Origin of the sequence: Novacetimonas hansenii (assembly GCF_014843995.1) — a bacterium.
GTDB classification, from domain to species: domain Bacteria; phylum Pseudomonadota; class Alphaproteobacteria; order Acetobacterales; family Acetobacteraceae; genus Novacetimonas; species Novacetimonas hansenii.
Genome location: NZ_CP062147.1, coordinates 2,568,878 through 2,612,500, shown reverse-complemented (window position 1 = coordinate 2,612,500; position 43,623 = coordinate 2,568,878). Strand labels below are relative to the sequence as shown.

General features: G+C 52.5%; 26 protein-coding genes, 1 tRNA gene, 2 rRNA genes and 5 pseudogenes (2 of these 34 only partly in view). 16 read left to right on the top strand and 18 right to left on the bottom strand.

Annotated elements, in window-relative coordinates:
- The 3 genes from IFJ82_RS11395 to IFJ82_RS11385 all read left to right on the top strand — a co-directional run.
- A 23S ribosomal RNA gene (locus IFJ82_RS11395) occupies positions 1–1,170 on the top strand (it extends 1,571 nt beyond the left edge of the window).
- A gap of 102 nt (positions 1,171–1,272) precedes the next feature.
- Positions 1,273–1,388: ribosomal RNA gene (gene rrf, locus IFJ82_RS11390) — 5S ribosomal RNA — on the top strand.
- Positions 1,389–1,419: 31 nt separating this feature from the next.
- A tRNA-Met gene (locus tag IFJ82_RS11385) sits at positions 1,420–1,496 on the top strand.
- Positions 1,497–1,794: 298 nt separating this feature from the next.
- Here IFJ82_RS11385 and IFJ82_RS11380 read toward each other — a convergent pair.
- Positions 1,795–3,009 (bottom strand): MFS transporter, encoded by a 1,215-nt coding sequence (locus IFJ82_RS11380; protein ID WP_225578653.1) that lies wholly within the window; start codon positions 3,007–3,009, stop codon positions 1,795–1,797.
- A 385-nt stretch (positions 3,010–3,394) separates the two neighbouring features.
- On the bottom strand, positions 3,395–4,264 hold the full coding sequence (locus tag IFJ82_RS11375) for a LysR family transcriptional regulator (protein ID WP_192264658.1): 870 nt from the start codon (positions 4,262–4,264) through the stop codon (positions 3,395–3,397).
- Positions 4,265–4,357: 93 nt separating this feature from the next.
- Here IFJ82_RS11375 and IFJ82_RS11370 point away from each other — a divergent pair, with 93 nt between their 5' ends.
- The 4 genes from IFJ82_RS11370 (at position 4,358) to IFJ82_RS11355 (ending at position 12,945) form a co-directional block, all read left to right on the top strand.
- Positions 4,358–5,251, top strand: a complete 894-nt coding sequence (locus tag IFJ82_RS11370) for an alpha/beta fold hydrolase (RefSeq protein ID WP_192264656.1) — start codon at positions 4,358–4,360, stop codon at positions 5,249–5,251.
- A gap of 339 nt (positions 5,252–5,590) precedes the next feature.
- Complete coding sequence (locus IFJ82_RS11365; RefSeq protein ID WP_192264655.1) at positions 5,591–9,541, top strand: PIN domain-containing protein; 3,951 nt, start codon at positions 5,591–5,593, stop codon at positions 9,539–9,541.
- Between the two features lie 336 nt (positions 9,542–9,877).
- Positions 9,878–11,101: an SIR2 family protein gene (locus tag IFJ82_RS11360; protein ID WP_192264653.1), complete on the top strand. Its 1,224-nt coding sequence runs from the start codon at positions 9,878–9,880 to the stop codon at positions 11,099–11,101.
- On the top strand, positions 11,098–12,945 hold the full coding sequence (locus IFJ82_RS11355; protein ID WP_192264651.1) for an ATP-binding protein: 1,848 nt from the start codon (positions 11,098–11,100) through the stop codon (positions 12,943–12,945). Before IFJ82_RS11360 ends, IFJ82_RS11355 begins: the two co-directional genes overlap by 4 nt.
- A gap of 457 nt (positions 12,946–13,402) precedes the next feature.
- Here IFJ82_RS11355 and IFJ82_RS11350 read toward each other — a convergent pair whose 3' ends face one another.
- The gene (locus IFJ82_RS11350) at positions 13,403–16,045 is read right to left on the bottom strand and encodes an AAA family ATPase (protein WP_192264649.1); all 2,643 of its coding nucleotides are present in this window, start codon (positions 16,043–16,045) and stop codon (positions 13,403–13,405) included.
- Between the two features lie 317 nt (positions 16,046–16,362).
- Between IFJ82_RS11350 and IFJ82_RS11345 the strand changes: the two are divergent.
- Positions 16,363–17,402: pseudogene (locus IFJ82_RS11345) on the top strand (ParB/RepB/Spo0J family partition protein); the annotation flags it as partial.
- A gap of 10 nt (positions 17,403–17,412) precedes the next feature.
- On the opposite strand, the pseudogene IFJ82_RS11340 reads toward IFJ82_RS11345, so the two are convergent.
- Positions 17,413–17,613 (bottom strand): annotated as a pseudogene (locus IFJ82_RS11340) (efflux RND transporter permease subunit); the annotation flags it as partial.
- A 295-nt stretch (positions 17,614–17,908) separates the two neighbouring features.
- Between IFJ82_RS11340 and IFJ82_RS11330 the strand changes: the two are divergent.
- Together IFJ82_RS11330 and IFJ82_RS11325 are read left to right on the top strand one after the other, a co-directional pair.
- Positions 17,909–18,130: a ribbon-helix-helix domain-containing protein gene (locus IFJ82_RS11330; protein WP_225578652.1), complete on the top strand. Its 222-nt coding sequence runs from the start codon at positions 17,909–17,911 to the stop codon at positions 18,128–18,130.
- A 5-nt stretch (positions 18,131–18,135) separates the two neighbouring features.
- Positions 18,136–18,480, top strand: coding sequence for a type II toxin-antitoxin system RelE/ParE family toxin (locus IFJ82_RS11325; RefSeq protein WP_003619029.1), 345 nt, complete (start codon positions 18,136–18,138; stop codon positions 18,478–18,480).
- 20 nt (positions 18,481–18,500) lie between these two features.
- Here the strand turns inward: IFJ82_RS11325 and IFJ82_RS11320 are convergent, their stop codons facing one another.
- The 7 genes and pseudogenes from IFJ82_RS11320 to IFJ82_RS11290 all read right to left on the bottom strand — a co-directional run bounded on the left by IFJ82_RS11320 (position 18,501) and on the right by IFJ82_RS11290 (position 25,010).
- Positions 18,501–18,650 (bottom strand): helix-turn-helix domain-containing protein, encoded by a 150-nt coding sequence (locus IFJ82_RS11320; protein WP_231106178.1) that lies wholly within the window; start codon positions 18,648–18,650, stop codon positions 18,501–18,503.
- Between the two features lie 51 nt (positions 18,651–18,701).
- Positions 18,702–18,923: pseudogene (locus IFJ82_RS11315) on the bottom strand (transposase); the annotation flags it as partial.
- 38 nt (positions 18,924–18,961) lie between these two features.
- Positions 18,962–20,752, bottom strand: a complete 1,791-nt coding sequence (locus IFJ82_RS11310) for an NAD-dependent malic enzyme (protein ID WP_192264646.1) — start codon at positions 20,750–20,752, stop codon at positions 18,962–18,964.
- Between the two features lie 64 nt (positions 20,753–20,816).
- Complete coding sequence (locus IFJ82_RS11305; RefSeq protein WP_192264644.1) at positions 20,817–21,374, bottom strand: lipocalin-like domain-containing protein; 558 nt, start codon at positions 21,372–21,374, stop codon at positions 20,817–20,819.
- A gap of 24 nt (positions 21,375–21,398) precedes the next feature.
- Positions 21,399–22,691 carry a c-type cytochrome gene (locus IFJ82_RS11300; protein WP_225578651.1) on the bottom strand — a complete coding sequence of 431 codons (1,293 nt, stop codon included), beginning with the start codon at positions 22,689–22,691 and terminating at the stop codon, positions 21,399–21,401.
- 118 nt (positions 22,692–22,809) lie between these two features.
- Positions 22,810–24,453: a GMC family oxidoreductase gene (locus IFJ82_RS11295; protein WP_192264640.1), complete on the bottom strand. Its 1,644-nt coding sequence runs from the start codon at positions 24,451–24,453 to the stop codon at positions 22,810–22,812.
- Between the two features lie 20 nt (positions 24,454–24,473).
- Complete coding sequence (locus IFJ82_RS11290) at positions 24,474–25,010, bottom strand: sorbitol dehydrogenase family protein (protein WP_192264638.1); 537 nt, start codon at positions 25,008–25,010, stop codon at positions 24,474–24,476.
- A 535-nt stretch (positions 25,011–25,545) separates the two neighbouring features.
- Here IFJ82_RS11290 and IFJ82_RS11285 point away from each other — a divergent pair.
- Both IFJ82_RS11285 and fixJ read left to right on the top strand, forming a co-directional pair.
- On the top strand, positions 25,546–26,946 hold the full coding sequence (locus IFJ82_RS11285) for a sensor histidine kinase (protein ID WP_225578650.1): 1,401 nt from the start codon (positions 25,546–25,548) through the stop codon (positions 26,944–26,946).
- Positions 26,943–27,560 (top strand): response regulator FixJ, encoded by a 618-nt coding sequence (gene fixJ, locus IFJ82_RS11280; RefSeq protein ID WP_075624220.1) that lies wholly within the window; start codon positions 26,943–26,945, stop codon positions 27,558–27,560. Before IFJ82_RS11285 ends, fixJ begins: the two co-directional genes overlap by 4 nt.
- A gap of 481 nt (positions 27,561–28,041) precedes the next feature.
- On the opposite strand, the gene IFJ82_RS11275 is transcribed toward fixJ, so the two are convergent.
- From IFJ82_RS11275 to IFJ82_RS11250, 6 genes and pseudogenes are all read right to left on the bottom strand, one after another.
- Positions 28,042–29,580 carry an efflux transporter outer membrane subunit gene (locus tag IFJ82_RS11275; RefSeq protein ID WP_225578649.1) on the bottom strand — a complete coding sequence of 513 codons (1,539 nt, stop codon included), beginning with the start codon at positions 29,578–29,580 and terminating at the stop codon, positions 28,042–28,044.
- 18 nt (positions 29,581–29,598) lie between these two features.
- Positions 29,599–32,934 carry an efflux RND transporter permease subunit gene (locus tag IFJ82_RS11270; protein WP_192264634.1) on the bottom strand — a complete coding sequence of 1,112 codons (3,336 nt, stop codon included), beginning with the start codon at positions 32,932–32,934 and terminating at the stop codon, positions 29,599–29,601.
- A gap of 3 nt (positions 32,935–32,937) precedes the next feature.
- A pseudogene (locus IFJ82_RS11265) lies at positions 32,938–36,100 on the bottom strand (efflux RND transporter permease subunit).
- A complete protein-coding gene (locus IFJ82_RS11260; protein ID WP_192264632.1) occupies positions 36,097–37,284 on the bottom strand; it encodes an efflux RND transporter periplasmic adaptor subunit in 1,188 nt (395 codons plus the stop codon). The pseudogene IFJ82_RS11265 and the gene IFJ82_RS11260 overlap by 4 nt, the downstream one beginning before the upstream one ends.
- Positions 37,285–37,331: 47 nt before the next feature.
- Positions 37,332–38,681 carry an ATP-binding protein gene (locus IFJ82_RS11255; protein ID WP_192264630.1) on the bottom strand — a complete coding sequence of 450 codons (1,350 nt, stop codon included), beginning with the start codon at positions 38,679–38,681 and terminating at the stop codon, positions 37,332–37,334.
- Positions 38,678–39,448, bottom strand: coding sequence for a response regulator transcription factor (locus tag IFJ82_RS11250; protein ID WP_192264628.1), 771 nt, complete (start codon positions 39,446–39,448; stop codon positions 38,678–38,680). Before IFJ82_RS11250 ends, IFJ82_RS11255 begins: the two co-directional genes overlap by 4 nt.
- Before the next feature lie 175 nt (positions 39,449–39,623).
- Between IFJ82_RS11250 and IFJ82_RS11245 the strand changes: the two genes are divergently transcribed.
- The 3 genes and pseudogenes from IFJ82_RS11245 (at position 39,624) to IFJ82_RS11235 (ending at position 42,217) form a co-directional block, all read left to right on the top strand.
- A complete protein-coding gene (locus tag IFJ82_RS11245; protein WP_192264626.1) occupies positions 39,624–40,829 on the top strand; it encodes an IS701 family transposase in 1,206 nt (401 codons plus the stop codon).
- A 162-nt stretch (positions 40,830–40,991) separates the two neighbouring features.
- Positions 40,992–41,132 (top strand): annotated as a pseudogene (locus IFJ82_RS11240) (transposase); the annotation flags it as partial.
- 194 nt (positions 41,133–41,326) lie between these two features.
- A complete protein-coding gene (locus tag IFJ82_RS11235) occupies positions 41,327–42,217 on the top strand; it encodes a LysR family transcriptional regulator (RefSeq protein ID WP_075623913.1) in 891 nt (296 codons plus the stop codon).
- A 42-nt stretch (positions 42,218–42,259) separates the two neighbouring features.
- On the opposite strand, the gene IFJ82_RS11230 is transcribed toward IFJ82_RS11235, so the two are convergent.
- Positions 42,260–43,135: an arginase family protein gene (locus IFJ82_RS11230; protein WP_192264624.1), complete on the bottom strand. Its 876-nt coding sequence runs from the start codon at positions 43,133–43,135 to the stop codon at positions 42,260–42,262.
- Between the two features lie 446 nt (positions 43,136–43,581).
- On the opposite strand from IFJ82_RS11230, the gene IFJ82_RS11225 reads away from it, so the two are divergent.
- On the top strand, positions 43,582–43,623 hold the 5' portion of the coding sequence (locus IFJ82_RS11225; protein ID WP_192264622.1) for an MFS transporter. 903 nt of this gene lie beyond the right edge of the window; only the first 42 of its 945 coding nucleotides appear in the window; it begins with the start codon at positions 43,582–43,584; its stop codon lies off the right edge, out of view.

Genomic DNA, 43,623 nt, shown 5'->3' with positions numbered 1-43,623 from the left:
CTTCGGGATAAGCAAGACCCGTCCGTGGGCAACCACAGGCGGGTGGCACAAACCAGGGGGTAGCGACTGTTTAGTAAAAACACAGGGCTGTGCGAAGTCGAGAGACGACGTATACGGCCTGACGCCTGCCCGGTGCCGGAAGGTTAAGAGGAGGTGTGCAAGCACCGAATTGAAGCCCCGGTAAACGGCGGCCGTAACTATAACGGTCCTAAGGTAGCGAAATTCCTTGTCGGGTAAGTTCCGACCTGCACGAATGGCGTAACGACTTCCCCGCTGTCTCCAGCATCGGCTCAGCGAAATTGAATTCCCCGTGAAGATGCGGGGTACCCGCGGTCAGACGGAAAGACCCTATGAACCTTTACTGCAGCTTTGCAGTGGCATCAGAGACATTCTGTGTAGGATAGGTGGGAGGCTTTGAAACCGGGGCGCCAGTTCCGGTGGAGCCATCCTTGAAATACCACCCTGACTGTTTCTGATGTCTAACCGAGACCAGTAAGCCTGGTCCGGGACCCTGCATGGTGGGCAGTTTGACTGGGGCGGTCGCCTCCCAAAGTGTAACGGAGGCGCGCGATGGTGGGCTCAGGTCGGTCGGACATCGACTGTTGAGTGCAATGGCATAAGCCCGCCTGACTGTGAGAGTGACAGCTCGATCAGAGACGAAAGTCGGCCATAGTGATCCGGTGGTCCCGCGTGGAAGGGCCATCGCTCAACGGATAAAAGGTACTCTAGGGATAACAGGCTGATCTCCCCCAAGAGTCCACATCGACGGGGAGGTTTGGCACCTCGATGTCGGCTCATCACATCCTGGGGCTGGAGCAGGTCCCAAGGGTTCGGCTGTTCGCCGATTAAAGTGGTACGTGAGCTGGGTTTAGAACGTCGTGAGACAGTTCGGTCCCTATCTGCCGTGGGTGTTGGAGACTTGAGAGGATTTGTCCCTAGTACGAGAGGACCGGGATGAACATACCTCTGGTGCACCGGTTGTCGCGCCAGCGGCACAGCCGGGTAGCTAAGTATGGAAGGGATAACCGCTGAAAGCATCTAAGCGGGAAACCCACCTCAAAACAAGGTCTCCCCAAGGGCCGTGATAGACCATCACGTCAATAGGCCAGGTGTGGAAGCGCAGTAATGCGTGCAGCTGACTGGTCCTAATCGCCCAATAGGCTCATTCACACAGCCACTCAACGTGGAAAACATACATGCACAGCAGTCATCCACCCACTCTATCCTCTCAGCACCAACCTCCCACACAGTCCCTCAGGACTGACTGGATGATCTGGTGGCCATGGCGGGACGTGCTCCACCCGATCCCATCCCGAACTCGGACGTGAAAAAACCCAGCGCCTATGATACTGTGCCTTAAGGCACGGGAAAGTCGGTCGCCGCCAGATCTTCCAGTCAGCCCTGAATGAAAAATACCACCGCGGGGTGGAGCAGCCCGGTAGCTCGTCAGGCTCATAACCTGAAGGTCATAGGTTCAAATCCTATCCCCGCAACCATGAATTATCCAATATAAACAGCATGTTAAGCCGCCCTTACGGGCGGCTTTTTGCGTTTGGGACATACGCGCAGGATGCGTATAGGATGCAAATGGGAGTGAAAGCGCAGCGTAGTTTGGGCTAAAATGGGGCATTATCACGATAGCGTGATGTCTGTTCCAAGCCTCATTGCTTAGTGGAAATTGCGCGATCTGACGACGAGACGTTCACTGCCTGAGTCTATGTCGGCTGTGGTGTCTGCGTACAAAGGGTGTTTAAGCATCATCTTGGCGTGATCTCAGATCGGCTTTTTCTTCTTTTATGCGTCAACGACTGTTTCCTGCCATGCCACGCGTGCGAGAGCCGTGCTGGCCAAGGCCACCAAACCGATCAGGACAGCACAGCCGAGCCAGCCGTGATGCGCGTAGAGAGGAGCAGGGGCGACAGCGCCGATGCTTCCGCCCAGATAATAGCAGGTGAGATAGAGACCGGTTGCCGCAGACCGTCCTTCCCTGGCATGTCGTGCTGTATAGCCGGTGGCGCAGGACTGCCCGGCAAAGACAGCCATGCAGGACAGAGCCAGTCCAATCACGATAGGAGGGAGATGGACGGAAAGTGTCAGGGCAATTCCGGCAATCCCGGCGACCTGCGACAACAGAAAGGCCCGCGTGCGCCCGATCGTGCCGATAAGGCGACCGAAGAAAGGTGTGACTGTAACAGGCAGAAGAAAGACCACGAACAGAGCGCCGACTTCAATCGAAGTCAGGGTGAATGGAGGTGCGCTCAGACGTAGGCTCAGATAGGTAAAGGACGTGACCTGCTGAAACAGCAGGCTGGCGCCGACAAAACAGGTGACCAGCAGCCGCCAGTCGCGCACACCTTTTGCGACACTCCATAAACTTTTACCAAGGGATGCGCTGGCTCTGAACTGGCGCTCTGCAGGCAGACAGAATACGGCGAGCGCAAGAACAAGAATTAGAAGAACTGCGAAAACGAGAAAGGTGGAGAGCCATCCTGTAAAGGACGCAGCGGCACCGGCAAGGAAGCGCCCGCAGAACCCACCGAATGCAGTGCCTGCGACATATACTCCGTTCATGGTGGTTGCGGTCCGTCCGGACCATTCTTCAGCGATATAGGCGAGGGCCGCAGTGAAAATGAAGGGCACCAGCAACCCTTGTGCAAACCGCAGGGAGAGGAGAGCCGTAAAATTCCATGCCAGAGCGCAGGAGGCGGTTATGATAATCAGAGCGATGAGGGCTGCGACCATTACACGCTTGCGTCCGAAGCAGTCAGAGACGGCACCGGCCAGAGGGGCTGCGACTGCTACGCCCAGCGTGGAGGTGCTGATTGTCCAGGCGCTTGCTCCAAGGCTGACGCCAAACCGGCGGGCGATGTCAGGCAGGATGGGCTGGGTGGCATAGACGTTCAGAAGAGCGCAACTACCCAGAGCGAAGAGCGCTGCCGTCTGACGAAGTGGGACTGCTGTGTTCGCTGCCGCTTCATTTTCTATCGTAATTGTGTCTGAACGATTCATGGCTGATTCCGCCCGACAAGGTGTTCATGTCGTTTGTGGACGGTAATCTGTGCGTGGGAACTGGGTATTGTCATTGTTGTTATTCAGCACAACCGATTTGTGAATTGCCTCTTCCGGGGACGTTGGACCAACGGTGGCGAACGCGTGTTCGTGAGTCAAAGAGTAAATGCTTGAGGGCCTGCCAGGTTCGGCCAGAAATTAGCGTCCTGCATGGCGGACGCTGATCGGACGTATTGCGAGGACGCTCGAGACCCGTGCTCGCTGTGTCGAGTTGCATATGGCCTACGGGGTGACGGCCGCCACGCCTGATGCAGGAAACCCTCAGGCTATTCTTCACCTCTGTCTGGAAAGCCATGACCCGCATCCTGCGGGCGAGAAGATCGCGTCACCGATGCTCGCTTGGATGTTTCTCCTTAATATTCGCGATGCCGTAATGTTTCCGGATAAGATCGCCAAGCCCGCCAGCCGCATGGCTGAGCCGTCCCCGCCGCGAGTGAAGTACCAAATCCACTGAGCCGAGAGATGGCAGTAACCGTCCGGGAATGCTCGGGACAAGTTCTTCCGTCAGGTCTTCGGCAAGGGGTGATACTCCCAGTCCGGCATTGACGGCGGCCAGAATACCGGTGAGCGAAGGACTGACGTAAGTTATGTTCCAGAAAAATCCTTCCTCTTCGAGTTTCCTGATTGCGCGTTGGCGATATGTGCACGGTTCTGGGAAGAGTACGAGTGAGACAGGTCCCGTTGAAGATATCCGTCCGGCCCATACTATGGCTCGCTGGGCAAGGACTTCACCGTCTGCTGATCGGGTTTGTTTGGTCAGAACATGGTCGAGGCGTTGAGCGTCCAGGGCGGAGATAAGATAATCGCTATTACCGACTTCAACCTCCAGACGTGCGTCCGGATGCTGTCCGGCGAAATCTGCAAGGAGGTGCGTGAATCCGCGACCACTGGCGAAATCATCAGGAAGTCCGATGCGCACAGCCCCGGTCAGGGATGTACCGGCCAGTCGTGATCGGGCTGCCTGCTCAAGTCGCAGAATCTCGCGTGCGTATCCGATGAGATCACGTCCCTGTGCCGTCAGGGCGACAGACCCTCCACGATCACGGTCGAGAAGCCGGTGACCGGCCTGTTCTTCCAGGCGCTTGATATGGCCGCTGATTGTGGACTGGGTTGCGTTGAGGTGTCTGGCAGCTTCCGTGAAGCCCCCCATGTCGATGACGACCAGAAAACTGCGCAGGCATATCGGAGAGAGCATGACATCTCTTATCGTATATTGCGATATAAAAAGAACATATATCGATTTCTAAATTAAGATGAAAGCATGCATAGCAGGGATGGAGGTGCTCTCATGCAGGAAACAACGATTACAACATCCCAACTCGACATCGCATGCCGGATATCAGGCCCCGAGGACGGGTTTCCCGTCATCCTAATTCATGGCTGGCCAGATGACGCGCTGACATGGAACCGAATGCTGCCGGATCTGCATGGCGCTGGTTTTCGGACCTATGTACCCTGGCTGCGTGGCTGTGGTCTTACGCGATTCCGGGAACAGGATGCTCCAAGAAATGGACAACTCGTGGCGCTGGCGAAGGATATGTTAGAAATGGCTGATGGCCTGGGGCTTTCTCGCTTCAGCCTGATCGGCCATGACTGGGGGGCTCGGGCTGCCTATATCGCCTCCGTTTTAGCGCCTGGCCGAGTAGCCGGGAGCGTGGCTCTGTCCGTGGGATGGGGAACCAACGCTCCCGACCAGACAATGTCATATCGGCAGATGCAGAATTACTGGTATCACTGGCTGATGGGGCTCGATCGTGGCGCTGACCTCATCCGGAACGATCGTCAGCGTTTCATGCGCTATATCTGGTCGATCTGGAATCCGGCATGGGAAGTCCCTGAAGAGGAATTCGCTGCGACGGCTCTGGCGTTCGAAAACCCTGATTGGGCTGACATTACGCTCCATTCCTATCGCGTTCGCTGGGGGCTGGCACCCCGTTCGCCAGCTTTCGAGGAACTGGAGAGACGTGTCGCTGCTGACCCAGTCATTCATGTGCCCACGCTCGTGATCCACGGAGGCGATGATCCTTGCAATGACCCAGAGACTTCAGCAGGAAAGGACCATCTGTTCGCAGGTTATTATGAGCGGCACATTCTTGCCGCAATCGGCCATTTTCCTCAACGTCAGAGTGCAGCGTCCGTAACGAAGCTTGCTATGCCGTTTCTTTTACGAAACATTGGCTAACAGGCGCTTCCTATCAATGACCGACCGATTTCGAATAATTCTGCGCGCTCGCGCGGGTTGTCAATCTGCGCTCCGTCCGTTCGAGAACTAATCACTTTGACAGCTTCCGCCTTCGTGTCGGACGCTGCGGCTTCTCAATCCTTTTCCGCAAAGCAGACATAAATATCGCCGTCATTTGTATTTTATTTTAGATAATAAGCGGTGCTCTATTATTAGAATTTGGTCGTCGAACGCGTTAATTTACTTATGACACATTCAACCTTGCCGCTCTGATGATCGGTTTTTATCTCTTCTTTTTAAATCTTCCCGATTGAACCGCGAACGTCTAAAGTCGTTGGTATGACTGACGTCCTTTCTCGCCCACTACCGCCGCCCAAAAGGTGGCAGGAGTTCGAAAGCCTTACCTTTGATCTCTTCAGCCGCGTTTGGCGGACGACTGATGCAGAGCTTCATGGCAGAACCGGGCAGGCGCAGGCTGGTGTCGACGTCTACGGGACCAATCGGGTTGAGAACCTTTTTACCGGTGTTCAGTGCAAAGGGAAGGACGCCGACTACGGTGGCGAACTTACAGAGAAGGAATTGCGAGCGGAAGTAGACAAAGCGCTCAAGTTCCAGCCTCCACTGGAGGCGTTCATAGTTGTCACTACGGCACCGAACGACGTCACTATCCAAAAAATAGCCCGGGAAATCAGCGCCGAAAATAAGAAAAGAGGTCTTTTTGAGGTAAGAGTCACTGGCTGGGACACTTTGCGCCATCGCATTACAGATCATCCGGAACTTGTTCGTAAATACTTTCCCGATTTCGCTCCGGTAGACATGCTCGAGCACCTGAATTATTCGCGGCAGGACCAGAAGCTGCAGTTCCAAAGCATCACTCAGATACTCCAAAGACAGAGCGATCTCATTACCAACATTCGCGATGATCGTGGCGAAGGAGACGATCTTGCCACCCGTGCTTCTGATATCGGTAAGCTTATCGATGATGGTTCACCTCGTGCCGCTTTACGGGCGCTTGACCGCCTTCTGACCGATGAAGGTGAGACTGCAAGTCCGCTCGCGCGCTACCGCATCTTCGCAACGCGTGGCATCGCACAATTTGCACTCGGAAACGAAAGCGCCGGTATTGTTTCTTTTCAACAGGCCTTTAACGCATATCCAACCTTTCCGAATGCACGGGCTACGAAGGCGATTGTACTCCTTCACGAGGGAAATTGCGAAGCTGCTTTCTTACTTGCTACCGAAGCACTGAAAGACGATCCCGCTTCCACGCGTTCCGCTCGAATTCTCATCAGTGCTGCTCCTGAAGAGATGACACTCGCGGAAGTTGAAGCGCGATTACCTCCAGAGCTTGTCGGCGACGTGAATGTGAAGATACATCTCGCTATGCATGCCGCTAGACACGGCGATCACGAAGCTCATCGACGCCTCTCGGACGAGGCATACGCTCTCGCGCCGGAAGATTGGCGCGCAATAGCCGGGGTCGCCGATGCGCTGATGGAACCTCTGTCTGCGGTCGAAGGTCTGGAGTTGAGTCACGCGCTTACAGAAAAGCAGCTCGCGGATGCCACGCGAGCGGCTGAACTTCTTGGTAAAGCGTGGGGTAAGATTATTGCTGGGGATTCCAGTTGCCAAGGCCGGCATGTCGCGGCGAATCTCATAAGCCTTCTCGGACTATTGGGTCGCGATGAGCAAGCCCAAATCATTCTTGAGCAAGCTCTCAAGTGCAATTCGAACTATGATCCACTTGCCTATAGATCGGCGCAGTGTTCGTTTTCGCAGGGAGATTGCGCGAGCGCTGTGGATGCCATTAATGCCGTTCCCGAAGACGAGCGTGGGTTCGACAGTCTGCTTATACAGATCCAAGCCGCCATTGGTCTTGGCGATGCTGCCGTTGCGCGCTGGGGCTGTGAACTCTTGGAGGCAAAACATCCGCCTAGTCTGTCGAATGCGGAACAAGATCAACTTATGGCGGCGCTACGCGCCAAGATCGCGATCCTTGAGGGTGCCGACAGGGAGGTAGAGATTGAAGCGGCAGCACGAGCTCATCCTGACGGCCTCATTCTTCGCTCGATATTGTTTGACGAGCTGCCGCCCGAGAGTCAGCTTCGGAAAGGCTTCATTGAAGACATACGCCCAGTCATTAATAATGAGTTAACATTGCGTGAGCGCGTTCACTCTGCCGAGATGCTTTATTCAGCTGGCCAGTACTCGCTTGCCGCCGATCTCTACGAACCGCTTCATGGGCAATCTGACAGTTATGCGCTTCGTAGGCGGCTCGAGGCACTTTACCTCGCCGATCGACGAGCAGAGGCGCGCAAGCTGTTCGAATCGCTCCCGGGGGATCTTAGGGTAGCGTCGCAGTATCTTTACGTCGGCATCAACATCTACCAACGCGCAGGACTTCTGAAGCCTGCTCTCAGACTTGTCGAAAAGGCTCTGCTCCAAGAAGACACACTGCGCGTGCGCATGGCTTGGATTCACCTGCTAATGCGCTTAGGGCGCAGCACGGAAGCTTTGTCTTGGCTGGAGGAATTGCCCGATAGCATCGATGGTAGTTCCGATGAGCTTATGACTCTTGCTTGGGTGCTTGGCCAATACCATGCCGGGAACCCTAAATCGCTGGCTATTGGTTATCGAGCGCTGCGTAGCGGCTATGGACAACCATCTATCCATACTGCCTTTGCGGTAGGACTTATCCTCAATGGCCAGCCAAATGAAGCTGCGCTGGCACCGCCCTCTGCTGTTGGGCCGGGAACGGGCTTAGTGCTTCTAAACGAAGTTACGGGTGAGAGGATTCACCGTCTTATCGAGACCGAAGTCGATCCCGTGATCGATCGCGATGAGATATCGCCCAACGATCCGTTTGCAAAACAGATGGTCGGATTGAAAGTCGGAGAAACAATCGAGATACCGAAATTAGGCTTTGAGCCGCAGACCTATCGGGTCATGGAGATACAAAGCCGCTATGTTTTTGCCTTCCAGCGGACGGTACGCGATTTTTCACGTCTTTTCCCCGGGAATGCCACCTTCGGTTCGTTCTCTATCGACGACAGCAAAGGTGATCACAGATTTGAAGAAGTATTCGCTGTCGCTCGTAGGCGAGCTGCTCAGGGTAATGAGATCACAACGATGTACCGCGATAACGTCCTGCCATTGCCGATGGTGGCAAAGTTCTCGGGTTCATCCGTCTTCGACGTATGGGACCATCTCTCTGTCAATTCTAAACTTGGCCTGAAGTCTGCGCTGGGTATTTCGGGCGAGTTCGAAACTGGGCGCGAGGCTGCCGACAGAGGCATCATCCTGGTAGATCCAGTTTCGATATATGCGTGGACTCGGCTTGGGCTTTGCGCAACTCTTCTGAAGTCTGGATCGCGCTTAGCTGTAGTGCAGGCAACTATCGACCTGTTTCGCCAACTTCTTAAGGAGCGCCAGTCGCAACGCGGCCGCAAGATGGGCATCTTAGGGTGGGACGGCGAGCACTGTCGTATGGCCGAATTCACCGAAGAAGCTATAGAACGACAAGTAGAAGAAGCATCCGCGGCGCTTGAGTTTACGGAGAAGTTGATGCTTCTTCCGGCAGAAACTGATGAATTTCTGCCGGACAGTATCGCCGATCTCCTCAAGGATCTGGAGCCTGCCTATTATGACACATTAATAGCATCGCTCGGTCCCAAACGTGCGCTCCTGTCCGACGATCTCGGTTTTCGGGTCATTGCGCAAGGTGCAGGGGCAGCGGTCAGTTGGACGCAACCGTTTAAACAGGTAAGCCTGTTCTCAAAGTATATTTCACATGCTGAATATATTGAGGTCATTGCATCGCTAATCGACGCAAATTACTATTTCACGCAGTTTAACCATAGAGACATCATTGGTGAACTCAGGAATTCGGGCTGGGTGATTAATGATCGCTTGCGTCGTTTCGCTCGCCTGATGACCAGTACAACCCTTGATCGCGCGAGCATAGCCACTCTACTCGGCAATCTGCTTCTGGCTAGCTATCATTATGCGCCCGACGATACCAGTTTGGCGGCTTTCCCCATCGCATACGCGGGTATGTGTCGTGAATCTTGCTTATTGGAGCAAGGTCGGAGAGATTTTTCTGCTGCATATCAAGAGGCATTTGAAGTGATCATACGTTCGTGGAACCGCCAGTTTCTTCCGAAGCGCCTGATTGACACTACCTGTCTGACACCGCTTTGGTTCCTGACTGAGGAATCAATAAGGATCGCGAAAAGGCAAGTTGACCGAATCAGGGATGCACTGAGGCGCGGTGGATTTACGCTCGGATGAATCGCGGACATTTTATTGAGATTGTGTTTCGCAATATACTGAACTCAAATGTGTTCATAGAGTTCTCTCTTGGATCACCGGTAGAATTTCGCCGGCCAAAGTGGTGAGAATTGCAGGAGAGTCTTCCTGCCCTGGCGCTTTCGGTACCTAGGATAATGCAAATATCAAAATAATTTCTACGACTGTTTACGCCTCATGTCGGTCGTTCAGCGGCCAATTTGCATTTTCCGAGAGCAGACACGCCATACTGTATAGGGGCAAATGATATCGTCATCGAAAGATAGGATTGTCACATAAGACATTGTCTTAGATACTGAGGTATCGGAGGAACACATTGTGGCAAACGACATCGATATCGCTGAGCAATTTGAAAAACATTTGAATAGCCCTAAGCAAACATGGCTACTTGGGGCGGGTATTAGTTTTATGTCAAACATACCTTTAATGTATAGCTTGACAGAAAGAGTAATTTCTCTTGCTCGTAATGAGCTTTTCTCTAAAGATGTTGTGGCTCTACATGTTTTAGATTTTATCGTAAAAGACTGTGGAGAAAGCTCTCATATTGAACATCATCTCACTTATCTCGGTGATTTGATCTCAATCGCCGAACGTTCGTGTACCGGTGGCATAACGATCGGCGATAAGCATGTTGCAAAAGATAAATTAATTGAGGTGCACAAAGGATTGATTGAAAAGATTGCACTCACCGTTCGTTGGGGGTTCAAAGCCGCCAGAAAAAATGAAGAAGGTGAGAATATAGAAGAGGAAAAAATAGGAACTGAAGGACATTCGATCGTCGATATTGCTGCTCATCAGAAATTTATTGAAGCGGTCTTTGGTAATAATCGGGCAGGTCTCGACTTTGTCCGAACGCCGGTTGAGTTTTTTACGACAAATTATGACACTCTGATTGAAGATGCCTTAGCTCTCACTGGTATTGAATTTCAGGATGGTTTTATAGGTGGCGGAATTGGATTCTGGAGTATATCGAATTATAAAGAAAATTCTGGGACGCGTGCTATCGTCTCTAAACTTCACGGTTCCATTGATTGGTATAGACCACTTTCGGGTAATCTAAATCTCTTACGCATCCGTTACGGGGACACTTATCCCAGCCACGGGGGGACCGTTATGATTTACCCTCAGGCAACGAAATATCTCAACACTCAGCGTGACCCTTTTGCCGAAATTTTTCAACGTTTCCGGTTGCGTCTATCACAAGGATCGGATCACGTGTTGCTGATTTGCGGCTATTCGTTTGGCGACGAACATATTAATGCTGAAATCGAGATCGCAATGTCATCGAATAAAAGCCAACTCACCCTTGTCGCATTTGCCGATGAACCTAATGACATCTTACCCGACACTTTAAAAGCTTGGTTGTTAGAGCCATGGGGGCAAAGAGTTTTTATTGCGAGTCCAAAAGGTATTTATCAAGGGTCTATTGGACCAGTGTTTCCTTCGCCCGATGGGAGCAAAAGAGACTGGTGGACTTTTAATGGCACTACCAAACTATTTACTGAAGGTCTGCCAAAAGATATTCAAGAGGCAATGGCATGAACGCTTTTCATCTTGATGCTGATTTGGAAATCGGCACAGTCTTTGAAGTAACTGGCAGCGCCATAAAAATTGCTCTTAAACGCGATATTACAGAACTAACACGTAGCTATGGTGGTCGTGTATACGATGTTGGCCAAATTGGCAGTATTGTCAAAATGCATCTTGGTCGTCGGATTCTTTTTGCGACAGTGAGACTACTTCGTTTACAATCTGACGAAGAAAGCGCTGCGCTGGCAGCGTCACAAACTAATTCCATTGATCAGGATCGGCGAGTAATCGAGGCTGATTTACTAGGAGAGGCATGGTTTAACGTATCAGAAAACGAACTATCATTTAAACGAGGAGTTTCTACTTATCCATTGCCCTTGCAATCTGTATATTTGATTACAAAAGAAGAAACAGATACGTTATTTGCGAGCGCAGAAAAGACAGCAGGGAGCGGTCCTAATCGTCTTGTTCCAATCGGGACATACGTCGGCGCAACACGCGTCCCTTGTCGTGCAAATATGGATAAACTTTTCGGACATCACTGTGCTATTCTTGGATCAACAGGATCTGGAAAATCAAGCGCTGTTGCAGCAGTTATTCATTCTATTCTGGAACATCAATGTGAACCAGGGACACCAACCCGCCCATGCATTATTCTTATCGATCCGCACGGAGAATATGCCTCTGCTTTTCAAGGACAGGCTAAAGTTTATCGTGCCTATAATCCTCTTGGTCAAACCTCAGAAGATGTGGCAACTCTGAAATTACCATATTGGTTGATGTCCAGCGATGAATTTCGTTCACTGGTAATTGGAAAAACCGAGTTCGAAGCCACTTCTCAGGCAAATACTGTTTACAAGGCGCTTACCCATGCACGCATGGTCGACGCTGGACTGGCACATAGCGCAATTGGGGGTATCCCTGCTAATCTTCCGGTTGGGCAGCATCCGGAGCGCCCCATGCCGATTGCGGGTATAACGGAAGATCAACTCGCCTCGTTTGACCGTGACAAGCCTCGTCCGTTTAAGCTCTCAGAGTTTCGAGAGCACATCACAGGTAGACAAGCAAAACGGCCTAATAAAACAAATGGATGGGAAGACGTAACACCTTCTGAATTCCAGAAAGACTATGCCTCAATACTAAATAAGTTTCATGTTCTAACTACAGACCCCAGAATTCGTTTCCTGATGGACGAGCGTGAAACAGATTCTCCAACGCTTTCCGATGTTTTAGCTCAATTCCTAAATGTAGGTGGAACTGATGATGCGTGTTTGAAAATCATTGATATATCAGGCCTTCCAAACGAAGTTGCTGGGCCGTTAACAGGTTCAATCGCTCGTCTTTTATTTCAATATAAAATTCACCAGACACGTGAAGAACGCGAAAAAGATCCGATATTATTTGTTTGCGAGGAAGCTCACCGTTATGTACCCAATCGGGGAGAAGCGCAGTATGAAGTCGCTCAGACTGCTATTCGACGCCTTGCTCGTGAGGGTCGGAAATATGGTTTAGGGCTAATGCTCGTATCTCAGAGGCCAACAGACATAGAAGATACTGTAATATCGCAATGTAACTCGTGGATTGTCCTGCGTCTGGCAAACAGTGGCGATCAAGAACATGTGGCGCGGATATTACCAGACAGTCTGTCTGGGATGACAAAAATGCTTTCTTCTCTCCCGCGGCAAGAGGCTCTTTTCGTCGGAGAAGCGGCAGCTATTCCAGCACGAATTCGCTTGCGTAGTTTAAGATACGACCAATTGCCGAATTCGCATGATATTTCTTTTGCCGCCGGTTGGTCATCAGTCGGCACGACTACTTCGAACCTTGAAAATATTGTTTTACGAATGACGTCATAATGACCGGGACAGCCGTCCATGTGATCGTGGCATATGGCGGCCTATAACTTGGAGGGTTTTTTCGAACCCTCCAGGGTCGGTTTTACCGATCATCCTACATAAAGCTGACATTCCACTCCCCCCCCATATCTGCCTGTCCGCATCAGTGATGCAGAAGCAGACAGGCAGCAGTCGCCCTCATTGTAGACATTCAAGAGGTTGTAATGGTTTTCCGAAAGCCGACATTGCTCGGCGAACTGCGATGGACCGAGTTGGAGACGAAGCAGACGTTCACAAAAACGGCAGAGAACGTTTGCTTCTGACAAAGGTGATACATGAACGAAGGCACTACATCGCCTAGGTGTTATCACTTAGGCCGGTTGTTTGGTACTCACCAGCTTAAGCCTAGCGCACGATATGTGAAAAAATAATATATCCGTGTTTACAAATGAGACGACAAAATATTTATATTAGTCCTTCATTTTTTTGGTTTCATTTGAGGACGCGCTTTTTCAGCAGCTGCACTTTCGATTTTTATCTCTCTAACCAAAGTCTCAAGTGCGACAATATCAGCCTCAAATTCTTCGGGGGTAGGAACAGGAACCGTATCGGCAGCTGGGTTATCATGACTGTGTGTATTCGCTTTTGTCATACCATCATGGAAACGTATTGCCATCGCATCGGACAAAGCTACACATCGCAAGCGCTGCGTTTGAATAACGTCAGTCCCCCGACGCACTACTTCATTGAATATAACTTCCTCAACCACCCGCTCATAAGTATCTCGCAGACGACCATAGAGATTCTTTATTTTATATTCATAATCGGACGGGCTTGTGTTGAGTAGTTTTGCTAATGGCGCCAAGTCATTCCTGATTCTTCCGATGCGTTTGCTTACGTTAAGGCCTTTCCAAACCATACCAGAAGGGTCGATTTTACCGGAAGCATCTTTGTCACTAAATAGAGAAATTGTTACAGGCTCTATGCCAAGATTTTCATCTGCTCCGCACACTTCATTGAAGAAAATGATATCGTGAGTAAATATTATTACCTGCCTATTGCAGGATTCCTCGGCCAGCCTTTTGGCAACTCGAGATCCTCGACTGCGATCTAATGATGAGACCGGATCATCGACAATAATCGGCCCCGACCCTTCGGTTAGAGCGACTTCCGTCAAGAAACCAGCTAATGCCAATACCCGCTGTTCACCTTCGCTCAGGATGTCGGAAGTAAGCTTAGTCAATTTGGTATGCGGATCGACTTGGAATTCGGCCTTTGTTTTGTCGCTCTTTCGAGACAGCCCGACATTGAGATGCTCAATATCGAATAACTCGCGCTCGGTATTGAAATGTTTGACCACAGCTGATGTCAAGTGAGTGTCGACCAGTTGGTTTGCGTAATGAGTAATACCTCTTGTCTGAACCTCGGCAAGCGCCTTCTCATAACACGCATTAACCCTGAGAAGATCGCGTCGCGTGACTAATTTAACTCGATTGGCAAAAAGAACCTTACGATCCTCAATTTGAGCTTTTTCCTTCGTCAAATTCTCACGTTCTAATGTGTTTCCTGCTTTGACTCGTGTCTCTTTTTCAAATTTGAGTTTCTGCAAGAATTCATTCATTTCATCATGCAGTGTCTCAAGTGGAAGCACTGACAAACTCTTCTCTCCCGCCAGCCTTGCCTGAGCATCGGCTTTGCGCTGCAGCACAGAAGTTTGGAACATCTCTAAGGAGTCGGCAAGTTTCGTGTTGCGGTAGCGGATTTGCTCGATGCGGTCGGCGAAGTCAGAAGCGTACAGAAGTGGTAGTTCGGGAATATCATTGACAGCAACTGTGAGTGCCTGAGCAGCCTTTGTTGCTGCAGTATCAAGTGTGTCATCCATATACTTCTGGAAACGCTGCATCCGTGCGGTTCCGTCTGGATGCAGTGGTTGTTGGCACAACACACAAACTGCAGGTTCATCTCCAATCGATGTAACTGGGAAATCACTCTCAGGATAAGCTTCATTCAATGAATAATCACGTGCGGCAGACCATAGAGCTCGCCAACTTTCGCTGCCTACACCGGGTAGTGGCTCGTCGGTGAATAACTTGTCGGCCGCCAACTGTGCGGCTTCTCGGGCTGTAACCGCAGCATTTTTCAAGGTCGTAAGAGTTGACAATGCTGTATCTGAGAGCGACGTTGTTACGGTTTTACATTCATTTATGATGGATTCTACCCAACCAATTAGCGTTTTTAGATCAGCAACAACTGCGGCACCCGCGGACAAAATAGCGACAAGTTCGTCGAGACGCTTCTGATCCTCATTTGAAAAAGCTATCGCTTCGTCGATCTCGCTGTCTGTTGTATCTTTGCAAAGCGACTGATTGAAGCTCTGAGCTGCAGTAAGACGTGCAACTGGAAAGACTATTGTTGTGAGACTTATTTTATCTCCGATAATGCTTCTCTGCTCGTTTTCAAGTATTTCCTTAAGCTTAAGACATACTGTGTTGAGACGATAAGGCAACGCGAGCCCAAAGGGTAAATAGCGTATCTGGCTGCCACCATCGACATAGAACTGAGCCGAAAGTGTATCGAATACAGACACCTGCATGAGTTGCGGAGAAGTCGGCATGCCTGGACTCCAAGTGACCGGCACTTCACCGCTGCCTACGTCAATCAGAATATTAGCTTTCTGAGGACCGGCACTCCCTGCATAGGCATCTGACAGCACCCTGAGCTTGGTTGAATTTTCCACACGTGTTCGACAGGCGTTACGCAATATTCGTACAAAACCACTCTTACCACTGCCGTTACGACCGTAGACGACTGTTAAGGATTTAGGACAAAAACGAAGCGTTGCGTTGGGAACAAGCCGATTAACATTCTCTACGTCAGCAATACCTAGAAGAGTAATCGGTGATGCTTTACCTGCATCAAAAAGCGACTTAGTAAATGGTATGGGAGTTGGCGGCGATAGATCAAGGCTGAAACCAGAAACGTTTTTGATCATCGCTAATAGTTCATCAATATCGGCATTTGTTAGGTCATTGTTGATTACGAGCCTGCGCAAAGCATCCTGTCGCCATAGCGAAAGTTTCTTTGACCATTTTTCAATATCATCGATCGCTTCAACGGTCATGCTTCTGCTTCCTCTCTTTCACCTTAAAAGGAGTGATAGAGGTCCGTTTCTCGAACGTCACCGTGGTCTTTTAGCAAGTCAGCCGTGACATCGCGGGAGTCCTACGAAGTAGAAGATTAACGTCCGTTTTTTATCCAGTCACCGTAAACCGGACATACTGCTTTCCCCCCCCCCCCATTGCCGACATTTTCTACCGGAAAAGCGGGTGCGGGTTTGTCTAGGTGTAGCAGTCAGAGTCAGAGGGCTGCGCGGATTTTCGTGACGGGTTGAGAGGGCAGGAGAGAGTCTCCTGTCCGCCCGTCATGGAGTTTTTCGCCATGGCGACCGCCATTCCCAAAATCAGCCTGAGTTCGTCCCGCGACATCCCGTTCAACCGGCTGGTGCTGTCCCAGTCCAACGTGCGGCGGGTAAAGTCCGGCCTGTCGATCGAGGAACTCGCCCGCGATATCGAGCGCCGTGGGCTGTTGCAGAGCCTGAATGTCCGCCCCGTCCTCGACGACAGCGGGGCCGAGACCGGCACCTACGAAGTCCCGGCTGGTGGACGGCGTTTTCGTGCGCTCGAACTGCTGGTGAAGCAGAAGAAGCTGAACAAGACCGCCCCGGTGCCCTGCGTCGTGCGCGAGGCCGGGTCGACCATTCTCGCCGAGGATGACTCCCTGGCCGAGAATGTCCAGCGGCTGGCCCTGCATCCGCTGGACCAGTTTCGTGCCTTTCGTGACATGCTGGAAAAGGGCATGTCCGAAGATGAAATTGCCGCCGCGTTCTTCGTGACACCTGCCGTGGTCAGGCGATCCTTGCCCTGGAGGAACGGCCTCTGGCGTTCGATCCCGCTGACGTGGCGCGGGCTGGGGCCTTCGTCAGCCTCGCCAGCGATGGCACATTGCAGGTGGAGCGGGGCTTCGTGCTGCCCGAGGACATGCCGACCGAGCCCGACGATGATGATGATGCCGGCGGTGCCGATGGATACGATCATGCTGCGTATGATGGGCGGGATGACCGTATTGCTGATGATGGCGGCGACGGGGGCGGGGAGGGCGACAGGATCTCTCTCGATGTCGAGCCCGAGGAAGAAGACGGGATCAAGCCGCTGCCTGACCGGCTTCTCACCGAACTGACGGCCTGGCGCACGCTGGCCCTGCGGGACGCGTTCGCCAGCAACCCGCACATCGCCCTGACTGAATTCCTGCATACGCTGGTGCGTGATGTTTACTGGCAGACATCGGGCGCAGACTGCCTGGAAGCCTATGTCCGGGAAATCGCGCTGCCGGTTCATTCACCGGATATGCCGGGCAGCCTTCCATCCCCGGCGTCACCGCCAGAATCAGCACCGGTGTCGCATTCGGGTTGGCGCGATGATAGCTGGGATCGGACCCCGGCGTAGTCGGCAGGTCGTGCCGGGCAGCGCGGATCGCCGCTTCCACATCACGCGCGGCGCCGTTGAGATCGCGCCCCAGTTCAAACCCCAGCGAGATGGAGGTCTCACCCCGCGTGGAGGTGGACTGCATCTGCGTCACACCTGCGATATTGCCCAGATGCCGCTCCAGCGGGGCGGCCACCGTGCGGGCCATGACCTCGGGTGAGAAGCTCGTGACGGTCATGGCCTTGCGGTCATCGGACCGCTTATCCGCAGGATTTTCCCCAGTATGGACCCGCGCGAGGATCCTGATGGCTTCGTCACGGGCGAGATCAGCAGTCCACGGGCTGCCATGCTGGCCGATTGTGTAGCGTCGCAGCGGCGTCATGCGCGCGGGTGCTATGGACTGGCAACTCGGGCATCAGCGGGGGCTGGGATTATGACGCGGGCAGGCATGAATCATGTTGCCAATTTTTGCCATACTCGAGTATTCTGCCTCCATGAGCACCATGAACATCTCTCTGCCAGAAGCCCTGAAAAGCTTCGTTGACCAGCAGGTTGCCGGCCGTGGCTTTGGCACCAGCAGCGAGTACGTGCGCGAGCTGATCCGCAAGGACCAGGACAGGCAGCGTCTGCGTGGTATGTTGCTTGAGGGTGGTCGATCCGCAGCAGGCGCCACGGCTGATGCCGCATATTTCGAACGCCTGCGGTCGCGTGTGCGCGGCGCCTGATCATCATGACGACCAGACGCGCGGTACTGCGCGAGCAGGCCGAGCGGGATATCGATCGGATCATTGACGATTATGTCGGGAAAGCCGGAAGTGCTGTGGCCGACCGGTTTGTCGGTGCGTTCGAAGAGGGGATGACCCTGATCGGGCAATATCCCGGCATCGGCTCGCCGCGTTGCGGGTATGAACTCGATCTTCCGGGACTTCGTGCGCTCACTCTTCGGAACTGGCCGTTCGTGGTTTTCTACATCGAACGTGAGGACCATCTGGATGTATGGCGCGTTCTGCACGCCCATCAGGATATTCCGGGCTGGCTGCGAGATCCTGATGAAGGCGATAGTTCGGAACAGTGATCGAATGAGGCTGCACTGATTCAGTGATCTTCCAGGAGACTGGCAAGAATGTCAGCGGCATCGAGTCCGATGGCGGTTGTGATGTCGAGGAATTCGATCACGTCGATCCGGCGCTCGCCGGTTTCGTATTTCGCGACATAGGATTGGGGTTTGCCGAGCCGCTCCGCCAGCGTGGCCTGGGTCAGGCCTTTGCCGCGCCTTGCTGCGATCAGCAGTGACCTGCGGATGAAAAACTGTGCCGCCCGCCACCACGGCCCCAGTTCCGTAGGGATGCTTCGCCATTTCGCACCATTCTCATGACGCCAGAAAATCACTGCTATCGTGCGCCGCGGATCATGGGACGGCGTCTTGCCCCTCGGGCGAACCGCCTCAATCAGAGGTTCCCAGATCGCCCATGCCTTGTCCGTAAAAGTCCCGCTACTGGTTCCGTCGCCTTCTCGCATCCCTATAAGATTGTAAGAATTTCAAGTTCTAACAGGCGCTAAATTGCGGTCACAGTTTCGTAAACAGGCCACCACTGATGGACATTCACGGCTTCAACTATATCCGTGATTTCAGACTGTGCCAGACCCTGCTCCTGTGCCTTGCGCGCAACCTCGATGGCGACAACGCTTGATGTTGCACGAAGGTCTGCGTTGGACGGCAATAGGGCCGAACCGGGAGCGGTATCTGTTGCCTGGCTGGCGACTGCTTGTGCGGCAGCAAAGATCATTTCGTCAGAAACCTGACGCGCTCGCGATACGATCGTCCCGAAGCCAAGGCCCGGATACAAGGCTGCATTGTTCGCCTGGCCTATTGTGTAGGAAACACCTTGATAGACGACATTATCAAACGGCGCGCCCGTTGCGACGAGCACTCGGCCTTCTGTCCACTCAATAAGCTGGGTGGGGGTAGCTTCGTGCAGGTTTGTCGGGTTGGATAGCGGAAGAATAATCGGGCGCTCGACATGCGCGGCCATATCCTTCACCAGTTCTTCGGTAAAGAGGTGAGGGGTGGTCGAGGTGCCGATCAGAATGGTTGGATGCACATTTTTGACGACTTCAGCCAGCTCGATAATGCCGCCATTCTGTGCTTTTTCATGACGCAAGGCAGCCATTGCCGGCCATCTGGTTTCGGTGGCAGCCAAAGTATCGGCTGAGGCACGAGTCCATGACTGAACTTCAGAAGATGGTCTGGCATAGCTGATCTGAAAATCAAGAAGTCCATGCTGCATATCGTCGGTTAACAGGCCGGGCAGATCTACCAGCCAGATGCGACGGGTCGCTTCGTCCCGTGAAAGGCCATGCCGCATCATCTGATCACGAATTTGATCGGCAATGCCCACACCGGCTGTCCCGGCTCCCAGAATGACCACACGCTGATCGGACCAGAGGGTATCGCTGCGTTGGACTGCATTGAGCAACGCCCCCAGTACAATGGCGCCAGTTCCCTGCATATCGTCGTTAAAGGTGGGAACCGTGTCACGGAAACGGCTTAAAATACGGCGGGCATTTGTTGAGCCGAAATCTTCCCAGTGCAGCATGGCTTTGGGGAAGAGTTTTCTGGCGGCTGTTACATATGCGCCGATGAAATCGTCATAAACCTTGCCGACAACGCGGCTATGCCGATATCCGATATAGAGTGGGTCGTTGAGAAGTTTTTCATTATTTGTCCCAACATCCAGAACAACCGGAATGACACGGTGTGGGTCAACGCCTGCCGCGGCGGTATAGACTGCCAGCTTCCCGATGGAGATATCTATTCCGTTGGCCCCCCAGTCGCCAATGCCAAGAATTTCTTCTGCATCACTGGCAACCAGCAGGTCAATGTCGTCCGCGCTGGCGCCGAACGCCGCGAGTTTTTCTTCAATTTTCTCAGGCTCGTTAATGTTGAGAAAAATACCGCGAGGGCGGGTTATGACTTCACTATACTGCTCTATGGCCTGCCCAACGACAGGATCGTACACAACAGGCAGCATTTCCATGAGATGACGCTGGAGCAAGGCGTAAAACAGCGTGACGTTGTTATCATGAAGCCGCCACATGTAAATGTGCTTATCGAGATCGCTTGGTGCTTTACGATAAGCAGACAGAGCACGGGTTAACTGGGGTTCCAGCTCAGTCGTGATGACCGGTGGTAGCAGCCCGTTCAGTTCGAGAGAATCCCGCTCATCTTGGGTAAAGGCTGTGCCTTTATTGAGCGCGGGGTCGCGCAAAACATCATAGCCTCTGGCTGACGTCTCGATTTTTCTCGATTTTCCTGTACCAGTAATCTTTGCCTGTCTGCTGAACATTTCTCTCTCCTGGAGTGGTTTGATTTTCATGGTGCTGAAATTTTGAGATCAGGAATGATACAGATCATTCAATCCGTTTAAATCGAATGATGCTGCGCGACAGTTTTCCAGAGTCCCAGTTAGGCATTTTACGCCATGGTGTAATGACATTGGCGTAATCGCCATTAATTTCTATGGTGCGTCTTTGCTCTGTACCAACCCACTCTGGTGCCCACGCCGTCTGCACACTGGTCACCCATTGGTTGCCTTCAACTCTGTAACGTCCGATATATGCAACGAGTGTTTTCATCAAATGAGCGCGGTCTGCATCTGTTTTCGCCGGCTGTCGGTCACTGCCTTCAAGATTGAAGGCAACCCACCCATCAGGCGTGAAAATGACACGCCCGCGGGGGGATGATCCCATGGCATCAATCATCTTACCCGTTTCTTTATCTTCCACTTTGTAAGAAACAAGTCCCCACACGCCAACGATATTTTTTTTCAGATTGGCTGTCCCTGCGGATGTTGATGTGGCTTCTTTTGTATCCTGTGCACATGCGGGCACTGCGGCGGTCAATACACTGACTGCACATACAGCAATCACTGATTTTATATGCAAGGAAATATGTTTTGCTAAGACCATGAAGGTTACTTCCCTTTTCGTTTTTTATTTACGGAATGTCCGCAAAAGCCAGAAACACCCGAGTGCGATGATAATGGCTCCCCCGGCCATGCCGATACGGCTTAAAACGAGGAGTGGTGATTTTGGACCACCCTGGCGGATCGTGGCGACTTGTGCTGGTGATACAGAAACCTGAGGCCTGCCATATGTATCAAAAACATATTTTGTAAGTTTGGCTATTTCCTCATCGTTTAGCTGGACGGCATCTGTTTTCTTTTCTCCAAAGCCGGGCATGAACGCTTGGGCACCTGCGACATGACGGTCGATACCAAAAAGAATGGTTGCAATCAGATTGTCCGGGTTGGAGGCGCCTGTAACGGAGTTGTGCCATAATGACGGGTAATATCCGTCGCGACTACCCTGTGCCTTGTAATCATGGCATGACGCACAATTTCCCATAAACAGTTCAGCACCAGAAATATCGGGATTATCTTCCGACCGAATGGGTTGATCGCCTCTGACACGGTCTGCGCTGGAAACCGGCTGCCCAAGAGCGAAGCGTGAGAGATTTCCATCAGCAGGGTCACGCACTGGCTGTGTTGATGCAAGGTATGTCGCAAGGGCGTTCAGGTCAGCCTCTGTCAGGTGCTGGAAACTGTGTTCGACGGCTTCTCCCATACCACCTGCGGCCTGTGCCAGACCGTCTATATGGCCTGATTTCAGGTAGGTCTTGATTTCATCCTGCGACCAGTTTCCTATGCCACTGATTTTGTCCGAGGTGATATTGGGAGCGTACCACGAACCAAGGCTCCCCCCGCCAAGGGCCTGGGAGGCTTCTTCCTGCATCAGAAAGCCACGAGGGGTGTGGCAGGTTCCGCAATGCGCCGGGCCCTGTGCTAGATAGGCCCCTCTGTTCCACTCTGCCGAGCGTGATGGGTCAGGCTGGTACGTTGTGTTGTTACGAAACAGGATATTCCAGAACAGCATTGAGCTGCGGATGTTCATTGGGAAAGGCAGGGCCGTTTTTGGCGGGGCGCTCTCGACTGGCTGAACGGACTTCATGAAATACAGGTACAGGTCATGTATGTCCTGATCTGTCATGTAAGAATATGCTGTATAAGGCATTGCAGGGTAGAGATTGCTCCCATCCTTGCGGATGCCTTTGCGGACAGCACGAGAGAAATCCGCTTCGCTATACTCCCCGATACCATATGTTTTGGATGGCGTGATGTTGGTTGAGTACATCGTCCCCAGCGGCGTTTTCATGGCCAGACCACCGGCAAACGGTTTGCCGCCCGGCGCGGTATGGCAGGCGACACAGTCTGATGTGACCGCCATGTAGGCACCCGGATCTGTATTGCTGTCATCTTCGGCTGACGCGGCGCTGCACAGGAGTATCGGCCCTGCCAGAGCAGCAAGGAATGAGAGCCTGAAGGCCTGTCTGGTTTGTATCACTCTAAGCATGGTTCAGTTGCCCGACGATTGCATCCGCAGCTTTAAGTGCCAATGCGGCCATAGTGATTGTGCTGTTCCCGCTGCCGCCGGTCGTCATTGCGGCACCACCAGGCAGGAAAAGATTATCATGGTCATGGGCCCGGCAATCTGCATCCACGACTGAATCGCTTGGATCATTGCCCATGATCGTGCCACCCATGATATGATCGCTGTGCAAGAATTCAGGTGAAATCTTGATATCTGTCGCGCCGAGTGCCGTTGCCAGTTTTTTAAGAAGGGGAACGGTATAGTTTTCAGCACTCCTCCGTACATAGTCGCCTACATCATAATAGATGCGAGGACGGTTGAGGCCGAGCCAATCCTTTTTATCTGACAGGGTCAGGCGGTTGAAGGGGAGCGGCAGAGGTTCGTGTTCAACGGTCAGGCGGGCTGTGCAGGCTGACAAACGACGGATTTCCTGATCGAGGGCTTTTCCGTAAAGACCTTTTCCAAGAGCAGCCAAACCTCCGAGTGTGCTTCGCGCCATGTTTTCCATACGGAACATGGCACCGGCATACTCCCGCCGGAAATCACCCTGGCTTGTGTTCATGATACTACTGCTCTGAACGGGGCCTACGCCGGTCCAGAGTGGTTTAGACATTTCAATGTCCGCGATCAGCTTTGGCTGATCCATCATGTTGCGGCCGACCTGATCTGAACTATTGGCGACACCACGGGGGTTTGTGTCATCAGCCGATAAAAGGAGGAGCTTGGGCGTTTCTATGCCATTGCATGCCAGCACAAAGATCTTGCCTGAAACGGAATGTGAGGTTCTGTTCGGGTCGTAGTAGTGAACGGCCTCGACCTTCTTCTGGGCATTTGTTTCAACACGATAGGCAACAGCATTCGTGATGATCCTGCCGCCTTTTGCCTCGATGCGGGGCAGGGCGGTTGCGGCATCGTATTTTGCAGCGATTGGGCAGACTGGAAAGCAGTTATTGTTTCCGCAGCAGGGGGGGCGCCCATCAAATGAAATGCCACTGTTGCGTGCTTGTGGGGCGGGAAGGTTCTGCATGCCAAGGGTTGCGGCAACATCGGTCAACCGCTGCTCGCCCGGGCCAAAGGGGATTGGCCCCATCGGGTAGGGGCGAGAGCGCGCGGTGCGCGGCGGCCATTGCAGGGCTGGGTCGCCGGGGCCGCAGACACCCATCGCATGTTCTGCCCGCGCATAGTAGGGCTCAAGCACATCATAGCTAAAGGCCCAGTCACGCCCTACGCCATAGAGGCTTTTAAGCCGCAGGTCATCGGGCGTCATACGCCAGCAGATACCAGCCCAGTGCCAGGTGGCACCGCCTGCGTAACGCACGTAACCCTGCTCGTAGGCTTTGGCATTTGGTCCGGTCAGGTCAAGATACGATGCGGCCTCAGTCAGGGTCCGTGTTTCAAGGTGCGGCGCCCACGGTTTGGGGGGATACGGGGCGTTCCAGTGGTTGCGTAGTGTGGGGGGCAGGTTACGGTAGTTTTCAACGATGGTATCGCGACTGACACGGGGGCCTGCCTCGAGCATGAGCACGGAAAGCCCGGCATCAAGGGCCTGTTCTGCGATCAGGCAGCCGACGACGCCAGTACCAACAATGACGACATCGCTGTTGAGAGTGGAGGGCATGAACAATTCTCCAGAGAAGCTCAGAACGAAGGCATGTTCAGGAGGGGAACGGCAGTCGCATCCCATGCATTGGGTGCTGACTTCGCGTAGGACGGGATCGTCATGACATCGTTGGTGACTTTGAACATGAGCGCCTCTTCAAAGGCGACAACGCGATCCCCCGATTTGCCGTGCACTACGCCTGAATACCAGGCTGATATTATTTTCAGGGCTGAGTTTTTCAGTATCGTATCAGTCAGTGCCGGCATGAGATGTTCAACATCCACAACGGCATTTTTCATGATGAAATCCTGCAGTGCTGTGACTGTATTGTCAAAACCCTCTTCGGCATCGCTGAGTGCGTTGTGGATTTTATGACCGACAAAGGGATCCAGTTCGTGTGGAACAAGAAGTTTCGAGACGAGCATGAACTGTACTATGCTGTCAGGCTCATGTATGTGACCGTTGGATGCAGCAAGGCCCGGAGACTGTGTAAAGCTGGCGGCGGTGGCAAGCGCACTCATGCCAAGAAGCAGGCTTCGTCTGTTTATTTTGAATTCTTTACGGAAAGATGTCATCTACTGGCTCCTGCACACATCAACTGCATGTTGTGATTGCTTCGATAGTTGAGTGGACTTGAATATATAAATAAATATCCAAAAAATATTTATTTATATATTCAAGAACGGATTGGGGGTATTGAGGTGTTGTGAAGCGCCTGTGTATTGTAATTATATTGGAAAATACCTAATGTTTGAATTTTAATTACGGCATTAAGGAAGTTGAACATATTTGTGAAAAATTACGAATAACGCCGGTATATGAAAATTTTAAAGTAAACATGGTGTTTTGTTGCTGTCTGTACTATTTTTTTTGGGGAATATAAAATGTTTAAATCAAGATCGTATTCCTCCATCCCTTGAAACCATCATAATGACTGATGGCCGTTGAGAGCTTAAAGCTGCAGCTTTTTCTGAATGAAGGATACTACGTATAATTACGGAGTTGCTTTCGTCTGGTCGATCGTTCACCGTTAAAGTGAGAGCGCCGTTGAGGGACTTCTGGGATCTGTCGAATCAAGAGATCATGCTGCGGACACGGCATAGGCACCTCGTGACTGCTTCTCTGGCTGCATTGGGCCTCGTGATACTGGGCGCGCTCTCACGCTGTCTGATTTCACCGCTTCTTGGCAGCACCAGAACATTGTTTCTCCTTCTCCTTCCCGGGGTGCTTGTTGGTGCTGTGACCGGCGGCCTCTTGCCCGGTCTCGTTGCGGCGATCCTCGCCTCGGCGCTGGGTTCCCTGCTTTTGGCGTACGACGGTGCTCCGTCGATCGAAAACTGGGTTGAAACGCTCCTGTTTGCGACACTCTGCGTTCTGATCACCTGCGGGGGGGAATGGCTGCTGCGCGCACGGCGGCGCACGGCGGCGATGGCGCAACGCATCCTTGAACGAGAAACCCATCTACGTTCCATTCTCGACGCCGTTCCGGACGCTATCATTATTCTGGATGAGCAGGGGATCGTGCAGTCATTCAGTCAGGCGGCCGAGATATTGCTAAGGTGGAATGTGATGGAGGCGGTCGGAATGAATATCGCGGCCATCGTTCCGGAGCTTGGTGCGCCTCCAGTTCTCGACCGGCAGGGATTTGCGTCAATCGCCCGCCGTGGGGACGAGACGACGATTCCTGTTGATCTGTCCATAGGCCGCCTGAGTTCGGGAGGGCGCCCATTTGTGATTGTTTTCCTGCGTGACCTTACAGAGCGTGAGGAGGCAGATCGCCGCATGCGGCAGTTGCAGGCCGAAGTCACGCATATCTCCCGCCTGTCAGCAATGGGTGAGATGGCGGCGACACTGGCGCATGAACTCAACCAGCCACTGACGGCCATTACAAACTTTCTCAATGGCGGCCGTCGTCTTCTGCAAAAGGGAAGCGGGCAGAACGAGCGCGTGCAGGAGGCCATAGACAAAGCGGCGGCACAGGCTCTGCGGGCAGGTCAGATCATACGGTCGTTACGGGAGTTCGTCTCGCGAGGAGAAGGGGACCTGGGGTTACAGAGTCTGACAGCACTTGTAGAGGAGATGGCGGTGCTGGCGCTGGTCGGTATTGCGGAGCGCGGGATCAATGTGTCCTTTCGCCTGGATTCCAATGTCGATCAGGTTATCGCGGACAAAATCCAGATTCAGCAGGTGCTGCTCAACTTAATCCGTAATGCCGTGGAATCTATGGAAGATTGCCACGAGCGGCGTCTTGTTGTCGCAATTGACGCCTTTGAAGGCATGGCACGAGTTTCCGTGACAGATACCGGCGCCGGAGTGAGGCCAGAGATCGCCGGTAAGCTGTTCGAGCCTTTTTCGACAACGAAGGATCATGGTATGGGAGTCGGCCTGTCGATCTGTCGCACCATCGTAGAAGCCCATGGAGGACGCATCTGGGCGCAGGCAGTGCCCGGGGGTGGGACATGCTTTCTCTTTACCCTCCCTTGTGCCCGGATAGAGGGGTTTGGCGAATGAATTCTGACTGCATCGTCCATGTAATCGACGACGACGAGGCCGTGCGCGAGTCCCTTGCCTTCCTGCTGCTTGCATCGGGGTATACCGCACGGACCTACGCATCAGCGGACGAGTTCCTCAGCATCCTCGACCGGATCGAGCATGGCTGCGTTGTTACCGATATCCGGATGCCCGGCATGGACGGCCTTGATCTCGTCAGCCATCTTCAGGACGTAAGGCCAGTCCTGCCGGTCATCGTGATCACGGGACATGCCGATGTTCCCTTGGCTGTGCAGGCGATGAAGGGGGGCGCTCGCGATTTCATCGAAAAACCGTTCGACGACCATTCCATCCTCGAGGCGGTGGCTTCTGCTTTGCAAAGCGACGGTGAAATCCCTGCCGGCCGGACGCCGGCGCATGTCGTTCGCCAGCGGATCGCCGTTCTGACGAATAGGGAACGACAGGTTCTCCGTGGCCTTGTCGATGGCCAATCGAACAAGGCTATTGCCCGCGAGCTTGAAATAAGCCCGCGAACAATAGAGATTTATCGAGCCAATCTCATGACGAAAATGGACGCTCGCACCCTATCCGAATTGGTGCGGATGGCGCTCGTGGCGGGAGAGCTGCTAGCTTAATCTGGAAGGATCGCAAGGCTTTGGATCAATATGGAGATTACCCCCTGATAGAGTAGAGTAGCTTTAATGGCGGTGCGAGAGGCTTCCTCGGATCGGGTTCATGGCTTATCCAAAGGTTATCGATGCTGTATGAAGTAGTGGCAGGGGCATAGGTGAAGGGAAACCAAGGAATGTACGGGTAGATTTGGTATCGCTTGCTGTTAAGCGGCGATGCGGGGTATTTTCCCGTCTACCAGTCGCAAGTATCGTTGGTTACCTTCCCCCCCTTGCGATACGAACGTATCAAGAACACCACTGTCCGGATGGACCGTGGCGTTTTTCTTGTGCGCTGCAAATTGTAGGATCGCCGCCAGATCGCCGCACAGGATGATCGCCAGTTCGCCGTCGGTTGGCTGGAGCGTGATATGCGGCGGGTCTGTCAGTAGGGAAGATCAAAACGTACACTGCCTGAAGAAACATTCCCAAAGCAGGTCATAAAGGGCTACTTCCCGCTATGTTTCTCCAGAAAGGCTGGAATAAGGGGATTATCCTCCTGCAGGGATCCTTTTGATGGAAGCTGTTGAGTATTCCAGCCGCCCCCAAGATCGACGATCAGTTTTACACTTGCCACCAAACGGCTTTCTTGAATTTGCAGCGCTGTTTCCTGATTGCTGAGCGCCGTCTGCTGGCTGGTCAGGACCGTCGTATAAATTGCTGTTCCGTATTGATACTGACTGAGTGACACATCTGCGGCGTGGAGTGCTGCCTGAACAGCCTGCTGCTGCTCACTGGCCTGCTGTTTCAAAATCCGCAAACTCGACAATTGGTCTTCCGTGTCCTGTAAAGCTGTCAGAACGGTCTGTCTGTAGCTTGCCACGGCGCTGTCATAGTCAGCATTGGCTTCTTGCACGGCCGCCGTTCTTGCCCCCCCTTCGAAAAGGGTTTGCGAAGCGGATGCGCCCAGAGACCAGATACGATTGCTGATCTGAATGAGCGACTGCACCGGGTTGCCACTGTATCCATAGGAAGCCGAGAGAGAAAACTCTGGATAGAAAGCGCCGATCGCAACGCCGACTGCGGCATTATACTCCTCCATGGCACGCTCGGCAGAAGCAATATCCGGCCGCCGTTGCAGAAGACTTGCGGGGATGGTGACAGGAATATCAGGGACAACGGATGTCATGATATCCCGATCCAGTGAAAGTTCTGCAGGCGGTTTACCAATCAGAACAGCAATCGCATGTTCATACTCTGAACGACTGACATCGGTTGCTGTGGCACTGGCTCGTGCGGCATCCAGAGTATTTTGTGCCTGCCATTCATCACTGCCATTGGCCGTCCCCCCTTGGTGCTGGGCACGAATAATGGTCAGTGTATGTTCGTATAACCGGATCGAACGTTCCAGCAGCACTTTCAGAGTGTCCTGATACCGAAGCTCAAAATAGTCCTCGGCCAGTTGCTCTTGATAGGAGAGTTGAGCGTTCGCCAGATCGGCTGCACTGGCCTGTGCTGCTGTCACCTGCTCCTGGATTTGCCGTCGGATTTTTCCCCAGACATCAATCGTCCAGTCGGCCGTCAGTTCGGCAGCATAAGTATTACGTGTCATGCCTGAACTATATTGTGTACCACTGGTGGAAGTTGCTGTGCCACCCTGACTGTTACGCGAGAAATTCAGGCTACCCGAAAGAGTTGGGTACAGGCTGGCTCGTGCTGCTGTGACAAGCGCCCGAGCCTTGCGATATTTGGCCTCATATTCCTTGACGTTCTGATTGGAGAGCGACACCTGCTCCTCCAGGGCATTCAAAACAGGATCATTATAAATTGCCCACCATTGCCCTTTTGGGATGGCCGCCATCTCGGGGCGGGCTTTATCCCATCCCGGGGCGGGTTGCGCCTCTTTAAAACGTGCAGAAAGAATGGCTTTCGGACGTTTATATTCTGGACCGACAAGAATACAGCCGGACAGAAGAGTTGGCGTCAGCAACAGAAGCATGGCTGTTGCCGTGCGCACACGAAGCATCGGAGGAAATTGCAACATCATTTTTATATTCCGAAATGCTCAGGAGCGGAGGAAAGAGGATGGTCTGAGACGCTGGACGAGACCGCGCAGAGTAGCTGGCAATTTCTGCCGCCCCCACATTCCCAGACGATCAAGGTAAATATAGACGACCGGCGTTGTGAAAAGTGTAAGGATCTGGCTCAGGGCAAGGCCACCAATAATGGCGATGCCAAGGGGGCGATGAAGTTCAACGCCATATCCATTCCCGAACACCAGCGGGACAGCACCTAATGCTGCGGCCAGAGTGGTCATCAGGATCGGTCGGAAACGCAGCATGCAGGCTTCGTGAATGGCCTCGTGTGCGCTCTTGCCATTCTGCCGTTCTTCACCAATGGCAAAATCGACCAGCAGAATTGCATTCTTCTTGACGATCCCGATCAGCAGAATGACCCCGATCAACCCAATCAGATCAAATTCCTGACCACACAGGTAAAGCGCCAGCAAAGCACCAGCCCCCGCTGATGGAAGGGTCGACAGAATGGTGAGCGGGTGGACATAGCTTTCATACAAAATGCCAAGCACAACATAGACAGCAGCCAGGGCAGCCAGAATGATCAATGGTTCGCTGCTACTCTGGCTCTGAAACTGGGCCGCGGTCCCGGCAAAACTTCCATGTATGGAGGACGGCATTTTAAGGCGGACCATTTCGTTGCTGATAATACGGGTCGCATCAGACATTGATGCACCTGATGCCAGATTGAACGAAAGCGTTGCCGCAATGGCCTGCCCCTGATGATTGACGTTGACCGGCGTTGTCCCGCGGGACATCCGTGCGACCACGGAAAGTGGGATCATCGTTTCAGCATCTGAAGAAACGGCCGAGCCACTCGACGCGCTGCTTCCTCCTGCCAGACTGTTTGCGATCTGATTGGTAAAGGACTGGCTGTTCTCTGATGAGGAAGATGTGGCCGTCGTATCGGAGGAACTGCTGGACGACGACGAGGAACGGATACTGTTACTCTGCGTGCTGCCACTTGCTGTCCCGCCGGAAGCACTGACCCAGGCCAGCTGCAATATGTCAGCGTTTTTCCAGTATTGCGGCTGCACATTCATCACCACACGGTACTGGTTCAGGGCGTTGTAAATGACCGAAGCTGAACGCTGACCAAAGGCGTCATAAAGCGCATTGGCAACGAGCTGTGCAGTAATATTCGTACGTCCTGCCAGATCGCGGTCCAGCACCACTTCTTCAGCAAGACCTTTCTGCTGAATATCCGTGGAAATATCTTTTAGCTGAACGTGCTTTTGCAAAGCCTCCTGAAGGATAGGAACCCAGTGATAAAGGTCTTTGGCGTCATCACTCTCCAGGGTGTACTGATAGGCGCCGTTACTGCTCCGGGGACCTGTTGGAAGCAGACTGGGGACCTGAGCAATAAACTGTCCCCCGGCAACATCCGAAGTACGGCGTCGGAGGTCCGCTACAGTCTTCTGAATTGAAACCTTGCGATCTGACTTGTCCTTAAGCTCCACGAACATCATTGCCTGATTGGCGGAGTCACGGCCACCAATAAAGCCCACGATACTGTCAACTTCCCTGTTCCCTAAAACCGTGCCTTCTACATTTTTGACCTTGGCCATCATCGCATTGAATGAAATCGACTGGTCCGCCACAAGATGAGCCATCAGCGATCCGGTATCGCTTTCTGGGAACAGGCCTTTCGGCATCAGGAAAAATAGTACGCCCATCAAAAGAATGGTGGATGGCAGAGAAAGGAGGACCAGAACCGGGTGCCTGAATGCATGATCCAGAAGACGACCGTATGTTGCGTGCATACGGTCAAACATTGCCTCGATCTGAATTGATACTGCAGCCAGTCTGCCACGATGCTCAGAAAACCTGTGGGCTTCTTCGTCGTCTTTAGAGCGCAAAATATAGGCGCACATCATGGGCGTCAGTGTCAGGGAAAGAACCATCGAGACCAATACTGTGATCGATATGGTCATGGCGAATTCATGAAGTAACCCACCAATAATACCGCTGAGCATGGCGACAGGAAAGAAAACAGCCACGAGGGAAATAGAGACGGAAAAGACCGTGAAAGCGACTTCCTGCGATCCTTTCAGAACCGCCTTGGAATGCGGCACGCCAGCTTCAATATAACGACTGATATTTTCAAGAACGACAATCGCGTCATCAACGACAAATCCAGTCGCAATCGTCAGAGCCATCAGGGACAGGTTGTCCAGGGAATATCCCATGAATTTCATGACTGCGAATGTCGCGATCAGGGACGTCGGAACAACGACGGCCGGAATCAGGGTTGTCCGGGGAGAGCGTAGAAAGACCAGTACCACCCCTACGACAAGCAGGACCGACAGGACCAGCGTACGCTGGGTGTCATCCAGAGCGGCCCTGATCGTCTGGGAACGATCGCTACTGACATGAAGCTCCACATCGGCAGGAAGCGCAGAAAGCAACGTAGGAAAGCGGGCACGGATCTCGTTGATGGTCTTGACGACATTCGCTCCCGACCGTGGAAAAATAATCGCCAATACAGCCGGAGAGCCATTGAAAAATCCCCCTGTTTCCACATCCTCCACACTGTCTGTAACTGTCGCCACGTCCTCCAGATGGACAGGCCGATTGCTTCTGTAAGCAACGATCAGTCCCTTCAGGTCCTTTGCTTTACGGATCTGGTCATTGGTTTTCAAAATCAGGCGCTGTTTTCCGCGGGTAATAAAACCTTTGGGCGTGTTGGCATTGGCCGATGACAGCGCAGCACGGATATCTTCAAACCCGATCCCATACTGATAAAGTTTGAGGGGATTCATCTCGACACGAACGGCAGGAAGCGCACTCCCTCCCAGTTCCACCTCTCCCACACCAGTTACGGAATCAAGATGCTGTTCAAGAACGTTGGTCGCTTCATCGTAAAGCTGGGCAGATGTCCGGGTTTTCGATGTCAACGCCAGCACCATGATCGGCATCCCTGACGTGTTTGCGGCACGATATGTCGGGTCCTGCCGCAGGGTTGATGGCAGGTCACTACGGGCGGCACGGATCGCTGCCTGTACGTCTCTGGCCGCGCTGTTCACATCGCGCGAAGATACGAACTGCAGCGAGATATTGACCTGCCCCGTGACGGATTCCGACGTCATGGAATCCAGTCCCGCAATCGTCCCTAAATGCCGTTCCAGCGGTTCGGCAATAGTGCTGGCCATTTCCTCCGGCGTGCCACCAGCCTGCTGAGCCGAGATCTGAATCATCGGCATATCGACATTGGGAAGATCGGAAACGGGAAGCTGATTATATCCTATGATACCAGCCAATATCATACCGATTACGATCAGGGTTGTACCAATCGGGCGCTGTATGCACAGGGCGACAGGAGACATTTCCTACTCTCCCGCCGGGGCTGAGACGCCACCATGGCGTCTGTTCCGCCAGGCAGTCACATAGAGACGCAATTGCTCCATTTTCAGGTAAATGACCGGCGTGGTGAAAAGGGTGAGCAACTGACTCACCATCAGCCCACCAACAATCGCATACCCCAACGGATGGCGTAGCTCAGACCCCACGCCTGAGCCAATGGCCAGCGGGACAGCACCAAGCATGGCAGCCAGCGTCGTCATAAGGATGGGGCGGAAACGCAGCTTCGCGGCCTGCACGATGGACGCTTCAGATGACATACCCTCAACACGCTCGGCCTCAAGCGCGAAGTCGATCATCATGATTGCGTTTTTCTTGACAATGCCAATCAGCAACACGATGCCGATGATTCCCATGATATCCAGCCCGGCACCGGTGATCCAGAGCATCAGCAAAGCTCCCACGGCAGCGGACGGCAGCGTTGAGAGAATGGTCAGGGGATGGACAAAACTCTCATAGAGCACACCCAGTACGATATAAATTGCTGCAAGCGCCGCAAGAATCAGCCAGACCTCACTGGACATACTGCTCTCGAAAACCTGAGCTGTCCCCTGAAAGGATGTCTGCATGGTTGCTGGCAGACTGAGCTTCCTGCGTGCCTGCTCAATGGCAGAAACGGCCTCTCCGAGTGCATGCCCCCTCGCCACGTTGAAGGAAATCGTAGCAGCAGGAAACTGGCCCACATGGGTTATGAGCATCGAAGCCTTGGCAGGCGTGATTTTGGCAACCGCCGAGAGAGGGACAAGCCCGGATGTCGGCTGCCGTGTGGGGCCTGACGTACTGCTTCCTGTCGTCGCACTCCCAGCCATATAAAGTTGGTCCAGTGATTCCGGGCGGCGCTGGAACTGGGGAAGCGCTTCAAGAATCACGCGGTACTGACTGGACTGCGTATAGATGGTCGAGATCTGACGCTGACCGAATGAGTCATAAAGCAGATTGTCTACGGTCTGCGGCGTAATGGAAAATCGTGCCCCGGTGCTACGGTCCAGTGTGACATCGGTGGCCAGAGCCTGCGCCTGAAGGTCAGATGTGACTTCAGATAATGCGGTGGATTTCTGAAGCTCCTTGACCAGTCTGGGCACCCAGGTTTCGAGGCGTTCCGTGCTCGAATCTTCAATCAGGAACTGATATCGCGTGGCGGACACAGTGGTATCCAGGGTCAGATCCTGTACAGGCTGCACGTAAAGCTGTGTGCCGGGAACCTGCAAGGCTTCCTTCTGAAGACGTCGGCCGATTTGCGCAGCAGTCAGGGTTCTCCTGTCATGTGATTTCAGATTGATCTGAAACCGGCCCCGGTTCAGCGTCGTGTTGTCGCCATCAACACCAATATAGGACGACAGGCTGGCAACATCGGCATCCCTGAGAAGCACGTCTCCCAGACTCTTCTGCAAAGCCTTCATTTCATCAAAAGAAATGGAGGTATCCATCACGGAAATACCCTGCAGAACGCCGGTATCCTGTTCTGGAAACAGCCCTTTGGGGATGATCATCACAAGCCCGGCCGTAACGACGAGCGTCATCGCAAAACAGATCATTGTGAGTGTCTGATGCCGCAGAACACGAGCAAGCCCACGGCCATAGGCACCAATCACACGAGCGATAAGCCGATCCGTCGCTGCGGCCCAGTGCGGTTTGGCCTTGGCATGATCGTGGTCCTTCAGCAGACGGGCGCACAACATGGGTACCAGTGTCAGGGATACAACGGCTGAAATAACGATCGTTACGGCCAGCGTGACAGAGAATTCATAAAAAAGCCTTCCGATCACATCGCTCATAAAAAGCAGCGGGATCAGAACGGCAATGAGGGAGACCGTCAGAGAAATGATTGTGAAGCCAATCTCGCCTGCCCCGTCCACGGCAGCCTTGTAGTGATCATCACCGTTCTCGATATAACGCGCGATATTTTCGATCATGACAATGGCATCATCAACCACAAAACCTGTTGCGATCGTCAGGGACATCAGTGACAGGTTATCAAGGGAAAAGCCCTCGAAATGCATGACGGCAAGTGTTCCCACAATCGACAAGGGAACAGACAATGCCGGGATCAGTGTCGCGAAAGGATCATGCAGAAAGACGAAAATAACACCGACGACCAGAACAAGAGACAGCAGAAGTTCAAATTCGACGTCTGAAACCGATGCCTGAATTGTCGTTGTACGGTCCGTCAACACCTTGATTTTCACGCCAGCAGGCAGATCAGCCTGCAACTGGGAAAGTCGGCTTTTGATCGCGTTGACTGTGCTCAGGATGTTGGCCGAAGGCTGACGTCTGATATTCAGGATGATAGCTGGATCAGCATCGGACCATCCTGCCAGTTCCGTATCTTCCGGCCCTTCCGAAACCGTCGCAATGTCGCGGATACGGATAGGTCCCTTGCTGGTGCTGGACCACCCCACTACCTGATCAAGAAGTTGCTCCGTACTGGAGATCTGCCCCTGAAAATTGATGGTTTTGCTCTGGGACTCTCCGTTGAAACTTCCTGTGGGCGTATTGACGTTGACGTTCCCGATCGTTGTGCGCAACGTATCCATATCCAGCCCGTAGGCGGTCATTTTGGGAATGTTGACGCGGACGCGATACGCTTTTTTGTTTCCCCCCGAAAGCGAAACTTCGCCGACACCTGATATCTGACTGATTTTCTGTTCCAGACGGGTCGCCACATAATCTTCAACTTCAGGAAGAGGCAACGTCGTAGACGTTACACCGAGAATGAGGACTGGCGTATCCGCCGGATTGACCTTCGAATAAATTGGGGGAGCCGGAAGAGAGGATGGCAGAAGCGAGTTGGCTGAATTGATTGCCGCCTGCACTTCCTGTTCAGCAACATCGAGAGACGTTGCGAGCAAGAAACGCAGGGTCACGACCGAAGCCCCGGCAGAAGACTGGGACGTCATCTGCTCAAGGCCGGACATCTGTCCCATTTCCCCTTCAAGCGGCGCTGTCACGGACGTCATCATGACATCCGCGCTGGCTCCCGGATAAAAAGTCCGCACCACAATGGTCGGATAATCGACTTCAGGAAGAGCCGAGAGGAAGGAAACGGTAGCTGATGAGGCCTGCCAGCAGGATGGCAAAAGACAGCAGCGTCGTCGCAACAGGACGATCAATGAAAAGCCGGGACAGATTCATTTTACTGTCTCAGAACCAGACGGGGAAGACGAATTTGCGGGAATGGAGATTTTAGAACCGTCATGCAGGTGATCGACGCCTGAAATGACGACCCTGTTTCCTTCCGTAAGGCCAGACGTCACCACGAGCGTATCATTCTGGCTGGTACCAGTCTTGATGTTCTGAACTTTTACAATGTTATCCGGCCCTGCGACGTAAACATATGATCCATTGGGCCCAGTTTGAACGGCGCTCTCCGGCATCAGCAGCACATTGTGTTCTGTTTTTACAACGAGATGGGCATTTACAAACTGGTTCGGAAAAAGCTCTTCAGTCGTATTGGGAAGAATGGCCCTGAGCTTGATTGTTCCCGTTGAGGTATCCAGTTCACTGTCAAGAGAACTGACTGTGCCTTCAGCAAGCTTCTCCTCATTGGCACTGTCCCATGCTTCGACAGGAAGTTCCTTTTTGCTACGCAAGGTTTTCCAGACAAGACCAAGTTTATCCTGAGGAATAGTGAAAATAACAGAAATGGGAGACATCTGCGCCAATGTCGCCAAACCATTGGTCTGACCAGCACTGACATAATTTCCCCGGTCAACGGCGCGGATACCAATCCTTCCAGAGGTAGGAGCATAAATATGGCAGTATTCAAGATCCAGTCGATAGGTGTCAACCAGTCCTTCATCTGATTTTACGGTTCCTTCCAGTTGCTCGACTTTGTATTTCTGATCCTGAAATGTCTGGGTGTCTACAGCGTCATGCTTCTGCAGTTTCATGTAACGCGCATAATCCATACGCGCCTCTGCCAGTTGCGCCAGGTCAGCTGCCAGCTGTCCTTCGTACTGCTTCAGTTGGGCTTGATAGGGACGCGGATCAATGACTGCCAGCAAATCGCCTTCCCTGACGTCCTGACCTTCGGTAAACAACACCTGTGTGAGGTATCCGGAAATACGTGTCTGAACCGTGACATTCGTAATGGGAATAACGGTTCCCAGTTCCGTAAGGATAACCGGCATATCACCGCGCTTCACTGTTGCGACAGCGACAGGTGTTGCATCTTCATTCTCACCGCCCTTTTTTGAAGGAGCCGTGACATAGTAAAGACCGGTTGCGATACCGGCGACAACAATCCCAGCACCCAGTAACTTCCAACGAGATATTTTTTTCGGTGCATGCACCTCAGGATTGTCCTGATCAGACATGGAGTTTCTACCCTCCTTGTTAGGGTGATTTATGACTTAAGAAGATCTTATTTTTTCTTGAATAGGGAATAGTTTTTCCCAAGAGGAAGTGTTATGCGCACGACAAGGCCGGATGGTTTATTGTCCATAAGCTCAAGTAAGCCATGATGGCGTTCGACAACCTGCTGCACGATGGAAAGGCCCAGTCCCAGCCCCCCGTGACTGGTACGCGCCTGGTCGAGGCGCGTGAAGGGCAGCAACATATTGTCCCGCTCCTGCTCTGGTATTCCCGGGCCATTATCTTTCACAAGAATAACCGCTTTTTCCGAATTGTTTTGCAAAATAACCGATACAGAACCGCCGTATTTCAGGCCATTTTCGATCAGGTTATTGATGGCGCGGGACAGTGCTATCGGTTGACACTGGCAGACCATCTGACCGACGGGAGTATAGGAAACCGGTTTTCCCATATCGGAAAAACCTGAGCAGAGACTTTCGATCAGCGAGTCAAGATCCGTTGTCTCTTCGGGTTCAAGGTCATTTTGATCCTGAAGATACGAAAGTGTTCCGTTCAGCATTCTGGTCATCAGGATGACCTCACGCCGAACAGTGTCGGGACTCAACATCTCTGCGCCGAGTTCCACACGCATCGCCAGACGTGTCAGGGGCGTACGCAGGTCATGTCCGATGCTCATCAGCATACGCGTCCGTTCTTCAACATAACGCACAATACGGGCCTGCATACGATTATAGGCCCGTGCCAGACGCTGGATTTCCAAAGGACCAGTATCTTCCAGAGGCATCGGGGTAATATCCTGCCCGAATGCCTCGACGTGCTCGGCCAGAAAGGAAAGCGGCCGGTTGATTCTCCTGACAGACCAGACGGAAAGAGCAACCACCATAAGAAATACGGATGCAAAGGCGACAATCAAAGGCATCGTCAGACGCATGATCTGCGGCCAGTGAAAATTGACCCCGTCATGCGCCTGAACGGCATAATAGCCATTATTGATGACCAGAGTGCTTGTCGTCATACCCGAACTGTCGGCCGCGCAGCTATAGGCCTCGACGATGAATTCAGGATGTTTGCCCTGCAGAATTCGACGCAGGTCTTCTGTAGGCATACGGGTTGGAATCGTTTTGCACGATGCTCGTTCCCCGACGACGAACCTGAGATCCGGCGTAGAAATCATTTGCGCGAGCTTTTTTCTTTCAGGCTCGGGCACGTGCTGCAATGCTGTCAGGCCGGTTTCAATGGCAAGACTGTTTGGCCAGGGACCATCAGGCAAAGGCGGAATATAAGGCCGAAAGGCGACGAGCAGGAACATGATGACTGAAATGGTCGTTGCCATGCACAGGATCACGATCGTCACCATCTGCGTTGAGATGCTACGAGGCCACAGAATAGTCTTGCTCATCGGGCCGGAAATCCGCCTTTTGGTTTCTGGAGATGGGGTTGAAAAACGTAACCTTCGCCACGGACTGTCCGGATCAGTTCTAGCTGGCCACCCTCTTCAGCCAGCTTACGGCGCAATCTGCTGATGATCAGGTCAATTGCCCGCGGATCGATTTCGTCAGCATCCCCCTTGAGGGCTGCAACCAATGTGCTTCTCGCCATGGCCTTGTCGGGATTCTGGCAAAATTCCTGAAGGAGTTTTGTTTCCGCGCCCGTCAGGGTAACGCGAACACCCTTCTGGCTATAAAGAATGCTTTTCCTGGGAAGGAAGCGCCAGTTTCCAAAACAGTATTCCTGTGGTGCTCCGGCATTTTGGTTCCGACGAAACACCGCACAGATCCGTGCCTCAAGTTCGCGGGGATCGAAAGGTTTTGCGATGTAATCATCAGCACCAAGATTAAGACCCACAATCCTGTCGTCTACTTCTGATAACGCGCTGATAATCAGAAGAGGAAGAGCCGTGTTTTTCTTGATGTACCGGCAGAGAAATTTTCCGTCTTCCTTGGGCAGCATCAGATCAAGGAGAACCATATCAACAGCTTGTTCATGCAATACAGCCTGGAGACCAGAAAGATCCTCAGCCGCATAAATGATGTAGCCTTTCTGCGACAGGAAATGCTTTAGAAGAGATAGAATTTCAAGATCATCTTCAACGATCAGGATATGCAATGGCCGTGCGGATAGTGATGTCCCGCTCGTCTCAGTTTTGCATTGTGACCGATCCGACACCTGAGATATTTTCCTCTGTGCTACGTAGTGATGACGATAGCCAGATAGTGACACAAAAATGGAAATTATGAAGGTAGGATAATTATTTATGTCATTTTGACATATAGAGACCGGAATGCTTATTCTTTAGCACTACAGTTGCATTTTGTGTTGATTTCTGAATCTATGGGTAACCATGATTCAGGATATGATGAGTGGCGGTGCGTCTATTGAAGAGACGCTGGAATTATGGGCGTCCGGGCTTAGGGCAGCCAAAGAGCGGATCGTGCCGTTGTTTACGCAGAAGCGAGTTGCGGCTTCTGCGTGTGTCTTCCTTGACGTTCTGATTGGTAATGAACCACGCAAGACGGGATGGATGCGAGCGGAAGCCGCGGGAGATCCTGGTCCATGGCGGCAGCAGGCGCTTCTGGGGCGCGGGCATTGGGATGCCGATGCCCTTCGTGATGTCGTCAGGGATTATGTGATCGAGCATCTGGGCACTGAAGATGGCGTGCTGGTCATCGATGAGACCGGTTTTCTGAAGAAAGGTCAGGCGTCCTGCGGTGTGGGGCGGCAGTATACGGGCTCTGCCGGCAAGATCACGAACTGCCAGATTGGTGTATTTGCCACCTATGTATCGGCGCGGGGCCATGCCTTTGTTGACCGCGCCCTGTATCTTCCAAAAGACTGGACATCGAGCCGTGAGCGCCTGAAGCAGGCCCACGTTCCTGATGACGTGGTGTTTGCAACCAAACCGGCGTTAGCCTCGATGATGATTGAGCTGAGTATTGAGGCCGGTGTGCCCTTCCGCTGGGTTGCAGCAGACAGCGTGTATGGCGTCGGCGATGTGGAACGCACGCTTAGCCGGGCAGGAATTGGATATGTCCTTGGGGTCAGAGGCAATCACTGGTTCGGGTCATGGGCGACAGGCCCGCTGATTGCAGGAGAAGCCAAAGATATTGCCGCAAATCTTCCAGAGCAGGACTGGCACCGTCTGTCCGCGGGACACGGCACAAAAGGTGAGAGGCTGTATGACTGGGCGTATCTTCCGCTTGCCGATCTGGATGCTGAAGAATTTGACTGCCCTATAGCCGGATCATGGACACGTGGCCTGTTGATCCGCCGGAACATCGCCGATGGAGACCTTGCCTGTTTTACGACATGGTGTCCGAAAGGAACAACCATGCAGGAACTCGTGAACGTTGAAGGCACGCGCTGGAGAATCGAAGAATGTTTCGAGACGGCCAAAAACGAATTCGGTCTTGATCATAACGAAACCCGTTCCTGGCATGGCTGGCATCGGCATGTCTCTCTGGTCATGCTCGCCTATGCCGTCATGGCCAGTGTCCGTTACCAGGCAAACTCACTGAAATCGAAAAAAACACTGCACCGGACACGATAGTCCTTGTCCGCTGGTCCATACAGGAAATCAGGCGTCTCGTCGTAAAACTCTCACAACGCAGACTGCCCGTAGCCCACATCCTCAGATGGTCTGTCTTTCGACGAACACATCAGGCCACTGCTATCCGCGCTCACTCACAACACAAAATGCAACTGTAGTGCTAGGCGCTGGATCGTGGAGCGCACCATCGCCTGGTTGAACCGCTGCCGACGCCTGAGCAAGGATTGGGAGTGTCTCAATCACAATGCGCTGGCTTTCCTTCAATGGGCATCGGTCCGTTTGATGGTCAGAACGCTTAAAAACAATGTTCTTGGACAGATGCTTAGGGAAAAATTATTTCTCTTATTGTGCAGGAGGGATGGAAAATCTGTCTATCAAATTAAAATCAAAGGGTAAATACCAGACATTCAAAGCGAGATAAACTATGATCCCCAAAGCATTTATTGTTAAGATCATCATTGGTGATTAAGTGATAAAAATAGCATTCAGGTCAGCAAGTGTCACGAGAAAATTTCAGCGAACTACTTTCTTTTCTGGCGGTTGCCCAAGAACGGAGCTTTACAAAGGCGGCGGCCCGCAGAGGTGTTACGCCCTCTGCAATAAGCCACACCATGCGTCTTCTGGAAGAGCGACTGGGCGTCACCCTTCTGACGAGAACAACACGGCGTGTCGTTCCCACGCCTGCGGGAGACTATCTGCTGCAAAATATTCAGCCGCTTTTCGACGAAATCGAGAACCGGATGGCCAGCCTTGATGAATTCCGCAAATGTCCCAGAGGCAATCTGCGGATCACCGTAACAGATGAATCTCTGGGCTTCTTTCTTCGACCTCGCATTGCAGATTTTCTAAAGAACTACCCAGAAATCTCCCTTGAGATCTCAACGGATCTGCGCCTGATTGATATTGTGGATGAGGGCTTCGACGCTGGCGTGCGCCTTGGAGAACTGGTGACACAGGGGATGATTTCAGTGCCTGTATCGCCTGACATCCAATTTGCAGTTGTTGGGGCTCCGACCTATTTCAAAAGCCATGCCCTCCCCAAAGCCCCGGCCAGTTTGCAAGAGCACAACTGTATCGGGGTTCGCCTGCCAACCCATGGAAAGATTTATCCCTGGCGTTTCAGACAGAAGGGAAAAGACCTGAAGTTTCAGCCTGTCGGCCAATTTGTATGCAATAATGTATTCGGTGCACGAGATGCCGGCCTGGACGGCATTGGCCTCGCCTACATCCCTAAAATTGTTGCAGAGGAACACATCCAGAATGGCAAACTGATATCAGTTCTGGAACCCTTCTGTCCGACGCATCTGGGGTTTCATCTCTTCTACCCCCGACACCATCGCCATTCGATGCCTCTGTCGCTGTTCGTCGAGGAAATGAAAGTAAAATGAGAAAGCCTGTCTTCGAAAATACAGGCTTTCTCGGGCGATGGTTTAACCGCCGATAAGAGGAAACTGTTTGAGCATTTCCTGCAGGTTTAGCGCATCCCAGGGCATGTGCTCGGCAATCGTCATACCGACCACTTCTTTTTCGGTCGTCACTTCCTGAATGAGTTTCATAACATCAGGAATATTGAGTTTTCCCTCGGCAACGTCTCCAAAATCATGCTTGCCCCGACCCGGTTTTGCAAACAGTAAAGAACGGAAGTTGTGCGGATCCAGCACATCCAGATCCAGATGAATGGCAAGCACTTCGATCTGACTGTCTTTTAGCCATTCCATGACCGGCTGTGCGCCATCACGCACCTGCTGGGGTGAACATGTCCGCAATCCATGATCCGCAATGAACTGGGCTTCGAACGGAAGTGGATCGTGGATGCCCGCAATCATCACATTCTTTGCAGGAACCGGCCTTGTCACTGCTTTCGTCAGGTCGGGGTCGCCATGGCCTAACAGAGCCCCCAGAACGTGTGCATGTGCGTTCGTATACTGCTTTGGGGTCTGAACGTCTGGATGGGTATCAATCCAGAGCACCCCCAGCCTGTCACCATAACGTTCTGAAAGCCACGAAAAAGGCACGAGCGAGACAAGACAGTCCCCACCCAGAACCGCCAGTGACTTTGGTTGATGGCGTTCAATGATTTTCCGGGCTTCCTGAATCTGTTTCAGCAGGACACTGCGTCCACGCATTTCATCCTCGACTGGCAAAGGAACGTCAGTCGGAGCGTCAACCGGAACTTCCTCAACAGGGCCAGCAGAAGGAGGAGCCAGCCAGGCCAGAAGTTTTGATCCAAGATAATAGGGGGGATTATCGCCGCCCTGCCACTGAGGGAAAATGAGTCTCAAAGTTTGGGAATTCTGATCCGTCATGGAAGACCTCCTGTCAGGTAAGTGCATGCGGTCTGTCTCGGCACCGATCAGACAACTCGCCATCACGCCAGATGTGAGGGCAATTATCTTTCTTCTTTCGTAAAAAATCCGAGATTTTCCGAACCACTTCATACACTAGAGTATTTCATGAGAGGGATAGAATTAATAGTTATTCATTGCTGAAATTTACTCACAAACATTTTGATAAAAAACTCTATAGTCATGCAAACCCTTCGATTTTAAGACAGGAAAATCTCTAAAAAAGGCCAAGGCTGTATCCACATCGTATGGATTGGTCCTATCTGAGTTCATATGGAAATGGGCGCCATAAATGAATATAATTACTTTATATTCAGAAAATAATACATTAATTTTTGTTTGTGTTATTGGTGTAAAATGTTGGGGTATATTTTGCAACATGAAATTTCAGAAAAAAGGCTCCCATCATGCAGCATTTGATTGCTCGGAAGCTTTCACCTGCTCGCCAG

What these genes read in the sequence shown, in the direction of transcription:
- IFJ82_RS11310 (WP_192264646.1), bottom strand. Translation starts at nt 20,752, where the DNA reads ATGTTCAGCAGACAGGCAAAGATTACTGGTACAGGAAAATCGAGAAAA.
- IFJ82_RS11305 (WP_192264644.1), bottom strand. Translation starts at nt 21,374, where the DNA reads ATGGTCTTAGCAAAACATATTTCCTTGCATATAAAATCAGTGATTGCT.
- IFJ82_RS11245 (WP_192264626.1), top strand. Translation starts at nt 39,624, where the DNA reads ATGATTCAGGATATGATGAGTGGCGGTGCGTCTATTGAAGAGACGCTG.
- IFJ82_RS11380 (WP_225578653.1), bottom strand. Translation starts at nt 3,009, where the DNA reads ATGAATCGTTCAGACACAATTACGATAGAAAATGAAGCGGCAGCGAAC.
- IFJ82_RS11290 (WP_192264638.1), bottom strand. Translation starts at nt 25,010, where the DNA reads ATGACATCTTTCCGTAAAGAATTCAAAATAAACAGACGAAGCCTGCTT.
- IFJ82_RS11325 (WP_003619029.1), top strand. Translation starts at nt 18,136, where the DNA reads ATGACGACCAGACGCGCGGTACTGCGCGAGCAGGCCGAGCGGGATATC.
- IFJ82_RS11295 (WP_192264640.1), bottom strand. Translation starts at nt 24,453, where the DNA reads ATGCCCTCCACTCTCAACAGCGATGTCGTCATTGTTGGTACTGGCGTC.
- IFJ82_RS11230 (WP_192264624.1), bottom strand. Translation starts at nt 43,135, where the DNA reads ATGACGGATCAGAATTCCCAAACTTTGAGACTCATTTTCCCTCAGTGG.
- IFJ82_RS11300 (WP_225578651.1), bottom strand. Translation starts at nt 22,691, where the DNA reads ATGGCGGTCACATCAGACTGTGTCGCCTGCCATACCGCGCCGGGCGGC.
- IFJ82_RS11355 (WP_192264651.1), top strand. Translation starts at nt 11,098, where the DNA reads ATGAACGCTTTTCATCTTGATGCTGATTTGGAAATCGGCACAGTCTTT.
- IFJ82_RS11270 (WP_192264634.1), bottom strand. Translation starts at nt 32,934, where the DNA reads ATGTCTCCTGTCGCCCTGTGCATACAGCGCCCGATTGGTACAACCCTG.
- IFJ82_RS11370 (WP_192264656.1), top strand. Translation starts at nt 4,358, where the DNA reads ATGCAGGAAACAACGATTACAACATCCCAACTCGACATCGCATGCCGG.
- IFJ82_RS11365 (WP_192264655.1), top strand. Translation starts at nt 5,591, where the DNA reads ATGACTGACGTCCTTTCTCGCCCACTACCGCCGCCCAAAAGGTGGCAG.
- IFJ82_RS11330 (WP_225578652.1), top strand. Translation starts at nt 17,909, where the DNA reads ATGAACATCTCTCTGCCAGAAGCCCTGAAAAGCTTCGTTGACCAGCAG.
- fixJ (WP_075624220.1), top strand. Translation starts at nt 26,943, where the DNA reads ATGAATTCTGACTGCATCGTCCATGTAATCGACGACGACGAGGCCGTG.
- IFJ82_RS11260 (WP_192264632.1), bottom strand. Translation starts at nt 37,284, where the DNA reads ATGTCTGATCAGGACAATCCTGAGGTGCATGCACCGAAAAAAATATCT.
- IFJ82_RS11350 (WP_192264649.1), bottom strand. Translation starts at nt 16,045, where the DNA reads ATGACCGTTGAAGCGATCGATGATATTGAAAAATGGTCAAAGAAACTT.
- IFJ82_RS11375 (WP_192264658.1), bottom strand. Translation starts at nt 4,264, where the DNA reads ATGCTCTCTCCGATATGCCTGCGCAGTTTTCTGGTCGTCATCGACATG.
- IFJ82_RS11255 (WP_192264630.1), bottom strand. Translation starts at nt 38,681, where the DNA reads ATGAGCAAGACTATTCTGTGGCCTCGTAGCATCTCAACGCAGATGGTG.
- IFJ82_RS11275 (WP_225578649.1), bottom strand. Translation starts at nt 29,580, where the DNA reads ATGATGTTGCAATTTCCTCCGATGCTTCGTGTGCGCACGGCAACAGCC.